This is a genomic window from Planococcus sp. S3-L1 (assembly GCF_030063085.1).
In the GTDB taxonomy this organism is placed as follows: domain Bacteria; phylum Bacillota; class Bacilli; order Bacillales_A; family Planococcaceae; genus Planococcus; species Planococcus kocurii.
The window spans coordinates 57672-115342 of the sequence record NZ_JASISN010000009.1; the positions used below are offsets into that span (position 1 = coordinate 57672).

Below are 57671 nucleotides of genomic sequence, written 5' to 3' on the forward strand. Positions count from 1 at the left end.
GGGAACAGGCACTTTTTCACGTAAAGGTGCTTGATAGCCATTTTCATATAATGACAGAGCAGCCTGTTTGGCATCGTAAATTAAATGGTCACTATTGGCGCTAATACCATCTACAAAGTTTAAGAAGTTATTTTCACGTGCTTCTTCTGCTGAAGTCGAAACTTTTGCCATAGCTATTGATTCGAATACTTTCGTTGCGATGTTTTGATAATCGACTGTTACACCATTCGGTAAGCCTTTTAATTGTTTCATATAAAGTTCTTTGTTTCCGCCGCCGCCAGGAATTAATCCCACGCCCACTTCGACAAGACCCAGATACGTTTCCATTGAAGCTTGAATGTGTGCGGCCGGCAAGGTTACTTCTGCACCACCGCCTAGAGACATACCAAATGGTGCTGCTACTACCGGTTTGTTACTGTATTTGAGTTTCATCATGGCATTTTGGAACGTTTTAATCGTGAAATCGAGTTCGAACATATTATCATCTTGTGCTTCCATCAAGATCATGCCGAGGTTGGCACCGACACAGAAGTTTTTGCCTTGGTTCCCAATGACCAGTCCTTTGAAGTTTTTCTCGACCTCGTCGACCGCGAAATTAATCATTTGCATAATATCTAAGCCAATCGCATTTGAACGTGAATGGAACTCTAATAACGCAATCCCATCACCTAGATCAATCAAACTAGCACCCGAATTCGATTTGATAACGCCGTGTTTTTTCTTATAGCGCTTTAAATCGATTACTTTCTCATTTACCGGGACAGGCTGGTAAGTTGTGCCATCAAAGAAGTACACATCGTTATTTTCTTCTTTATAGAAAGTTTCGTTTCCACTGTCTAGTAAAGCTTGTGCAAATGCTGGAATAGTGTGGCCTTGTTCTTTCATTTTATGGACTGATTTTTCAACACCAATGGCATCCCAAATTTCAAATGGTCCTTGTTGCCAGCCGAAGCCCCATTTCATGGCATTGTCAATGGCAACAATATCATCAGCGATTTCTCCAGTTAACTCAGCCGAATACAAAAGTGTCGGAGCAAGTATGCTCCAAAGCAATTCACCGGTGCGGTCTTCTGCATACACAAGCGTCTTCATTTTAGCTGCAAGACCTTTTTGCTGTTTCGCGAGTTCTTGTGAAGGCGTTTTCAATTTACCGGCTATGCGGTATTCAAGCGTCTCTGGATCAAGTTCTAAAATCTCTTTGTCTTTTTTCAAGAAGAAGCCCTGTCCCGACTTTGCTCCTAACCAGCCATTTTGCACCATTTTCGTCATAAATTCAGGCGCTTCAAAAACCTTTTGCTCTTCTCCTGAAGTTTGATCATGGACATTTTTGGAAACATGCATGAACGTATCTAGTCCAACAACATCAAGTGTACGGAATGTTGCTGATTTTGGACGACCAATTAGTGGACCCGTTACCGAGTCAACTTCTCCTATTGAATAGCCACGTGCCATCATTTCACGTAACGTAACCAATAGACCATATGTACCGATTCGGTTAGCGATAAAGTTTGGTGTATCTTTTGCAATAACTACACCTTTTCCTAAACGATTTTCCCCAAATGCCGTCATGAATTCGACAACTTCTGGAGCAGTCGTTGTCGCAGGAATGATTTCTAACAGCTTCAAATAACGTGGTGGATTGAAAAAGTGAGTTCCTAGGAAATGTTTGCCGAAATCCTCCGAACGCCCTTCGACCATCGCATTAATGCTAATACCCGATGTATTTGAAGAAATAATGGTGCCATCTTTTCTAACGCTATCAATTTTTTCATATAATGATTTTTTTACATCCAGGTTTTCGACAATAACTTCGATAATCCAGTCGATGTCTTTTAATTTATCCAAATCATCTTCCAGATTTCCTGGTGTGATTAGTTGAAGATTTTTTTTAGCTGTTAATGGAGCTGGTTTCTGTTTAAGTAACTTCTGAATAGAGCCGGTTGCAAGTCGATTACGGACCACACTATCTTCCATAGTAAATCCTTTTGCCTGTTCTTCTTTTGACAATTCACGAGGAACAATATCAAGCAATAATACAGGAATTCCTATATTTGCAAGGTGCGCTGCAATTCCCGAACCCATAACACCTGAACCGAGTACAGCCGCTTTTCTAATTTGGTAAGCCACTAGCAAACCCTCCTTGTTTTTTTGAATGAATACTCATTCATTTTTAGTTTAAAAAAATAGAACGTTCTCCTATGTCTCTTAGTGTAAGTTATTTTCTCTTTTTTCGCAATATTTAATCGCTAAAAAATCCCTTAATTTTTCAGAAACAAATTCTTTGCCATTTTATAAATACACGGTAAACTGAAAGGGAACCTATAAGGAGGCCATCTAAATGAAATCACTTTCTACGAACGAACAATTTAACGAAGCTATAAACGGCGAACAACCGGTAATCGTAAAATTTCAAGCTGGTTGGTGCCCAGACTGCAGAAGAATGGATATGTTTATCAATCCAATCGTCGAAGAATACAACCAATACCAATGGGTAGACGTTAACCGCGATGAACTTCCAGAACTTGCTGAAAAATATGACGTAATGGGTATTCCAAGTCTATTGATTTTCAAAAACGGCGAGAAAACAGCTCATCTTCACAGCGCTAACGCAAAATCACCTGAATCTGTTACAGAATTTTTGAACGACCAAAAAGAGTAGGCTCATGCCTACTCTTTTTTTCTCTACTAAAATTTTCAAGCGTCTATCATATGTTTCATTTAATAAATTCATACTTACTACAAGACCCTGGAGGTATATAGATGGATCCACAGCAGGAAATAACCCATTTAAAAGAACAACTGCTTTATTATGAAAAGCTAATCAAAAATATGTCTGCCCCGATAATTCCATCAGTTGTTCCAAAGACCATTTTAGTACCAATCGCTGGTTTTATTTTTTCAGAGCGCTTTGATTTGATTCGTACAACTGTATTAACCTACGCAGAAAAGCATCGCGATACTGAACGTGTCATCTTTGATTTTACTGGTGTGACAACTGATAACTTGATGGAATTCGACTATGACGGATTAGCAAGTGAACTGAGCCAGTTGAATTCTACTCTGAATTTAATGGGACTGCGTGCTATTTATGTCGGATTTAATCCATTGTTTGTACGTGAAATCGTCCGGGCTGGCATCCAAGTCGAACTGGAAGTTTATACAACATTCAAAACTGCTCTTGAACGTTTGCTCACTGAAAACAAAAAATTAACGACTACGTGATAAAACTAATTGTTAGAAACTCCGTGGAGGTAAAATTGCCATGAAAAAACTCATCGCTTTTCAAGGTCTTTCCCAACATGATACAAGTATTCTCAAAAAATATCGTTCTTCTGCGTGTGGACCTGTGACTATTGCTGCCATTATGCACTACCATGAAGAACTTGATATTGGTATCAATCAACTGTATCAACTTCTCGGCTCTACACGCATCGGGTTGTTTACTTGGAGACTATTGAAAAATTTTCAGAAGCTCAGCGGCAAACGGTATGAGGCAAAAAAAGTTCTCGATATGTCCGAGGTAAAAGAAGAATTGTTGGCAAATCGACCGCTTGCTATGAAGTTTGACCGCTACTTTACTTTTCGTTGGTTTTCTAAACCGCTATATAGCTACCACTGGGTCCCGTTAATTGGTTTTGAGGAAAAGTCAGCTGACCTTGTTCTCTATTTTCACGACAACGGACAAAAAAACCGCCCCAGCAAAATGCGGACGGCTTCTTATTTAGCAAATCAACACGTGCTGACCTTTGTGAAAATTACGCCCAAGGATCGATCGTAACTTCGGCATTTTTTTCGAGTTGTTTAGCCAGTAACAATAATTGTTGATCGCGACATAACTGTATATGGTCATTGGTGTAGCTAGGAACAACAAGTTCATCTAGCGGCATATCCAACTGGATGTCACATTTGATGACAGCCAGTTTTTTTGATAGCAGCAGCATTTCTTTGTGTTCTTCAATTTTCTTTTTCTGTGCCGGTTTTAATTCGTCGATGGCTCTTAGTACACCATCAGTCGAGCCGTACGTTTGAATCAGCTGAAGCGCCGTCTTCGGTCCAATCCCTTTAACACCAGGATAGCCATCGCTTGGGTCACCCATAAACGCTTTAACGTCGGCAAACTGCGAAGGTTGAATGCCATACTCTTCAATAAATCGCTCATCAGTATAGACATCGTAAACGTGAAATCCTTTTTTCATAAACGCAATTTTGACAGAAGGCGATAATAGTTGCAGCATATCTTTGTCACCGGTGATGATGGTAAAGTCGACTTGGCCCTGCCATTGCTTTGTAAATGACCCGATAAAGTCATCTGCTTCAATCCCCGCTTCACCATAATTTTTCCAACCCAGTTGCTCAGAAATTTCTTGTGCCCAGTCAAACTGATGCACCATGTCTTCTGGTGGTGCCGGACGATTGGCTTTATAGCCATCGAAAAGATCTGTACGGAAAGTTTTAGATCCCATATCCCAGCACACGGCCATATGTGTCGGCTTCATCATCGTTTTAGCCGCTAGCACGTGTCGCGTAAATCCTTGAACGCCATTTGTCGCTAATCCTTCTGTTGTGCGGAAATATTGGTTGACTGCTGAGGTTGCAAAAAACGACCGGAACAAAAGAGCCATTCCATCTATTAATAACACATGTGGTTTTTCCATATAAAAATCCTCCATCTTTTTATTGCTTCCCTTCTATTATAACGTCTATGTATTGAAAAAACCGCCAAAGCGGCGGTTTTAACGTTTGCGTTTAATTGCTTTGTATTCAATTGTTACTGCTTTATAGAAGGATGTCATCATGAGTAGGATAATAATCGAGAACGGGAACGCCGCGATGATTAGCACCGTTTGCAATGTATCCAGTCCACCTGTCGAGAGTAAAATGACCGCGATAGCTGATTGTGCAATCCCCCAAGTTAATTTTACTGTGTTTTGAGGATATAACGATCCACCTGTTGTTTGCATACCGAGAACAAATGTTGCCGAATCGGCAGAAGTAACAAAAAACGTGGTGATTAAGAATACGGCAATAACAGATAAAATCACGCCAAACGGCAATTCATTAAATACAGCAAACAAAGTTTGCTCTGTCAATAATCCAGTCAAATCCACTCCGCTTTGTTGCACATCGATTGCTGTTGTGCCAAAAGCCGCAAACCAAAGGAAACTGATAAACGTTGGAATCATCAATACGCCTAGTAAGAATTGACGAATTGTCCGACCTTTGGAAACACGCGCGATGAAAACACCAACAAATGGAGACCAAGAAATCCACCAAGCCCAGTAAAAGATGGTCCAGCCATCAATCCACGCACGATTTTCGCCATCGATTGGGGCTGCACGGAAACTCATTTCAACGATGTTTTGGAAATACGTACCGATTGTGTCAGTAAACATATTCATAATCAACAAGGTTGGCCCAAGAATGATAACGGCTAGCAATAGTACAACAGCTAACACCATATTGGTATTTGACAAGTATTTAATCCCTTTGCTTAGCCCAGACCACGCTGAAATCATAAACAATACCGTCACAATAGCAATGATGACCAATTGAACAGAAAAACTATCTTCTGGTATTCCATCGAACAAATACGCAAGACCACCGTTTATTTGGATAGCGCCAAAGCCAAGAGTCGTTGCGACACCGACAACTGTTGCGAAAACCGCAATGACGTCAACAAACGTTCCCCAAGGCCCTTTCATCTTGTCTCCAAATATTGGTTTTAACGTTGCCGAAATCAAGCCAGGTTCTCCTTTTCGGAACTGAGCATATGCAAGTGCTAATGCCACAACGGCATAAATCGCCCATGCATGAATACCCCAGTGGAAAAAGCTGAATCGCATTGACTCACGCATCGCTTCAGCGGTTCCAGGTTCAGCGGTTGCTGAATCAATCGCGTAATGCGACAGCGGTTCTGCCGCTCCCCAAAATACCAAACCAATTCCCATTCCTGCTGAAAACAGCATGGCAATCCATGTTCCAAATGAAAACTCAGGCTTGTCTGAGTCTTTCCCTAATTTGATTTGCCCCATCGGACTGATGAGGAAAAACAAACAGAACAAAACGATGATGGAAACAATTAATAAGTAATACCATCCGAACGAAGTTGTTAGGAATGATTCTATATTCCCTGTAACTTCTGAAAAACTATCAGGTGCAAGTGCGCCAAAGCCAATGGCTAACAATACGAGCGCAAGTACAATCCAAAATACATTGGTTACTTTTTTCATATAGTACCTCTCCTCTTCCATTTTTATCGCCGCTTTAACGGTCAGTAGATTCTTGCAGCCTGTGCAAGATTCCGCTGACCGCTAAAGTCCGAATTGATGAACTAAAAAACAGCAGAGGATGAAGACCCCCGCTGATTGAAGTTTATCTTTATCACAAGTGTAAAGGATACGGAAATTTTCGGCTCCTGTCAAACTAGCCGGGCTAAAAAAAGAACCTGAAAGAAATCAAAATAAGATTTCTACAAATTCGAAAAATTATTAAACAGCCCATTAAATTACCATAGCAGGAATCGCTTGAATCCATATACAGCCGCCTTTACTAGCAGAATCCTTGTTCAAAACTAAACAACTGGTTTTGCCGCATAAAATTCATTTCTACGCGCCTCCTGTCCATCTATTTATTAAAAAAAAAATCAGATTCACAAGGAATCTGATTTTCGTTGGTTTATAAATTAATGGTGACTTCTGCTTTTTCGCGAAGTTTTGCGATTAACGCTTGTGTGGCTTCACTTTCTTTTTGCGCCTTCATTTGCTCTTCAATCTGTGGCTTGACTTCTTCAAATGCTGGAATTTCTTCGCCACCCGACTCTTCTTGCTGTGCTTTTGCTTCATCATAGTAAGTTTGTAGTTCTTTATCCGTTAGTTTGATTTCGCCAGTTTCTGATGCAACCAGCTGATCAATTTTTACTTGCGATTCTACTTGAGTCATTACTTCTTCTTTAGAAACGCCTTGCTCTTCAAGTGCTGTCAATAACTCATCTGACGACTTAAGGCCATTTTGCTGAGCCAATTCTTCTAACGCTGTATTGATCTGTTCTTCCGTTGCCGATAACTTTTGGTTTTTCGTTTCTTGAACAAGCAATTCTTGTGCCACTAGGCTTTCAGCAACTTGCTCTTTTAACTGAGTCTGATCGACTTCTTGACCAGACATTTGTGCTTGCATCGCCATTTGTTGGAATTGTCCAGTATAAGTCGATTCAAATTCTTTTTTATCGATTTTTTCTCCATTTACTTCTGCTACGACATCAGGAATGTCTTTCAAATCAGGTTCAGGCATTTCTGGTTGCTCCGCGCTTTCTTGATCGGTTGCTACCTCTTCTTGCGGTGTTTCTTCACCTTCTGTTTCTTTAGCAGTATCATCACCACAAGCAGCTAACGCTACCATGGATCCTCCAAGTACAATTGTTAAAAACCATTTTTTAATCATGGGTATTCTCCCTTCAAACATAATGTGGATTATTGTAGCACACTCTGTAGAGCTGTAAAAACAATAACCATTGCACCTTGTCTATTAACATTATTTAGAAATAAAAAAATTCTACATTATTCAGCAAGCTTTTCTTATATAAACACGCTTACCATCATTAGACTCCCTCAAAATAATCAGTTGCAATACGAAAGTCATAGATCTTCGTAATTTTTTGATTCGAATCACTTCTACTTTAATTTTAACTAGCTCTTACTTAATTTTAAAAAGTCAGCCATTATTTCAGCACTCCCTGGTGTAAACACGAACAATGAAAATGCAATAAAAACGATCCCTATAACGCCAAATTCGATGCGTATCGGTAACTGAAACCGCTTTTCATGATGACTCCGGAGAAGAGTAAACTTTTTCCTGTAAGCAACATCAAGAAATACCTAAACTCCATACGGACACCTCTTTTAGCGTCATATGGTAATAGGACGTTCGTGATTGGTAGAGGTTCGATCTATCTTAAATAAACAGAAAGTCAATGTTGGGCAGGAACCAAAAAACGCCAAAACCAGTAAAGGTTTTGACGTTTTTTATCTCACTATGGAGACGGCGGGAGTCGAACCCGCGTCCAGAAACTCCGCTACTTAAGCATCTACGCGTGTAGCTCATCTATTAAGGTTTCATGCGCCATTCTGCCGATAAGCAGGCGTCCTGGGCACTAATCTGAGAATCTCTCCCGGTTGCCTCAGATGGCAGCAAACGGTGTATCCCACTAAAGTTGAGCTTTACCTAGCCACATGGGCGACGGATAGATAAAGCAGATCCGAGCTTACGCTGCGAATGCTAGGTTTTGGTTTGTTTTGCCAGTTGTTATAAGTACGTTTGTGACGGAGACGACCCTCCGACGCGCAACTCAAGCCCAGATCATCCCTGTCGAATCCGTAACGTCCCCTTATTAAAAGAGACACGGAAGATGTATAAACAGCTTCATGTGCTATATCCTTATTATAAGGCAACGAAGGTCAGACATCAAGCCCTAGCGGTTGTGTTCTTTTATTGCTCGGGCAATGTCGCGTTTCGCATCTTTTTTCTTCAAATCTTCTCGTTTGTCGTAGTTTTTCTTACCCTTACCGACACCGAGTAAAATTTTAGCAAAGCCGTCTTTCAAATACATTTTCAGCGGAATAATCGCGGAGCCTTGCACTTTTGAGTGCGCCAGCAAATTAGCAATTTGCTTTTTATGAAGCAATAGCTTACGCGATCGTGTCGGATCGTGGTTAAACTGATTTCCCTGATCATATGGGCTAATGTGCATATTTGAAATCCACGCTTCACCGTTACGAATTCGGACGAACGATTCTTTTAATTGGACTTTGCCATTTCGTGCAGATTTAATTTCGGTTCCCTGCAAGACGATACCTGCTTCGATTGTTTCTTCAATGAAAAAATCAAAACCGGCTTTCTTGTTTTGGGCAATTACTTTGCCTTCTCCTTTGGCCATGTGGTTTCACCTCAGCTAGATTCAAAAAGCGGCCCTCGAGCCGCTATTTTATTTTTTCTTGTTGCGCCCTTGCTTTGCTGCGCCTTCATAGAACTTTTTCTTGGCATTTTTCGGCTTGCGTGTAGGTCCGCCGCTTTCTGGCTTTTTGCCATCACGTCTTGGTTTTCCAGCGCCGTCTTTTTTACCAGCACGGATTACTTTCGGCTGATCTTTTCTCGTACGACGAGGTGTTTGTACCATGCCAACAATTTCAAAATCAATGGATGACTCTTCTGGTTTAACACCAATTACTTTGATTTCAATTTCGTCACCAATACGGAATTGGCGATTGGTACGTTCCCCAATCATCATCATGCTGCGATCATCAAAGCGGTAATAATCATCGGTCATGTTAGACACGTGAACCAACCCTTCAATGGTATTCGGTAATTCAATGAATAAGCCAAAGTTCGTTACTGAAGAAATAATCCCGGTAAACTGTTCCCCGATTTTATCAGCCATAAACTGTGATTTCTTCAAAGCATCGGTATCGCGTTCTGCTTCTACTGCTCGGCGTTCACGCTCGGATGTATGGGTCGCAATGTCATCCATGTTCGCATCCCAACGTGCAATCGTTTTCTGAGACAAATCTTTTTCGATCAAATACGTGCGGATCAAGCGATGGACGATCAAATCCGGATAACGACGAATCGGTGAAGTAAAATGCGTATAAAATTCAGTCGATAAGCCAAAATGTCCTAAGCTTTCAGACGAGTATTTCGCCTGTTGCATTGAACGCAACATCATCGTAGAAATGACTGGCTCTTCTGGAGTTCCTGCAATCGATTCGACGATTTCTTGCAATGCACGTGGGTGGATTTGTGTACCCGAACCTTTGACCACAATACCAAAATTTGTAACGAATTCGAAAAAGCGTTGCAGTTTTTCCGGTTTTGGATCTTCATGTATGCGGTAAATTGCTGGTACTTCTAGATGATGAAAATGTTCTGCTACTGTTTCGTTAGCAGCTAGCATAAACTCTTCAATTAGACGTTCAGCAATCGTTCGTTCGCGAACAACTACGTCTACTGGGTAGCCGTTTTCATCTACTAATACTTTTGATTCTTTGAAATCAAAATCAATGGCACCTCGACGCATCCGTTTCTTACTCAAGACTGCTGCTAGTTCTTTCATCAATTCGAACATGGGCACCAATTCGCTGTACTGCTCTTTTAGTTCTTGATTGTCTTGCTCAAGAATTTCATAAACGTCCGTATAGGTCATACGTGCGGATGTGTTAATAACACTTTGGAAAATATCGTGAGACTGCACTTCACCTTGGTCATTGAAAATCATTTCACAAGACAAAGTCAAACGGTCAACTTGTGGATTTAATGAACAAATACCATTCGACAAGCGATGCGGAATCATTGGAATCACACGGTCAGTCAAGTAAATACTCGTTGCACGGTCATAAGCTTCACGGTCCATTGGAGACCCTTCCGTCATATAATGGCTAACATCTGCGATATGCACACCCAATTTGTACGTACCGTCTTCGTATTTTACAACTTGAACAGCATCATCCAAATCTTTAGCATCCGCTCCATCAATCGTTACAATTTGCTCGTTACGTAAATCACGGCGATCCTTAAGATCTGCCGGGTCGATTTCGTCTGGCACGTTGTTCGCTTGTTCTAAAACATCAGGCGGAAACTCCGTTTCAATGCCATATTTATGAATAATCGAAAGAATGTCAACGCCTGGATCGTTTTTATGACCCAAAATTTGCGTCACCATACCCGTCGCAGACATTCTGCCTTCAGGCCATCCCGTGATTTCAACTACTACTTTATGGCCATCAACAGCACCTAACGTATCACCTTTAGCTATAAAGATATCCATATTCATTTTTTTATCATCTGTTACGACAAAGCCAAATCCTTTGTTTTCTTGGAATGTACCAACAGCTTTTGTCGTTCCGCGTTCAAGGATTCGAATAATCGCGCCTTCGCGTCGATCACCAGATGACCCTTCTGAGACGCGAATCATAACTGTATCTCCGTTTACCGCACCATTTACTTCCGTCGGTGGAATAAACACATCGTCCAAGCCCGCTTCTTCAGGTGCCACAAAACCAAAACCTTTTGGATGCCCAATGAATTTTCCGCGCATCAAATTCATTCGTTCTGGCACACCGTAGCGGTTTGATCTTGAACGGATAAGTGTTCCAGATTCTTCCAAACGAACCAAAGTTTTGACCAATTTCTCGAATTCATCGGCATTTTCAAAACCGAATTGCTCTTCTATTTCCTGTACAGTCAGCGGCTTATATGCTTCTTCACGCATGAAAACCAATAAGCGCTGTTCTAATGAACTTTCGGGATTCCCCAAATCTAACTCCTCCTTTATGACCGTTCACACACTCCAATCAAGTGATTCGAAAAATGTGAAAATGTCTTCGTGCAATTGCTTTTTCTCTTTATCAAGCGTAATGACATGCCCTGAGTTTTCGTACCATTTGATGTTTTTATCGGTTGATTCCGCATTATCGTAAATGACATTAGCCGAATCTGTATTAATCACCGTATCCAGTCTACCTTGGGCAACGAACAAAGGCGCATAAATATGGTCTACATGTTCTTTGACTTCTTCAACCAAGGCGCGTAAATCGGCTAACGATTCCATCGGCTGCTCTTTCAATGCCTGCATCTCTTTTTCGATAAGCTCAGCACTTTTCCCTTCAAATCCCTTGTAATCGCGTGCATATTTTAAAACACCTTCATACATGAGATCTGTAGTTTTCATGTACATAGGTGCACACATCGTGACAATTCCTTTAATAGGTTTTGTATACCCTAATTTCAGGCTAAATACGCCACCAAGTGACAGTCCAGCCACGGCAATTTCTGTATAGCCTTCTTCTATCAGCGCATCATATGCTTGCTCTACATCTTTCCACCAATCTACTGGACCGGTGACTACCAATTCCTCAGGTGCCACACCATGACCTGCGTAATGCGGTGCAATGCTCGTATATCCTTTTGTTTCTAGAAAACGACCTAACATCCTTACATCCGCCGAATTCCCAGTAAATCCATGCAAAAGAAGTACTGCTCGAGGTCCAGATTTGAAGAAAAATGGTTTTGGTTGCGAAATCCGCATAACAATTCCTCCATTTCAATACTAAAAGAAAACGCCCAACCATGTATGGTCAGGCGATTTAATCATCTACATTAAACTTTCGTTACGGCAATAGCCAGAATAAAGAATAAGGCAGCAAGTACAATCGTTACTCGGTGTAAGACTAAGTCCAAGCCACGAGCTTTTTGCTTGCCGAAAAGTTGCTCTGCTCCACCGGAGATGGCTCCTGAAAGACCTGCACTTTTTCCGGATTGCAATAAAACGACTACGATTAATGCGAGCGATACGATGACGAGTAATGTCATTAACAACGTATGCATAAATTCCACCTCCTGAAACGAACGTTCACAACAAAATTAAGTTTACCAAAAATTGTGACCGGTGACAATAGCAATAGAAAATAGAAGGCAAATGCCCTCTATTTTCTAAAAGTCAAATCAGAAAATTTGATTTATCAATTATTTAACTTCAATCAAATTCTACTTTCTATCGCTTTATTTTTTCAAGTTATAGAAAGTTTTCAATCCTAGATATTGACCCGTTTCGAACAACTGATCTTCGATGCGTAGTAATTGGTTGTACTTCGCAACGCGGTCCGTACGTGACGGTGCACCTGTTTTGATTTGTCCAGCGTTTGTCGCAACTGCGATGTCTGCGATTGTTACATCTTCAGACTCGCCTGAACGGTGGCTGATAACTGCTGTGTAGCCCGCACGTTTCGCCATTTCAATCGCATCAAATGTTTCTGTTAATGTACCGATTTGGTTTACTTTGATCAAGATTGAGTTACTGATGCCTTCTTCAATTCCTTGAGCCAATTTTTTCGTGTTCGTTACGAATAAATCGTCTCCAACTAATTGAACGCGGTCACCGATTCGTTCTGTCAATAATTTATGTCCAGCCCAGTCGTTTTCATCTAAGCCATCTTCGATTGAAATGATTGGGTATTTATTGCAAAGCTCTTCGTACCAGTCAACCATTTCAGCAGATGTTTTCACTGTATTATCGCCTGGCAGGTTGTAAACACCTTTTTCTTTGTCGTAGATTTCAGAAGATGCAACGTCCATTGCAAGCAAGATGTCTGAACCTGGTTTGTATCCAGCTTTTTCAATTGCTTCCATGATTGTCGTTAATGCCTCTTCATTTGAACCAAGGTTCGGAGCAAATCCGCCTTCATCTCCAACAGAAGTATTATAGCCTTTTTCTTTTAATACAGCTTTTAAGTTGTGGAAAATTTCTGCTCCCATTTGAACAGCTTCACGGAACGATTTTGCGCCAACTGGCATTACCATGAATTCTTGGATGTCTACGTTGTTGTCAGCGTGTTCGCCGCCGTTTAAAATGTTCATCATTGGAACTGGCAGTTGCTTCGCGTTAAAACCGCCTAAGTATTGGTAAAGAGGCATATCCAAGTAGTTTGCTGCTGCATGTGCAACGGCTAGAGAAACACCAAGAATTGCGTTAGCGCCTAAACGCCCTTTGTTTTCAGTACCGTCTAATTCGATCATCGCTTTGTCGATTGATACTTGATCAAGCACTGAATATTTTTCTTCTAATGCTTCAGCAATTTCACCATCAACGTTTTCTACTGCTTTTAAGACACCTTTACCTAGATAACGGCTCTTATCGCCATCACGTAGCTCTACAGCTTCGTGTTCACCAGTAGATGCGCCTGATGGTACGATTGCGCGACCAAAAGCGCCGCTTTCTGTGAATACTTCAACTTCAATTGTTGGGTTTCCTCGTGAATCTAAAATTTCGCGTGCTTGAATATGTGTAATAATTGGCAATTAAAACAGCTCCCTTTAATATAATGGTTTTCCGGTCATTTCAACCGGTTGTTCTACATTTAGCATTTTTAAAATGGTTGGTGCTAAGTCAGCAAGAATGCCGCCTTTACGAAGTTCATGACCTGACTTCGTTAAAATTACTGGGACTTGATTGGTCGTATGTGCGGTCATTGGCTGTCCTTCAAGAGTACGGACTTCGTCAGCATTGCCGTGATCGGCAGTAATCAACGCCGAGCCACCCTGAGCATGTAGCGCATCAACTATACGACCTAGACATTCGTCCACTACTTCAATGGCACGAATCGTAGGTTCCAGCATCCCACTATGGCCAACCATATCCGGGTTCGCAAAGTTCAAGATGATGGCGTCGTGCGCACCCGCTTCAATTTGCTCAACTAGACGGTCGGTCACTTCGTAAGCACTCATTTCAGGTTGCAAATCGTAAGTTGCAACTTTTGGCGAAGCAACGAGAATACGATCTTCTCCAGGAAAAACGTCTTCACGTCCACCACTCATAAAGAACGTAACATGTGGGTATTTTTCGGTTTCTGCAATGCGCAGTTGCGTTAGTCCATTTGCGGATAACACTTCACCAATGGTATTTTCCAAGTTCAATGTTTCAAATGCTACACGCGTCGGCAAATCTTCACTATAAGAAGTAAAGGTGATATAGCTTAATGCTCTCGGATGCTTAGCACTTAATGGGAATCCAACAAAATCTTCACGAATAAATGCTTTTGTTAACTGAATCGAACGGTCCGGTCGGAAGTTAAAGAAAATTAGTGAATCGCCTGAGTCGACGGTTGCTACTGGTTTGCCATCTTCTTCGATTACGAATGGTAGAACAAATTCGTCCGAAACGCCTTCTTCATAAGAAGTAGCAATACCGGCAGTTGCCGATTCCGCCATTTTTCCAACGCCGTCAACTAAAACGCGATATGCTAAATCGGCACGTTCCCAGCGCTGATCACGGTCCATTGCATAATACCGTCCGCTAATCGACGCGAATTTCCCAATACCAATTTCTGTCATTTGCTGTTCAGCTTGCTCTACGTATTTAAGCGCAGTCCTTGGTCCCACATCGCGCCCATCTAAGAAGCCATGAACATAAACTTCCGTTAATCCTTGCTGTTTAGCAAGTCGCAATAAAGCAAAAAGGTGCTCATAATGGCTATGAACGCCGCCATCAGATAATAACCCCAATATATGAAGCGCTTTGCCGCGGCTTTTCGCGTTCGCAATCGCTTCAAGAAATGCTGGATTTTCGTAAAAATCGCCATCACGAATTGCTTTATTGATACGCGTTAAATTTTGGTAAACCACTCGGCCAGCACCGATATTCAAGTGACCTACTTCTGAATTACCCATTTGTCCTTCAGGCAACCCAACCGCTTCACCTGAAGCGGTCAGTAATTCATGTGGATAAGTCTCCCATAAACGATCAAAATTCGGCTTATTAGCCTGTGCTACTGCATTACCAAAACTTTCTTCACGGCAGCCAAATCCATCTAAAATGATAAGAGCCGCTGGGTGTTCAGTTTTACGCATGCGAACCAGCCTCCAACAATTTAACAAATGACTCGGCTTCTAGGCTTGCGCCTCCAACTAATGCTCCGTCAATATGTTCCATTGTCATTAACTCATCTACGTTTGCTGGCTTTACGCTGCCGCCGTATTGAATACGCAATTGCTCAGCTGCTTCATTCTGATACAAAGATGCTACTTTTTTGCGAATGATTCCACAAACTTCGTTGGCGTCTTCAGCAGTAGCTGTTTTCCCTGTGCCAATCGCCCAAATAGGTTCATAAGCAATAACCAATTGAGTGATTTGTTGTTCAGTCAAACCAGCGACTCCTTTTTCTACTTGTGCTTCAACGACAGATCCCGTTTCTCCATTTTCACGTTGTTCAAGTGTTTCGCCAACACACAGAATCGGCACTAACCCATGAGTAAAAGCAGCTTTTACTTTTTGGTTGGCTGACTCGTCTGTTTCATTGAAATACTGGCGACGTTCTGAATGTCCAATAATGACATACTTAACGCCAATATCCGTTAGTTGGACAGGGCTAATTTCGCCTGTATAGGCACCTTCGTCTTGCTCTGACATTGTTTGTGCTCCGATTTGAAGCGGACTATTTTCTGCAGACACAACTAGTTGTGCCAAGAATAATGCTGGTGCGCAAATAACAGCGTCTACTTTATCAGATGCTGGCACTAAGCCATTCACTTTTTCAACAAATTGTTTTGCCTCTGTAGCGGTTTTGTACATTTTCCAGTTTCCTGCAATAATTGGTTTTCTCACAAGAGCACTCCCTTTCAGTTTAGCTATCTTATTTATTTGTTTGTTAACGCGCTGACACCTGGTAAATCTTTACCTTCCATAAACTCTAGTGAAGCGCCTCCGCCTGTAGAGATATGATCCATTTGTTCAGCCACATGGAATTTTTCAACAGCTGCTGCTGAATCTCCACCACCGATTACGGTGTAACCTGAAGTTTCAGCCATTGCTTGTGCGACAGATTTCGTGCCATTTTCAAATGCAGGCATTTCAAAAACACCCATCGGTCCATTCCAAATAATCAACTTCGAATTTTTAATAACATCCGCATATAACGCTACCGTTTCAGGACCAATGTCTAAGCCCATCCAGTCAGCTGGGATTTCCGTGATTTTCACACTTTTGGTTTCGGCATCTTTTGAAAATTCGTTAGCTACAGTTGCATCTACCGGCAAATAAAATTTAACGCCTTTTTGTTTTGCTTTTTCAATAAATGAGTTAGCCAAATCTAATTTATCTTCTTCAACAAGAGAGTTTCCGATCTCGTAACCTTGCGCTTTTATAAATGTGTAGGATAACCCTCCGCCAATAATTAAATTATCTACCTTATCTAACAAATGATCAATGACGCCGATTTTGTCTTTTACTTTCGCGCCGCCGATTATTGCCGTGAACGGACGTTCTGGCTCAGACAAAGCTTTGCCTAAAACCTCTAACTCTTTTTCTAACAGTAAGCCTGATACCGCCGGTAAATGACTCGCAATGCCTGCTGTTGAAGCATGAGCACGATGAGCTGCTCCAAATGCATCGTTAACGAAAACGTCTGCTAGCGAAGCAAATGCTTGTGCAAGTTTGTCGTCATTTTTTTCTTCACCTTCATGGAAGCGGACGTTCTCAAGTAAGATGATGTCGCCTTCTTGCATCGTTGAAATGTCCTGTTCTACTTTTTTGCCGATTGATTCGTCCAGGCTTTTCACTTCTTTATGTAACAATTCGCCTAAACGGACGCCTGTTGCAGCCAGTCGCATTTCTTCATTGACTTGGCCTTTCGGACGACCTAAATGGCTAGCCAAAATTACTTTAGCGCCTTGATCGACTAAGTATTCGATCGTCGGTACAGCTGCACGGATTCTCGTATCATCCGTCACTTTACCATCTGACATCGGTACGTTAAAATCGACACGGCAAAATACCCGTTTTCCTTTCAAATCCAAATCTTTCATGGTCATTTTCTGCTGCATGAAAATACCTCCTATTTGTATTCAAAAAAATAAGGAGCGGGGTAAGTTCCCCGCCCCTTTTACCCTCTTTTATTATAGAGGTTCATTGGTAATTAAGCTATGATTTCGGGATTATAAGCCCGTTTTGTACATGTGAAGCGCAAGGTCGATACAACGGCCTGAGTAACCAGATTCGTTATCGTACCATGAAAGAACTTTAACCATGTTATCGCCAACCATCATCGTTGAAAGACCATCGATTGTAGCTGATGCTGTGTTGCCGTTATAGTCTCTAGATACTAGCGGCAATTCGCTGTAGTCCATGAATCCTTTTAATTCGTTTTCTGCTGCATCTTTTAATGCTTTGTTCACTTCTTCGACAGTTACGTCTTTTTCAAGATGAGCAACTAAATCGATAAGTGAAACGTTTGGTGTTGGAACGCGGATCGCCATTCCATCAATTTTGCCTTCTAATTCAGGCAATACTTTTGCAACTGCTAAAGCTGCACCAGTAGTTGTCGGAATCATTGATTCTGCAGCTGCACGCGCACGACGGAAGTCACTGTGCGGAGAATCTAAAAGAATTTGGTCATTTGTGTAAGAGTGGATCGTTGTCATCATTGCATGTTTGATACCGAAACGCTCGTTCAATACTTTCGCCATTCCTGCAAGACCGTTTGTTGTACATGAAGCATTTGAAATCACATGATGCTCTTTCGGATCATATGTTTCGTGGTTAACACCCATAACAAGTGTCTTCATGCCGTTTTTGCCTGGTGCTGAAACGATTACTTTTTTAGCGCCGGCTTCTATGTGTTTAGAAGCAGAAGCAGCATCCGTGAAGAATCCAGTAGATTCAACAACGATGTCTATGCCATGCTCGCCCCAAGGAAGGTTAGCTGGATCTTTTTCAGAGAATACGCGGATTGTTTTGCCGTTAACAACAATGTTGTCGCCATCAACTGAAACTTCAGCGTCTAAAATACCATGAACAGAATCGTATTTCAAAAGATGTGCCAACATTTTTGCGTCTGTCAAATCGTTTACTGCTACCACTTCTACTTCGTCATTTGTTAAAGCTTCACGAAATACAATGCGTCCTATACGTCCAAATCCGTTAATTGCTAATTTTAAAGTCATTTAGTATTCCTCCAATTTTTTAGTCAATTCCATAATTTTTCGTGCAGCACCTTCGTCTGTGATCAACACTGTCGGACTCGCTGCGTTTTTAGCGTACGATAAAATCGCTCTTGCTTTAGATTCACCACCGGCAACTGCCAAAACAGTTGTCGCTTTTTGCACCTGCTCTAATTGAATGCCCGCCGTTCGAATGCGATAAACAATTTTTCCGTCTTTATCGAAATAATAGCCGAAAGCCTCACTAATCGCTCCGCCTGAATGAATCTTTTCAACTTCTTCAGTAGAAGAGTGCCGACGAACCGCCATCTCTCCTGCATTGCCAATCCCGTGGACGACAACATCTGTTTGATCGTACAAATCCATCATTTCTTTGATCACTGGTTCTTTCATCATCATGGCAAATGCTTCTGCACTCAAATGATCAGGCAAGTATAGCGTCTTAAATGAACCACCTGTTTTTTCGGCAAATGCAGCTGCAATCGTATTTGCTTGGTGCAAAACATCTTCTCCCAGTCCACCGCGTGCAGCGATAAATTGCAGCGCTTTGTCGGGCTTTCCGTTCGTTAGTTCTTTCGAGATAGCCGCCATTGTGCTACCGCCAGTAACAGCGATTTTCTTATAGCGGGCAAACAACGTTTCCAAAAAACGAGCAGCCTCTTTACCAATATGAGACTTCACTGCTGGAATTTCATCGCTATCTTGCGGTAAAATCACAACTTTCGTAATTCCTAGAATTTCTTGTAGCTGTATTTCCATATCTGTCAGTCCAGACATTTCACGCACAAAAACTTTTAGCTTCTCTAGCACTTCCAATCCTTGCGAAGTAACTGTCATGCCCGCTGCTTTCATTTCAATCAATTGCTGATTGCGTAGTAAATCCGTGTCTTTTCTAATTTCTCGCTCTGTCAAACCGGCAACTTCACTCAAAGTTCGCCTACCGATTGGCTGTTCCAAGTTGATAATCTGTAAAATTTGATAACGTTTTTTCAGGAGTTCGGACATTTCCGGCATCAACTTTTGCTGAGCGACAGATAATGCATCCATAGGTTCACTCCATTCTATCTGGACGTTTTTTGTCCCACTAATTAATTATGCGTCCCACTAAATTCATTCTACCTAATCTTTCTTTTAATTGCAAATAAAAAGAAGCGTTAAGTTTCTAACGCTTCCAGTAATTCAACATAACCAATATTGCCATACACCAATACGCGATTGTTTTTTTCTAATACAGGGATCATCATCATGTATTTTTCGTGTAAGGCTTCATCACTTTCGATATCTACTTCTGTGTAAGGCAATGGTACCTCCTCGTTGACTAGTGCAATCATCAATTTGGCTTCCTCGCAAAGAGGGCAATTAGAACGCGTGTATAAAGTGTACATCTGTCTCCTTCTTTCTAAATAAAAGTATGAAGTTACTGGAGAAACTTTCTCCAAACCGATATCTGTCAGACAAATCAATAACATGTTGCTATTGATCAACAGAACCTTCCATTGTTTCTACTAAGTTAGGTAGTAAATCAAGTGTACACTGTTACTAAATTTCAATTTGTGCTTAACACTGGTTACTCTCTTCTTTAAGGTGCACGAAGCCATTATATTGGTATGAAAATCGCTGCTACACTACCAATAGATACGATGACAATAAGAATCAATAATTTGCTCACCTGTTGCTTTCTTTACTAGTATAAGCTACTAGTCATTTCCCTTTCTACCGGCTCTTTTAAACTTCCCTTTTCTCTTTGGTTTTTTGAAATCAAAAAATACAGCCAAAAGTAAAAAACACCCCTTTACCAACTAAGGCAAAGGGGCATTTCTCAACTTTAGAACAATAGATTTTAGTTTAATAGGCTTTTTCCGGATTCAAGGAGTTGTTGCGCTTTTCTTATGCCCTCGGAAGGAATCGAACCTCCATCTCAAGAACCGGAATCTCTAATGCGAACTGTATCGTATGTTTATACGGTAATCTTAACGCTTCTTTCAAGTATTGCTTGAAGTATAGCGTAAGAATATCGGCTAAGTCAATATAAAGCCGCTTGCGTATTGCAGGTGGCGACACATAAGCGTCCTAACTTTAGTTTTTTATCTATGTATCGGCAAGAAACGCATTCCTGCGCCTCTCGTTATGCCGTTTATTTAAGTTTAACGCCGTTATTAAAGCCTGCGTTATGCTGATTCGATTGCAAATGTCTATACGCAGGGTGCGTCATTTTTAGGCGGCTATAGACCATAACCACGCCTGCGCTTTTCTGCGCCTTCAATTCATCAACCCGAAGCTGTTCCGGTGTATTAAGTTTTGCGAGCGAATCGTTTACTTTCATCAAGTCTTTGCGCGCAATCTCGTCACCATTGACGCGGCTCATTGCTTGCGGCAACTTCAATCGAATATGCGCAAGTGCTCCCTCGTCCATCGTGTTTAGCCGCTCCTCGAATCGGCGGTAAGCTTCGTATTTATCGGCTTCATAGCGTGCCATTACTACATCGGTAATATACGAGTCTAGCGCCCATTCCGATTGTTGTTTTGCTGTCTCCGTCGTATAGAATCTAGCCGTCTTAGCCTTTGCTTCTGCTTGCTCTATTTCTTGCGCAATGGATACGTCAAATTCGTGTGATAGCTCGGCAACGGTTGCGTCAAGTTCGGCTTGATGCTGTTTGATTTCATAATTTTGAACGTCCTTATCCTTGTAATACGGGTTATCGCTGTTGCGGATAGCGTCTACTTTCTTTCTGAACTGCTTTACGGCTTTTTCGATTTCCTGTGCGTGATTCTTCATAATTAAATAATCCCCTTTATTTTTAATAGTTTGGTATTGCTTAAATCGTTATTCTGCCACGCTTTGCTACTATTATGCGTCTATACAAAGTTAGAAGCCTTAGAATCGCAATCTCAGCGCATATCGGCTCTTCTATCGCTTTACTACTTCCATCTGCCGCCGCGTTGATGCGTAGTTATTGACGGCAAAGCGGCATTCGTCGTAGGCTCTTGCGCGAGAAATAGTTCTTCCTGCGCTAGAAAGACGTTTATCATATCTATCGCGGTATTATATGCGGCGTAATCGCTTCGAACCTTGCTACGGAAAGATGCCTTGTATACGGTATCGCCGTTTGCCGCATCGACTACGATTATCGAAATTTCACAGTAGCCCGGCTTCTTTGCTACGGAAATATTTGCAGATACGTAGTCACTCCCTGCTTGCGTTGAATCTTGCGGGATTTCATCGTTTTTACCTCTAAATAATTTCATGGCGTTCACTCCTTTCGTGCTTATTTGTCGCATTTATAATCGTTAAATATGGCATCCGGCGGCTATTACCCTACTTTGCTATTTCGGCGTTTATAAACCCTGTTATAACAACGTTTCTAGGGGTTCAAATGCGACGAATTAAGGGCGTCATTCAGACGTTTATCAGCCATACGTTTTTTATCGCTCTCTCTCTTAGCAATAGCGGCGCAATCCTTACAACGCTCCTGTCGCGTCCCTGTTGGCGCATAAGAGTTTCCGCAACGTTTGCAGGAGCGGTTCCCTAACGCCTCTCTAGCGGCTTCCTGTGGGCTTCTTTTTGGCATTAGCTCCTGCGGCTTTTTCATCGGATGGCTAGCGGGTAACGCGTCATGGTATTCACGCTCTAGCTCCTTATCCTGTGGCAATAGTTCCTTAACGAAGTAAAGGCACGTATTGGATGCGATTCGTTCCGTTTGGATAGTTACGGCGCAAGTGTTGCCGAAAGGGCATTCGATAGTTGAGGCGAAAGGGCAACTCGCCTTCGCATGATTTCCTAAGCGTTTTCGCAATTGCTTAGATTCCTGCAACGTGAGTGGCTCGCCGTGTTCATTTACTTTCTTCATCGTCGTTATCTCCTTTAACATACTTCTCTAAGCCATGCGCGGCAATCTGCTCACGCGTCATAAGGCGCAAACGGTAAACGGTTATCTCGCCGCCCGGCGTCTCATACCAATACTTATGAACCGGGGACAATATCTCAATTGCCTTCGGCTGTTCGTTATATTCTTTCATACTCCGAATCCTCCTAAAACTATTGCAAGGAGCGGTAGATTGGTTATTGCGCCTAACACGAATCCAATTTTCGTTGGCGATTGCTCCGATACTTTCTTGCAAAATTTAGAATCTGCGTCTTTCATTCGTTCTCTCATCATTCATCATTCCTCCGTTTATTTGTTGAGTAGCTCGTCTTTCAAAAGTGCCATGACTGCGTTAATTTCCGTATTGCACTGCGTACCTTGCGTCTTTAAATCGGCAAGCACTCGCAAATAGTTGATTAGTTGCGTTACGCGCTCATTCATCTTCATTACTTCCTTTAAAACCGGCAATATGCTTGTCATAGTGAATCGTTACGGAGCGGAGCTTGTTGACGCTGAGCCCAAATGCTTCAATGATTCGCGCTTCTGTCTTGACGGACAGCTTCATTTTGCCGGTTTCGATGCGATGAACCGATACAAAGGAAATGCCGATTCTTTCCGCAAACTCTTTCAAGCTCATTCCGTGATACTGGCGTAGTTTGTAAACATGTTCTTTCGTTAGGTGTAATTTCTTCGGTTGTTTTGTCATTGCTTAGTTCCTCCTTATTTTTCAATTAAAAAGCACGCTAATTGCTTTGAGCGCTTCATTATTCCCTTTAAATACTACTCGCGGATTTACAACGATTCTCTTTTCTCGGCGGTTGTACGGGTCGTCTGCAAATAGGAACACAGGATTTCCGTCAATTTTCACTGCATTTAGCGCTGTCTTTAACTTCTGCGGGTCGCTATATTCAAGTATCATTGCGAGCGTTCTAACGTTCATAGGTTGCAACCGCTCCGAATCCTTCTCTTCCGGATTAGTTACGACTATGTTCGTCTGAGCGCTGATGAACGGCAATACAGAATAGATAAGCCCTAATTGCTTGAGTTGCTTGCCGTCAAACTCCTCATATAAGCGTCGAACCGTTGAGCGGAATACGCGCGTATATTCGAGGTCTGCAACGTCTTTGCTTACTTGCTTCATTTCTCCGCGATAAATAACGGTAGGGTTCATATAAACGTCTTTTGTTGCGGCATCCTCCGATAAAATACCTTCGCCTTCAAGCCGCTTGTAAAACTCGGAAAAGCGTGGACGCGACATGCCGCTTAATTCCTGCAATTGCTTGCGGCTTATAGGGCGTCCATTATCGTATTGCAAGCGTCCTGTCGCCCACGCTACGAATGTACCGATAAATAAGAGGCGTGCCGTATCTGCCTGTGTTAGCGTCGGAAAACGTTCTACGATTGTGCGTGCTTCTTTAAAGAATGCGAAGACAAAGCCGCCGTTATCGCTTTGATGCGTTGATAACTCGTCGATTCCTTGCAAAGCTCTTACGCGTTCCGGGGTATTCTGATATGTCGGCAAGACCTCGACTTTATCGGTTATGTCGTTGCCTTTCGCGTCGTAGACTGTTGCGCCTTCCTTCGTCTCAATGAATCTGTGGCGCGTTTGTGGCGCCATTGCCTGCCATTTGCGTTGTTCTTCTTTTCTTACTCCCATTCATTCGTGCTCCTCTCTTGCTCCGCTCCTTTCGGAGAGAGCTCCTTCGTTTTATAGTTTCCGTGGCGTTTCCATTTAAATTTACGCATTCAAAAAAGCCTAGCGCTTTTCCGCTTTTGCGCGGTTGGCGTTGGCTCTTTGACATAAGATATTTACCCCTTCATATACTAAGTCCCTCAAGGAGGCAAAATGCAGGGTCTAACCACAAACTTTTTTACCCCTTCAATATATAGTACAGCTGAGACCCCCTTTGGGAGTGTCTAAAATGAAAAAAGCAATAAAGCTCGCAAAAGTCCTATGAATAGCCGCGAAAGAATACACTTGCCATATTACGGTAATCCCAACGTAGCTCAACTTTAATTTTTGCGTCGCAATCACTAAACCTTTTTATTCTACGCAAGCCTATACGAATCCCTACACTTTTGGCACGTATAACATCGGCACTTCTGCTATGCATTAGTATCGCAAATAGCTGAATTACGCAAAGATGCGCAGATAGAAACGCTTTAACGCACTAAAGCGCTAAAAAATGCTGAATTACTGCGCATTATGGCACGAAGCTATTGCGCATGACTCCGCTCATTCGGCGCATATGCGTTATGGCATGTTATACATACGAAATCCTCCGCAATAACTGCGTATATATCGTGTGCATACGGTTATGCGCTTAGCGGCTTAGCGGTAGGAATACGCAAGATTATGCGCTTATCCGCTTAGGTACGATATTATCAGGTAGCGAGTTCATGACGTGCGAGCCTCTGAAATCCTCAAGGAAGCGCGTTTTCTGCGGAGCTTTAACGTTATCGCTTAGCGCTAAGTCCCATTTATTGCGGAGCGGTTGCGCCATTTCCTAAGACTGCGGCTTCGCCTTGTCTGCATTCGCTTGCGCTCATGCGCCACCGTGTTACCTCTATTATTGCGCCTATGTATTCGCAATGACTATATTGCGTATAACCTTTTGCGTTATTACAATAGAAGTTAGTGGTCGCGCATGAGCTTTAGCGAATGCAGGCAAGGCTTTAGCCGCCGCCATGCACTAATACCTTTATGCCGCTATTACTTAAATGCTCAAGATATGACTGATATAGATACGATAGAATCGCCAAAATCACCCTTCGCGCTTACTCTCCGTAAGCCTCACACCATTTCTAAAGTGTTCCCTAAAAGCATGGTAAAAAGCCGATTCTGTTCCCTAAAAGCATGGTATTTATATTACGTTATGTTTTAAGCAATTCGTAACATCGCAAAAAGCGGCTCCTAGAGCGCAACAAACCCGCTCCCGAACCGCTTCCGCTTAATGCTATTCCGCTTGAGCGGCTACCGCTTAACCGCTTATAACTTGAAATCCCGCAAAGTCTCCGCAATCTCGTCATTGCGTATACCAATATAGCGTTTAGTAGTCGCCTGTGAATCGTGATTAAAGATTTCCATTAGCGTGGCTACGTCGTGAGTACGTTTGTAATAGTGATAGCCGAATGTCTTACGCAAAGTGTGAGTACCTACATCCTTACGCCCTAAAAGCTCCGCCGCCGCCGTGAGAATACGATAAGCTTGCGTAGTGCTGATATGGTTGCCGCCCTTACGCGAAGCAAATAGGTACTCTTGCGAAGGTTCTAAGCCGTCTATATAGTCGGCAATATCCGCCATCAATGCGGAAAGATGCACAATGCGGCTCTTTTGCGTTTTGCCTTCACGGGTAACGAATGAGGAGCGACCCCTTACGTCTTCTACCCGCATATTGACTATATCGCCAATGCGGAGCCCTGTATTAATTCCGATATTAAATAGTAGTAAATTCCTCGCCGCCATTGCCGCACTCTTTGCCGATACTTTTATCGCATCCCTAAACTCTGCAATCTCCTGTGGTGTACGTAGTGGCTGAACGTCTACCGTCATATCTTTCTTTGCCAATGTATTCGCCATTATTATCGTCTCCTTTTGTCGCCATTATGACGGGTTATATGATGTATGGTATTAGGTCTATACCCATATTAGCATACATTCAAACGTGTAGCAATAACTTAATACCGATTCTATGCGGTTTGTTACGTATCCTTTTACATAAAAGCATACATTCGTTTAACGCAAAAAAGAAAAGCAGATACGATGCTACGCAATAGCGCAAACCGTTCTGCTCCTTCTTCCTAGTATCATTGCGCATGCTCCGCTCGCTTCGAGACAAAGCGGAAGACCCCCGGGGGGCGGTCTAACACCCCTACGCCGTCTGCCGGGTGCCCTCTAATTGCCTACAAAATTTTAAATCCTAGAATTACTATTTAAGAAGATAGTTTTTATATTCGTCTTTTAGGAAATTTAAAACGTTATCCATATATTCATCGTTATTAACATTGAAATCTTTTACAATTGCATCCTCGGCGTAAAACTCAACCACAAGATAGTTCTTATATTGCTTTGCGATTACTTTGCCTTTTTCTTCTTGTTCTTCTGTCAATGCTGACATTTTATCTGACAACGAATTAAATTTCTCCATATTTATAACATCAAGGCTATGATTATTTTCTTGCAAAAGCGAATTTACCTGTTTACCTAACGTTTGAATTTCTTCCGTGTTATCTTTAAGCACTTTTATTGCGTATTCTTTTGTATAAAACGTTTCTGCCTTCAATTCCACAAAATAAAATTTCGGTGTTTTTTGTAAAAGCATATCAAACGCTTCAAGCCTTTCTGTGTTCACTTCTAACATGGTATTGCCCCCTTTGTTTATTACTTCAATTATACAATTAATTGGCAATATCTACAAACTTTGTGACTAGGCAACGCTATTATAAGTTCTTGAGCGGAGAATAGCGCCGATGCTTCTCGACAATCTCCGTAGAGAATAGCCTAACGTAGCGCTTCGTCATATCGGTAGTAGAATGACCCATTATCTGCATTAGGCTAAACGCATCGCCTCCGTTGAGAATGTAGAACTTCGCAAAGGTATGTCTAAACGTATGCGGCGATACTCTAACGCCTTTAATGCCGGCTTTCTTACCATATGCGTTCATAGTTAAGCGGAAATGGTTCTTGTCTATCGGTTTGCCGCTCAAGCCTACGAATATATACTCGCTCATGCCGTCATGAATCTTTAGGAATTGCCGCAAGTGCGCAATCAATTCGTCACTAAGCGGCACGTAGCGCGAATAGCCGCTCTTAGTATCGCGTAGCAAGGCGCGCCGCTCGTTATAGTGTAAGTCTTCTACCTTTACCGCTAAAGCCTCGCTAATGCGCGCTCCTGTATCGAATAAGAACATCATAAGCAATCTATCGCGCAAGCCGGTAAAGCGGCGTATATTCGGTTGCATGAATAACTGCTTTAGTTGCTTTCCGGTGAATGCGTTAATTTCGGGGTCGCGCGTCTTAATCTGTTTCCATACCTTCGCAGGATTGTACTTGATAAAGCCGACTTCTTCGCAATAGTTAAGGAAGGTTCGGATTGCGCGAATCTTTGCGTTAATGCCTCCGTCTTTATTGCCGCGCTCGTATCGCAAATACTTTACGAATTCATCGAGTAGCTCCGTTGTAATCTCGTTCATTGCCGGTATTGCCTCATGCTCGCGCATAAAGTAGCGGAATAAGTAGTTAATCTGATTGCGATAATAAAGAATCGTGCTTTCACGTATGCCCTTGCGTTGTCTATCCTCGCAAAACGCCTCTAGCGCTTCCTCCGCTCTAATAATGCGCCCCGCTCCTGTTATTGCGGCAATGCCTTCGAATTCTTCCGCGTTCAAATCGTTTTTACGCATAAAAATAGCCCCCTTCGATTTTACTCGAAAGAGGCGTTTTGTTTACCGGTATAATCTTACGTGTACTTTCGCGGATTTAACCGTTAAAGCTACGACTGGCGTAGCGTGAATGCCCTCGGAAGGAATCGAACCTCCATTTCAAGAACCGGAATCTTACGTGTGATCCATTACACTACGAGGGCGTTTTCGCTATTAGCGACTTTTCTATTATACAAAAATATTTCAACATAATCAAGTCCGTTTTTTTGATTCGTTAGATTTGACCTTCATTGACCATGATGTGTATGATAATAGTACAGCTGAGAGAACTTTCAGCATTGTTTGCAAAACACTTAATCGAGGAGGAACTATTCTATGAACTTAATTCCTACAGTAATCGAACAAACTAGCCGAGGCGAACGTGCTTACGATATTTACTCACGTTTGTTAAAAGACCGCGTCATTATGCTAGGTAGTGCAATTGACGATAACGTTGCAAACTCTATTGTGGCGCAACTTCTATTCCTTGAAGCAGAAGATCCAGATAAGGATATTTCAATCTACATTAACAGCCCAGGTGGTAGTATCACAGCTGGTATGGCGATTTATGATACGATGCAGTTTATCCGTCCAGACGTTCAAACAATCTGTATCGGTATGGCTGCTTCAATGGGTGCTTTCCTACTTGCAGCAGGAACAAAAGGCAAACGCCTTGCGCTTCCAAATGCTGAAGTAATGATTCACCAACCGCTTGGTGGTGCCCAAGGACAAGCGACTGAAATCGAAATTGCAGCAAAACGCATTCTTCACCTTCGCGAAAAATTAAACCAGATTCTTTCTGAGCGCACAGGTCAGCCAATCGAAGTTATCGCTAAAGATACAGATCGCGATAACTTCATGACAGCAGAACGCGCACTTGAATACGGCTTAATCGACCAAGTGATTACACGTAGCAAATTGCCTGAAAACCACAAAAAAGAAAACTAAATCAAGCAAAAAACTCACAGTCATCTTTGACTGTGAGTTTTCAGCTTGTTGAGAAACTAAGGTTTTATCGATTATCTTCTCAGTGGATTGGTCAAGAAACAAAAGAACGTGAAGTTTTTAGACCCTTCTGCTTAGCAGAAGGGTCATTTTTTTGATGTTTTGCACTGCGGCTGTCAGATAAGCCTGTTCTTGGACAGACTTGCGCCCTCGTCGCCTTGCGTAACGGAAACTATGGAGTTCTTTCGCATCGGCGAAACTCCGTTCGATGGTCTGGCTTCGTAACTTGTATAGCTTTTTTCCGCTGGGGGTGCGCTTGTTGGCGCGCACCTTTTCTTTTTCGTCTTCCCAGATGTGTCGGAAAATCGAGCGCTGCTTGCTTTTCGCGGAAAAACAATCCGAGCGCAGTGGACAATGTTCACAATCCTCCGGCCGGCTTTTGTACTGCCGATATCCCTCTCGATCTGTGGTGGCGTAGGACAACTTACAGCCCATGGGGCAAGCATACGCATCCAGTGAAGGGACATACGTAAATAACCGTTTCGGCACTTTCGGGTTACCGCCTTTGAAACGGCGGTAGCCCATGACCACAAACGTTCCGGCTTCGTTTAACGTTTTACAGATGTGGCCGGTAAAATAGCCGGCATCCAAGGCGACGGCTTCCACCGGAAAAGCAAACTTCTTCTTTTGTACAGCGAGCCGGTCCAAATAAGGAACGGCGTCGTGCATATTGCCGGCCGTGATATAGGTATCCGTGATGAAATTGTATTTGGCATCCACCGTTCGGTGGTCGAGATAGAAAAAACCTTGAGGTTTCTGGTTTCGCATGAGGAACCCACTATCTGGATCGGTCACGCTTTCGCGGGTCATCGCCGGTTTGGTTTTGGCAACGGGCCGAATCACCTTCGGCTTCAGCGCTTTTTTCCATGGGCCTCCCGGTCAGCTACGACCGCTTCTTCCAATTCCCCCAGGTAGCTCACCACTTTTTCGGCCTTTGCTTTTCGGATAAACTTGTTCTTATTGGCATTGGCTTTGATATGCGTGGAATCGGACAGAAGCACGCGGCCACTCACCATGCCGTGGGCTTTTGCCTGACGAACCGTTTCGTCGAAGATTTCTTCAAAGACCGAGGTGTCTTCAAATCGGCCCTTCCGATTGAAACTGATGGTGGAGTGATCTGGAATCCGGTCGACGAGAGAATAGCCCAAAAACCATCGGTAAGCAATGTTATCCCGAATCTCTTTTTCCAGTTGGCGTTCTGAACGAACGCCATAAAAATAGCCGATGAAAATCATTTTGAATAAGGTAATGGGCGGAATGGCGGGACGGCCGTTATCCGGACAATAATAAGGGGAAGCAATCCGTTCAATAAAAGAAAAATCAATGAGGGCATCAACGGTACGAAGAAAATGGTCGTATGGCACGAGTTCATCAATTGAGACGGTGACCTGTTCATGACGGTGATTTTTGACGGGACCAATCATGGGACTTCGCTCCTTCTTTTTCTTTCAGTTTACATCAAAAAAGTATCGAAATAAACAAAAAAAGACTGTCGAGAGGGTTTCTCGACAGCCTGCAAAACCGCTGAGAAACTCTCAGCGGTTTTCGTTTCCATTAACAACAACATCTAATTTTCCAGTAGTTGGATCAATAACCAGGCCATGAACTGGGACTGTATTGACTAGTAAGGGGTGATGACGTACCATGTCGACACTATGAGCGACACTTTCTGCTACGTCGTCAAATCCACCAAGCCAACCTTCTAAATTGACTCCTGAATACTTCATCATCTCAATGGTCTTTTCATCTATTCCTCGTTTTTTCATTTTATCAAGGATTACATCAGGATCTATAGCAGACATGCCGCAGTCATGATGGCCAACAATATAAATTTCATCTGCATTCAGTTCGTATACAGCTACAAGTAGGCTGCGCATAATACCACCAAATGGGTGGTTGATGACAGCTCCGGCACTTTTAACAATTTTCGCATCCCCATTTTTGAAATTCATCGCTTTCGGTAGCATTTCTAAAAGTCGTGTATCCATACATGTTAGAATGACGAATTTTTTATCCGGAAATTTAGTCGTTATAAATTCCTCGTAACGCTTTTCCTTTACGAACGCTTCGTTGTACTCTAAGATTTGGTCTAATAAAGCCATTATAGTTCCCCCTTATCGACTGATACTTATTAAGTTTAATCTTAATGTCTGAAAAATACGAATTGAAACTGACATAATGCAAAAAATCAGGAAAAAAGTCATCTATTAACTTTCTTTTTTTGTTAACGGCTTGTCTTTTATAAAAATTTAGAAAACAGGTTCTCGAACCGAAGAAAACCAGGGGGCTGTCTCATAAGTCCCTTGAAAGCAGTTGTCGAATGCCCGCTACTTTCTAGGAGATTGTAGGTCCATGCCACAATCCCGAACGTCGCATGCACTTTATCGAGGCCCAGGAAGAGGAATCGCCTGAACGACCGATTGCTCTTGGATAGGACTGAACACACTTTCTCCGTACTATCGGGAAAGTCATCTCCAGATTTCACATAAAAATCGTCTTTTCTCACAAATAAAAAAAGGGGCTGTCCCCAAAAGTCTTTTTTATGACTTTTGGGACAGCCTCCTGGTTTTTACTGATCAACGTGACATTTTTTCGAGTTGTTTAATCATACCAAGTGATAGGCCTGTGCCAATAGCGACAGACTCAAGAGGGTGTGGCGCGATATGAACAGGTACCGAAATTTCTTTTGATAACCATTCTTGCATGCCTTTTAGCAATGCACCACCTCCAGAAATAACGACACCTTGGTCAACCATATCGCCTGATAATTCAGCAGGACAATTTTCCAAGGTCGCACGGATACACTCTAAAATGGCAGATAGCGATTCTTTCAGCGCTTCTTGTGTTTCGTGAGAACTTAAGTTGATGTTTTTCGGCAATCCGGTTAAGATATCGCGGCCCCTTATATCCATGTATTCAGCTTCATGTGGAACAGGTGCATAGCCAATTTCTTTTTTGATATTTTCAGCAGTCTGTTCGCCAATTAAGACATTGTACTTTTTGCGGACATAATGAATGATATCTTCATCCATGCGATCGCCTGCCACTTTGACTGTATTTGAAGAAACCACACCACCAAAAGAAATGATGCCAACCTCTGTTGTGCCGCCGCCAATGTCTACAATAACGCTTGCAACCGGCTCACTAATTGGTAAATCCGCACCAATAGCTGCTGCGACAGTTTCTTCGATTAAGTGAACGGTCTTAGCACCGCCTTGTTTCACTGCATCGTGAATAGCGCGGCGTTCGACCGTGGTAGCTCCAGAAGGTGTACAGACCATAACGTTAGGCTTACGAAAAGCGCTGCCTAATTGCTTAGCAGCTCTTTGCATAATAATTGTTAAAAGTTCTTTTGTTACATCAAAATCTGCGATAACGCCGTCTTTTAAAGGGCGGATCACATCAATAGAGTCAGGAGCTTTGCCAAGCATGGCTTTCGCCTCATTACCAACCGCTAAGACGTTCCGAGTTTTCGCATCCAATGCGACTACAGAAGGTTCATTTATGATGATGCCTTTTTCTTTTGTATACACTAATATATTTGCAGTTCCTAAATCAATCCCAATAGCTGTTGCAGAAAACATACGTGAATTCCTCCTATAAATAAAGACGCTAACTAGTACGGATTTTACCATTATAGAAGACTAAGTGAAAGTGTCGAAGGAACCTAAAACATAGCGGAAGGGAAAATTACAGTTGTTTTCATACAGAGTAGACTGAGTGGCTAGACCACTTAATGATCTGGTAACAGGTATTTTATTAAAACCTTCTGCTCGTATAGAACAAGAGATATAGTAACAAACATAAAAACCGGCTTCAATGAAGAAACCGGCTTTTATCGCTTAGTATTTTTTTTCAGGAATAGGATCTACATGTTCTGCGTCGTGCGTGTGGAGCTCTTTCCCAAGAAAGTGAAGAAGCGTAAAGAAAAACATGAAGATTACGGCCATAAAGCCAAGTACTACGGTAAGATCGTAAAACATAATGATAACTCCTCTCTAAACTGTAATTATCAATATTAAGTATACCCGATATCGAAGCAAAAAATAAGTGTCGAATTATCGATACTTAAAATGCCCAATTGCCGTTGCGGAAAATCGGCTCATGGGAACCATCTTCCAAGATCCCATCAATATTCATTTCAGAAGACCCAACCATAAAATCAACATGTGTGATGCTTTGATTCAAGCCGTTTTTCAACAAATCTTCTTGTGACATGGTTTTCCCACCTTCAAGGCAGAATGCATAAGCACTTCCGATAGCGAAATGGTTTGAAGCATTTTCATCAAACAATGTGTTATAGAAAAGAATATTCGAATCAGAAATCGGTGACTGATGAGGAACCAGCGCCACTTCACCAAGGAAGTGTGAACCTTCATCAGTAGCAACTAATTGTTTCAAGACTTCTTCTCCTTGTGCTGCAGTCACGTCGATGATTTTCCCATCTTTAAACGTTACTTTAAAGTCATCAATAATATTGCCGCCATAGCTCAGTGGTTTTGTGCTCGAAACATAGCCGTTTACACCCGTTTTATGAGGAACGGTGAATACTTCTTCAGTTGGCATATTTGCCATGAATGTATCGCCTTTTTCGTTAACTGAACCTGCACCACACCAAAGATGTCCTGCTGGAAGAGCAACTTCCAAATCTGTTTTCGGTGATGTGTAATGAAGTTTCGCATATTTTTTGTCGTTCAAATAATCGACTTTGGTATGCAATAAGCGATCATGCTCAGCCCATGCTTCAATTGGTTGATCTAAGTCTACACGTACAGCTTTGAAAATGGCATCCCATAGCATGTCAACTTGCTGATTTGCTGGTGCGTCTGGAAATACTTTAGCTGCCCATTTTTGGGAAGGTGCTGCAAGAACTGTCCAACTAATTTTGTCTGATTGGACATACTGCCGATATTTACTCAATGCTTGACCTGTAGCTTTTTGTGAAGCTGCAATACGTGTCGCATCAATTCCCGTCAATAGATCCGGGCTCTGTGACACGATGCTAATAAATGCAGCACCTTGCTCTGCTAATTGTTCACGCTCTTGTACTTTCCAGGCAGGAAATTCAGTAAACGACTCTTCTGGCGCTAATTCAAAGCGCAGCCGTGTAACGGTATCGTCAGCCCAATCAATATAGACTTGTTTAGCCCCTGTTTGATATGCTTTTTCTGTAAGTAAACGAACGAATGGTGCCGAATCAATGGTTGCAGCAATATAAAGTTGTTGACCAGGTTGGATATTTACTCCCACTTTTATAGCCAGTTCAGCATAGCGAGATAACTTTCCATTAAATGATGTCAAATAAATCTCTCCTCTCATCCTGTCTATAGTAGCAATTTTCAGTTACTACCTGCAACAATTTATCACGATATTCGAATTAATATTTTTACTTGCTATTATAGTTATAAAAGTTTATAGTTTAAACAAATGTTTAATTTGGAGGTGTTACGATGAATCAAAAAGAAGTAGAAGTGTTGGAATTGATCCGAAGAAACCCTTATTTGTCACAGCAGGAGATGGCAGAACACTTGAATATGTCTAGACCGTCGCTTGCCAACTTTATTTCGAATTTAATGAAACAGGGAAAGATTTTAGGACGTGCTTATGTGTTGCCAGAAGAAAAAACGGTGATTTGCATCGGTGGTGCCAATGTCGACAGAAAATTTTTGATTCAACATCGGACGCAGATGGGAACGTCAAATCCTGCATCAGTATCCGGTAGCGTTGGCGGAGTGGCAAGAAATGTAGCCGAGAATCTAGGAAGACTCGGTCATTCTGTTAAACTGTTGTCCATTGTAGGCAATGATTCAGAATGGAAGTTAATCGAGTCAGCGTCAAACTCGTTTATGTCGACTGAACTAACCAAAGCTGTCGAAGGATTTTCGACGGGAACATATACCGCCATTTTAGAACCCGATGGTGAAATGCTGTTGGCGATGGCTGATATGAAAATTTACGATTTTCTGACACCGGAGTATATTTCTAAAAATGACAGTACGCTATTATCAGCTGCTTTTCTCGTCATCGATTTAAATTGTCCTCTGGAAACTGTTGAATATGTAAGACAGTTAGCTTCTGCCAATAAAATCCCGCTGGCGGTCATTCCCGTATCTGCTCCAAAAATGGATCGGTTAAGTGAAGATTTGACTGGAATCAGCTGGCTAATCTTAAACCGTGACGAAGCAAGTAAATATTTGCAAGTGTCCATCGATTCACTAGATGACTGGCAACAAGCAGTTCAACAATTAGTAAATCGAGGAGCGGAAGCTGTAGTTATTACAGCTGGAAAAGAAGGAGCAATGGCTGGGAATTCTACCGGCATTCGTTATTATCCTTCTATGCAAGTCAATCAAGTCACCGATGTAACAGGGGCTGGCGATGCATTTTCAAGTGCCATTGTCCACAGTGTCATGGAGGATCAAGAATTCGAAACAATTATTCGTACAGGTATGATGAATGCAGCAAAAACGCTAGCAAGTAACGACACAGTACGGCACGAATTGACGGCAGTACAACTACAAAAAGAACTGGAGGAATTACAATGACAAACATGATATCTTATTCAACTGAAGTACAGCAGGCACTAGAGGTCAAAAAACCGATCGTAGCACTCGAATCGACGATTATCTCACACGGTATGCCTTATCCACAGAATGTCGAAACGGCTCGTATGGTCGAGCAAATTATCCGTGACAATGGAGCAGTTCCAGCAACCATTGCCATTATGGATGGCAAGATTAAAATTGGTTTGTCTGAAGAAGAGCTTGAATTGCTCGGCAATACACCTGGTGTTGCTAAAGTTTCAAGAAGGGATATCGGCCAATTAATCGCTACAAAAAAAATCGGTGCTACAACGGTGGCTGCGACGATGATTTGTGCAGAACTTGCAGGCATTCGTGTTTTCGCAACAGGCGGCATAGGTGGGGTGCATAGAGGCGCTGAGACGACGATGGATGTTTCAGCTGATCTTGAAGAGTTATCCAATACGGGAGTAGCTGTTGTGTGTGCAGGTGCAAAATCGATTTTGGATATTGGCTTAACAATGGAGTACCTTGAAACAAAAGGCGTTCCAGTTATCGGCTATCAGACAGATGTAATGCCGGCATTTTACACGCGTACAAGCGGATTTGACTTAACGTTCCGCAGTGACGATGCAGCAGAACTTGCACAAGTCTTAAAAGCGAAATGGGATTTAGGAATCAAAGGCGGAGCAGTTATTGCCAATCCAATTCCAGCAGAACATGCTCTAGAAGAGTCATTCATTAACGGCATCATTGCACAGGCAATGGCTGAAGCAAATGACAACGGCATTTCTGGTAAAGAAGTAACTCCTTTCCTTCTAGGTAAAGTGAAAGAATTGACTGAAGGAAAAAGCTTGGTCGCTAATATCGAATTAGTGAAGCATAATGCAAAAGTTGGAGCAGAACTTGCTGTAGCTTACAATAAACTTTAAAAATAGCTTGTGTAGAGAAGTCCATTCGTGGGCTTCTTTTTTTAGTTGAAGCATTTAATGGGTTTTCATTCCATTGAATTTAGGGTAAAGAGCCACAAGGGGATGATGCGGATGAAGGCAGATGTATTCATTGGCGGTGGGGGCATTGGAGGGTTGACGCTTGCTTTGAAATTGGTGCAACGTGGTGTCAATGTAGTTCTCGCTGAACGGATGGCTGTTAAGGCACCTACTTATAAGGGAGAACTGCTACAGCCAAAAAGTATGCAGATATTCGATAGTCTTGGACTGTACGAACAAATATGCAATCGCTCAAATGAAATAAAAGTTTTAGATATGCTGGAACTTTCAAGTTCCTTGCAAGTAAAAGATCAATCGTTCATGGATTATAGTGTGCTGCCGGGTAAGTACAATGCAGCTTATATGATGCATCATGAAGAATTAAAGACCGTCATTTTAAAAGCCGCTTGTGCGTTTGATAATTTCCGCTATTTAAAGGGTGTGGCTTGTAAAGGGTATGGAGACGGTACAGCTTTGCTTCAAAAAGGGACAGAAAAATTTGAAGTAGAAGCACAGTTTTTCTTCGGAGCAGAAGGGCGTTCATCGGTTACGCGTAAAGCGATGGAAGTTGAGGTCAAACAAACTACTTACAACCACCACTTTCTAACAGTGACGTTTCCACGTGCAGAAGATTTTACAGATGGTAAAATTATTTCTACATACAATCGCTTTTTGGGCCTTTTTCCACTGCCGGACGATCAGGTTCGCAGTGTTTATTTAATACCCCCTGGAGATTACAAAGCATTAAAAGAAAAACCAATTAGTCATTTTCATAAACTCTATACAGACTTAGCACCTGTAGTAGACGGCTATGTACAGCAATTGCTTGATTGGAAAAAAATACAATTAATGATTCCTGTAATGTATCATGCTGATTCATATGTAAAAGACAATAAGGCTATTATTGGAGATGCCAGTCATGCGGTTCATCCAATGGCAGGAGAAGGCATGAACATGGCAATTCAAGATGCCGATGTTCTCGGCGAACTAACGGCAGATATGTTTGAACGGCAACAAACCGATCTTACTAATTTGAAATGGTACGAAAAGGTTCGCTATAAACGGGCGGACCATGTTATCCAGCTAAGTCATTTAGCCGCACTGGCTTATTCGTTTCCATTTAAACCGGTGAGTTACTTACGTCAGCGAACATTTGAACGAATGGAAGAAGATCCAATTCTTCATTTTAAACAAATGCTGAATGTTTCAGGACTAGGCATGTGGAAAGAAAACGTTCGAGACCGATTTATTCAAGGAGGCATTATGCCAGTCCGTATAAAAGACTTAGCTAAAGATACGAAAGAATTAAGGTATTATACACCGGAAGAAGATTATCCATGGAAAACGGAGGGACTCATATGATTGATGTAATGAAGATGTTTAAGGCAAGGATGTATATGAAACGGAACGAACCTTTTTTGTATAGCTGGCACGCATATGTCGGCTATGAGCTAGATTTGTTTAAAGCGTTTGATCGACCCATGACAAAATTTGACGTGTCAGATGCGTTGCAACTTGATGAAGATCTTTTAACGCAGTGGGTGAGTATTGGGGTTTCTATCGGTCATTTAAAAGAGGTGGAAAGAAATCGCTACAAAACGTGGAATGCCTGGAAATTGCCAAAACCAAAGGGCAATAATTCTTCAGGTGTGCTACTGAAAGAAATGATGGAATTGCACATTCCGACACTTTTAAGTTATCCAGACATGATGCGTAACCAAGAGCGTCTTCATTACGATGAAGAAAAACATGCGTCGACAGTAGCTGAAACAAGTCGTTTGTTAGAAGTATTGGCCTTACCTAAAATAGCTAGACGCTTAAAAGAAACACATGCGGATTCAGTATTAGATATTGGCTGCGGTGAAGGTGGCTACATTAAAAAGTTAGCTGAACGCTTCCCAAATACACATTTCACAGGCATTGAAATCAGCCCTTCAGTAATAGAAGTTGCGAAGAAACTAACGGAAAAAAACAAAAATATTACAATCGAACAAGCAGATCTTTGGAAATACAAACCTGACAACCCACAAGATATGGTCATGATGAACAACGTCATTCACTATATCGACCTTGAAAAACGTCAAGAACTTTTCAACGAATTGGCTAGCTGGGTTAGAGAAGAAGGCATGTTATCCATCATTACACCTATTGCCGGAGGTAGTGACAGCCCACCTTTTGCCAATGTCTTTAATAGCTTTTTCTCATCATTCGACAACCTATACCGGTTGCCTGAACGCGAAGAACTAGCTGAATGGGGAGAACAAGCAGGACTCGAACTACTCAGCATCCAAACTGTCATAAAAGAAGGCGGCTGGTATGTCGTACATTATGAAAAGAAAAGCTGAAACGACCGTTTTGCTCCGACAGGCATAAGCCAGACCGGCGAAGCGACATGTTTACAGGCGCATAGTCGGGATGGGTTATGACCCGAGGAGCAGGTCGTTGAAGCTAGCCAAAAAGAAAAGCTGAAACGACCGTTTTGCTCCGACAGGCATAAACCAGACCGGCGAAGCGACATGTTTACAGGCGCATAGTCGGGATGGGTTATGACCCGAGGAGCAGGTCGTTGAAGCTAGCCAAAAAGAAAAGCTGAAACGACCGTTTTGCTCCGACAGGCATATTAACAGCATCAAATCAAAAATCCCCTAAAGGAGACTCCTTCAGGGGATTTTAATTATCCTATTTACGTAAAGAACCAAGCTCAGTAGCAATGGCCTGCATTTCGCTCGTACTAAATTTATCGCGATTTGCGACAACTTCGTAAAGCTCATGCAAGTCTTCATATTGAGATGCATTAAAATGCTCAGCTTTCATTGCATCTACATTGACCATGCGTAATTTTGCTTTTATTTCTTCAATCATAAAGCTAACATTCTCTGGAGAAGGTGTTGATAAGTCCATGATAAGTTCCTGCCTTTCGGATGGGTATACTTTATCATTTCATTATTCAAATGCAATGTCAATTGCCAGAGCGTTCTGCTTCTTTTTCTTCTTTGATTTTAGCAACGATGCGTTTTGTCTCGAAGACAATAACGCCAGACAAACCAAGAAGACCAATTAAGTTCGGGAACGCCATCAAACCATTCATCACGTCAGAGAACGTCCAAACAACATCAAGTGAAACGGTTGCACCGACGAAAACCATAGCTACGAAAGCAATGCGATAAACGACTAACAATGCTGGATTTTTGAATAAATACTGGAAACATTTCTCTCCGTAATAAGACCATCCAATAATCGTAGAGGATGCAAAGAAAATTAAGCCAATCGCCACTACAAGTGGACCGGCACTTCCTAAAAATTGTTCAAAAGCAGCAGTTGTTAAAGCAGCGCCTTCCAGTGACTCGTCTTTATAAAGACCCGACATGACAATGGTGACACCTGTAATCGAACAAATGATGATTGTATCGAAAAGCACTTGTGTCATAGACACCAATGCCTGACGTCCCGGAAGATCTGTTATGGCAGCAGCTGCTGCAATCGGAGCGGAACCAAGTCCTGCTTCGTTGGAGAAGACGCCGCGTGCCACACCGTAGCGGATAGCGGCACCAATAGCACCACCAACTGCTGCTTCACCTGTAAAGGCAGCACTGAAAATTGTAGCAAAAGCTCCTGGAATCAATTCCATGTTCAAAATCATAATAATAATTCCTGCGATTATGTAAAACAATGCCATGAAAGGAACAAAGAATGAAGTAACGCGTCCAATGCTCTTAATTCCACCGAGCAGAACCAACGCCGTAAAAATGGTTAAAATAATGCCTGTAATCCATGTGGGCACGCTGAACGTATCACGAACAACCGAAGCAACTGAGTTTGACTGTGTGCCATTACCAATACCAAACGCAGCAAGGGCACCGAAGATAGCAAATAAAACAGCTAGCCATTTCTGTTTTAATCCATGCTCCAAGTAATACATAGGTCCGCCAGCCATTTGACCTTTAGCATCCACTACACGGTATTTGACTGCGAGAACCGCTTCACCGTATTTCGTGGCCATCCCGAAGAATGCTGAGAACCACATCCAGAAAATAGCACCTGGTCCGCCGAGAATAACCGCTGTTGCGACACCAACAATATTACCGGTACCGACTGTAGCAGCCATGGCAGTGGAGAGTGCCTGAAAGTGACTGATATCTCCTTCAGAGCTTTTATCCGTATTTTTAGTGAAAACTAGTTTCAAGGCATAGGGCAATAGACGAAGCTGTAGAACACCGAGACGGACAGTTAAGAAAATTCCAGTACCTACTAATAAAATCAATAAAGGCGGTCCCCAGATGTAACCGCTAATTGTGCCCAATAACTCTTCAACTTGTGACATAATCTCTCCCCCTTCTATCTCTCCTTTTTATCTGTAAAACCTCCTGTAAACATAATATTCCGAAATTTTCTAAAGATAGTCAAGCTATTTTTTAAAAATAACTTTTAGATTAGCGTTTAAAATTTTTAAGATTAGGGAAAATTCTAAACAGATGTGAAAAATTATTTTTATCTTAGGAGGAATTTAGGATGAGTCAAAACAAATTAATGACAGGTTTATTAGTAGGGGCAGCAGTAGGAATTATTGTTTCATTACTCGACAGTAATACTAGAAACGATGTTGTTCAAAAATCAAAAAAAGCAAGCAATAGCGCAAAATACTATGCATCAAATAGAGATGAATTGGTACAGGCTTTCCAGCATCAAGCTGAAAGAGCACAAAACCTATATTCTCGTATTTCTGAAGATGCTTCTTACGTTGGCAGTAAAGTAAATGAATTGAAAGAAATGACGCCACAAGTAAAAGAAATGGCACTCGAAACAAAAGAGGTATTTATGGATACAAAAGCTGCTGTTGTTGAAACAAAAGATGATGTAATATCAGCCGTCAAAGAAGACAATCCATCACCAAGCACTTCTTTAGGAGACAACGATAGCACTTCTGGATCATCATCAAACGATGCCGGTCACACAAAAAATCAAGCTAATGGGAGTTCAAATTCCCAAAATCGATTATAGGTTGTTTGTCCCGATGAAACCTGTAGGGCAACAACCAACTAATAGTAAAGAACGCGCCCGTTTAAATAGGTTTGATGTAACAACGACTAGCGGGTTTTTAAAAGAATTGTTGCAACGGATTAAAGACGTCGACGTGCCAGGACTAGGAGCACAGTTGGCGTTTTTTTTCCTATTGTCCATTTTCCCTCTACTGATTTTCTTAGTAACCCTTTTACCGTATTTATCTTTGTCAGAAGAGCAAATTTTTAGTTATATGCAAGAAGTGGTACCTGGAGAGGTTTATGTGCTGATTGAAAGCACATTACAAGAGATTTTGACAAGTCAAAACACTGGATTGTTGTCCTTTGGGATTTTAGCGACGATTTGGTCAGCAAGTTTAGGGATGGATTCGTTAATCAAGTCGTTGAATACGTCTTATAAAGTAACAGAAAATCGTCCGCTTCTCATCGCGCGTGGTATGTCTATTTTGATGACTATTTTGCTAATTTTGATTTTGATTATTGCTTTAGCATTGCCCGTTTTCGGTGAACAGCTTGGCTTGTTGATTTTTTCGTTTCTAGGATTGGAAGAAGGGTTTCTTGCACTTTGGAGCTCAATCCGTTTTACCATCCCAACGATTATTACATTTGTTGCTTGTGCCATCATTTACTGGCTAGCTCCAAACGTAAAAATGAATATTTTAAGCGTCTTAGGAGGCGCTGCATTCGCCGCAATCGGTTGGTTGGTGATTTCCTATCTATTTTCAATTTATATTAGCAATTTTGGTAATTTTTCAGCAACTTACGGTAGCATCGGAGGCGTGATTATCTTAATGCTTTGGCTTTATATTTCGGCTATGGTATTAATAATTGGTGGGCAGATTAACGCTGTCATGAAAGAACGGCGACATTTCAAAAAGAAGGCATCCTGAATTGTCACTCATTCAGAATGCCTTCTTTTTATATGCTGCGATTCAACATACGCAACCCATTTAAAATAACTAAAATGGTACTGCCTTCATGTCCGATGACGCCAATGGGCAAAGTAATCGTCTGAAAAAAATTTGAGATGATCAATAAAATAATGACTGAAACAGAAAAGAAAATATTTTGTTTGACGATCCGCTGCATTTTGCGTGAAAGCTTGATTGCGTAGACTATGCGTGATAAATCGTTTTTCATCAAAATAACATCAGCGGTTTCCAGTGCAATATCGGTTCCAGCACCCATCGCAATGCCAGTTGTTGCCGTTGCTAAAGCAGGTGCGTCATTTATGCCATCACCTGTCATCGCAACGTATTTATACTTTTTTAACAATTTTTTTATTTCTTCTACTTTATCAGCAGGCATGCATTCTGCGACATAGTCAGTGACTCCAGTTTCTTTGGCAATCACCGCTGCTGTTTTGTGGTTATCACCTGTTAGCATAATGCAGTAAACCCCTAGTTGTTCCAACTCATTAATCGTTGTCTTGGTAATAGTACGAACTGTATCTTTTAACGCCATAGCGGCAAGAATTCCTTCGCGGTCTCGAACGAAGGTCACCGTTTTTCCTTGATTGGCTAGTTTCGCCAATAGCCCATTTTCAAAAACTTCTGCTAGCTGTTCGCCAACAAATTTCGGCTTACCGACGAGAAATTCTTCTTGTTCAATCAGTGCTTTTAAGCCGTTACCTGGAATATCTTCAATTAATAAGTTAGGCAATGGAACAATTCCTTTAGAAACAACAAAATCACTAATAGCTTTTGCTAAAGGATGATTCGATTGTGTCTCAATTCCTGCAATTCTTGCCATTGTCAGTTGAGGATCTGCGCCTTTGCGAATAACAAAGTCTGTAACTTCAGGTTGACCGCGTGTTAATGTGCCCGTTTTATCAAAAGCGATAGCACGAACCAAGCTCAGATTTTCTAAATGCATACCACCTTTGAAGATAATTCCTGTTTTTGCGCCGTTAGAAATGGCCGCAAGCGTGGCAGGCATAATAGAAGCGACAAGTGCACAAGGAGAAGCTACTACAAGTAAGACCATAGCGCGATAAAGTGTTGTGTTCCAATCCCAACCGAAAACGTAATGTGGCGCAAATAGCATGATGACAAAACCTGCAAGAACGACTTTCACATAACGACCTTCAAAGCGTTCGATAAATTGCTGAGAAGGGGACTTTTCACTTTGTGCGGACTGAACCAAATCAATTATTTTTTGAAACAAAGTTTCAGAACTGGGCTTCGTCATTTCTATCGTGATGGCACCTGACAAATTGACTGTCCCTGCAAATAGTTCATCTTCTTCATACTTCGAGACAGGAAGAGCTTCACCGCTGATGGCTGATTCGTCTACAGCACTTTGGCCAGTATGTAAAACCCCATCAACTGGTATTCGCTCACCAGGTTTTACGACGATATAATCACCAATGTCCAAGTCACCTAAAGGGACGCGCAGTGTTTGTCCATTTTGAACGCGCCAGGCTGATTCGGGCTGTATTTCCATTAACGAGGTAATTTCTTTCCGACTTTTGTTCATTGTGTACGTTTCTAGCGCGCCACTTAAAGAAAAGATAAAAATTAGGATGGCGCCTTCTGCCCAATAGCCAATAATAGAAGAGCCAACTGCTGCTAAAATCATTAAGATTTCAACATTTAATTGTCTATCTTCTAAAGTTTTCAATATGCCATATTTGGCTTTGGCATAACCACCAATTACAAAAGCTAGTAAAAAGGTAGTGACTGAATAAGTGGAATACTGTTGTAGATCTAGTATAAACGCGATGACAATTAAAAATCCTGAAAACAACGAGGCATTCAATTCGATATGGGTTTTTAAAAATAGCATGAGCGATACCTGCCTTTCTAAATCGATTTGTCGAATTAAAAATTCTGAAGGACGGAGGTGCAGAAAAGAAAAACTAAAACTCTATTACTGTGTAGTCTATCACATTACTTCTAAGCAATAGAGCAGCTATCACTACAGTAAAAGATAAAAAAATCCGCTGCCAAAAGGCAACGGATTTACTGCTTATCGATCTTCAGAAGGACGTGACTGGAATTGTTTCATTTTATCATCCAAATCATCAACCATCGCGATTAACCGATCAATGTCTTCGAGTTCTGTGTTTTCAGGTTCGATAGCATCTAATACTTCTAAAAACATGCTTAAGCGCTGTTTCATATAAGAAACTTGTTGCTCTTTATTCGTAATGGATTTTCCCATTTGATACACCTCATTTCGCCTATTAATCGTAACGGATAATGGAGACGAATTCAATAACTATAGGTAGAACTAATTATTTTACTAGTTTTACTATTTTGAATATTTACTTAATATAAATTTTGTGTTAAGTTAAGGTTAATCAAAAGAGAGGGGAGGCCGAAGGGAATCAGCGAAACCACATCACAGCATCAGAAAATTCGAAGGAGGCGGTTCGCACATTTCACCGGCGTCTTAGCCGAAAATGGCATTTATGAAAGATAACTTAACTGTATATAAACTGTAAAAGGCTCATCCTTAATCTGACATCAGATATAGAATGAGCCTTTTATCATGTTTGACGAACTTCAAAGCTTTCAATGATTTCGATAGAATCCTTTACCGACTGAACCATTGAGCAGTTTTTTCGAGTTAATTCCATAACACGCGCCATTTTCTTTTCGTCAATGTCACCAGTAATCGTAAAGTGTAAATGAACTTTTTCCACACGACCAGCTTCTTCATCATTGCGAACAACTTCTGTTACTTCGATTTGAATATCTTTAGCAGGCATCCTCATTTTATCGAGGACTTTTCTCATAACCCCACCACTACATACAGCCAACGAAGAGATCAATAATTGATAAGGTCTAAAACCATATTCCTCGTCGCCTGAAATTTGGATGTCACCAAAAGGCAAATGCCCTGTAAAGCCGTTTTCGTTCATTGAATAGTTCATCTTGTAACGCCTCCCTATGTTAGAATTGTATCTGAAATCTTATTAAATACAAAAGAACATGCTTGTTCGAGGAGGCATTATGAAGAAATTTTCAAAAAGTGAGCGTGGCCGATTTTGGATTCTTGTTGCCATTGTCTCGATTTCAGGCTTTTCACAAGGCATGCTGCTGCCATTAATCGCAGTTATTTTTGAACAGGATGGTGTATCTTCCGCATTAAATGGCTTGAGTGCCACAGGTTTGTATATTGGAACATTAGTAATCGCGCCTTTTATGGAACCGCAATTGCGAAAATTTGGTTACAAACCATTGATTTTAGTAGGCGGAGGATTAGTTGTCGTATCGCTTTTTCTTTTTCCGTTATGGAAATCAGTGTTGTTTTGGTTTGTGTTGCGTATTTTAATTGGTATTGGTGATCAAGCCTTACATTTTTCAACGCAAACTTGGATTACGAGTACGTCGCCACACCACCGGTTAGGACGTAATATCGCGATTTATGGGATGTCTTTCAGTATCGGTTTTGGAGCGGGTCCACTATTTGTTCCGATGGTAGAAGTGTTTGAAGCTCTGCCATTCATCATTTCAGGTTTATTGTGTTTGCTAGCTTGGTCATTGGTTTTTTTGCTTAGAAATGATTTTCCTGAAGTTACGGGAAGTGCTATGACAGCAAAAGGTACGGTAGGACGATTTAAAGCAGCCATCCTCATTGCTTGGGTTGCCTTTCTTCCACCGCTGGGCTATGGATTTTTAGAAGCTTCACTCAATGCCATTTATCCAGTTTATGCGCTTCGTCAGTCTATTGAAGTTGGAATGGTTTCGATTATGCTAGCCGCTTTTTCAGCAGGAGCGATTGTTACGCAATTGCCACTTGGGAATTTGAGTGATCGCATCGGTCGAAAAAAAGTACTGTTAGTAGCATTGGCCGGTGGAGCGCTAGTTTTTGCTACTGCTAGCTTTTATGAATCGAATGCTTGGGTAACTGTTGGATTTTTTGCAGTAGCGGGTATGTTTGTTGGTTCAACATTTTCACTGGGTATATCTTATATGGCAGATGTGATGCCAAAAGAGTTATTGCCAACAGGGAACTTGTTATGTGGAATCGGATTTAGTATTGGCAGCTTAGCAGGACCTACAATGGGTGGATTATTTGTTCAATTCTCAGGAGGGGTAAGTTTTCTGCTGCTCATCGCTGGTATTTTACTAATAATTACAGTACCGATTGCCCTGAAAAATCCAATGAAAACGAGTAATGCTTAACAAAAAAGCTGATGCCTAGAGGTATGCCTCTAGCATCAGCTTTTTTTATTTCAGTACTAATTTTGTAACAGATTCTACTTGCGCTGTTTGTGGGAACATATCGACCGGTTGAATGTATTCAATGCGGTAGATTTTAGTTAATTGCTGTAAATCCTTAGCTAAAGTGGAAGGATTGCAAGACGTATAAACAAAACGCTTCGGTTTTACTTTTAAAATAGTTTGCAAAAGTGAATCGGCAAGTCCAGTACGTGGTGGATCTACGGTTAACACATCCGGAACAAATCCTTCGTTGCTCCAAAGCTCCAACCATTTCTCGGCTGTACCTGTAACATATTTTGCTGTATAGCCTTGTGCTTTGGCATTGGCTTTAGCGTCAACCACACTTTCGTGTAAAACGTCCATGCCCCGAACTTCTTTAGCACGGTCTGCTAGCCAAAGTCCAATCGTTCCGACGCCACAATAAGCATCGACGACCGTTTCTTGTCCAGTTAATTCAGCAGCGCGTTTGATTTCATCGTATAGTTTGACGGTTTGCGTCGGATTTAGTTGGAAAAAGGCACGTGCTGATAAATCAAATGCCAATTCGCCTAACTCTTCGTGGATCGTATCTTTGCCGAACAATGTAATCGTTTCGTCTCCAAAAATCAAAGAAGTTTTTTCTTTATTGATGTTTTGAACGATTGATACTAAGTTTGTATCGATTTTTTGCAGACGTTCCATTAATAATTCTTTTTGTGGAATCTTCGAACGTGTCGTCACTAAGACCAGTTGAATTTCACCCGTTCTAACACCAGTGCGGACAACGATGGTACGGATAATGCCTTTCATCGTCTTGCCATCGTATATTGGCATTTTCAATTCTTCCAAAATTCGCTTGACTGCGTTCGTAATGACCGTTGTATCGGGGTGCTGAACGATACATTCATCAATATCCAAAAGTTGATGAGAGCCTTCTGCAAACAATCCTGCGATAACTTTTGTGCCTTTTAAGCGTGTCTGGAACTGGCTCTTGTTGCGGTAACGCCACGGTTCTTCCATGCCGATGGTTTTCTCAACATGCACGGTCGTCCCTTTTAGGTAGCGCTCCAATGCCTGTACGACAAGATCCCGCTTTTCAACTAATTGCTGATCATACGTCATGTGTTGCAATTGACAGCCGCCGCATGCTTCATAAATTGGACAAGGTGGTGTCTGACGATGGGGAGAAGCGCTTAAGATTTTAATAATGCGTGCTTGTGCAAAGTTGCGCTTGACTACAGTTACTTGCGCCACGATTTCTTCACCTGGAAGAGCTCCTGGAACAAATACAACATTACGTTTAAAATAGCCAATGCCTTCGCCGTTAATGCCGAGTCGTTTAATGGTCATCGGAATTTTCTGGCCTTCTTCAATACTAGGTTTATCGTTCATGGATCTCACATCCTTCAGTTAATCATCTCCCCATTATAGTCTTATTTATAGATATCAGCCAGTGCTGATCGTAAATTAGAAAACTTGAATTGGAAACCATGTTGCTGAAGAACCGTAGGCAGGACTCGTTGGCCTTCAAGAACTAGCTGACTCTTCTCCCCTAGGATAGCTTTCATAGCAAATGATGGGACAGGAATCCAATGCGGCCGTCCAAGTGTATGGGCAATTTCCTTGCCAAAATCCTTCATTTGTTTGGGACTTGGAGCGGTGACATTAAAGGCGCCGCTTAATTGATCAGTATCGAGTGCAAAAGCTAATGCCCGAGCGACGTCTTTAATATGAACCCATGACAGCCATTGTTTACCAGACCCAACAGTGCCGCCAGCGAACATTTTATAAGGCAAAGCCATTAAAGGTAAAGCCCCTCCATTTTTCCCAAGAACAATGCCGAAACGCCCACACGATACACGTAATCCATCTTCTTCAGCGCGATGAGCTAAAATTTCCCAATCACGAACCGTTTGTGCCAAGAAGTCTGAACCAAGTTCGGCAGAAGCCTCAGTATAAGTAACCGTTTGAGAAGGTGGGTAAATACCGACAGCACTGGCGTTTACTAAAACTTTCGGCTTTTTCTCTAGCTTGTGAATAATGCGCAATAATTCATTCGTGGCATCCATCCGACTTGAGTAAATCATTTTTTTCTGTTCTTCACTCCATCGACCATCGTTAATAGAAGTACCAGCCAAATTAACAAAAGCATCAACGCCTTCTAATTGTTTTTCTGGAACAGCATCTTTCTCCAGCCATTTGACGTATGTAATTTTATTGGCTGTCGTTTTTGGATTTCTCGTCAAAATAACTACTTCATCGCCTCGATCAAGTAGTAAGCGAGTCAATTCTTTGCCAACGAATCCTGTGCCACCTGTAATTGCTACTTTCATTTCCATCTCCTCCTGTTTCTTGTTAGCATACCCTTAATGGCTCTAAGCTATGCCATTTTTTGTCCTGAAGGTGTATAATATAAGGAGAAGAGAGGTGCCAGTAAATGCCGATTATTTCAAAAATCACACAGGGAAAGAAAAACCCTGAAAGGTATAATATCTTTTTCGAAGATAAATATGCTTTTAGCGTGGATGAGGCGGTGCTTATTAGGTATCAGCTGACAAAAGGCAAAGAGCTGGACCAATGGACCATCGAAGAAGTTAACTTCGAAGACGAAGTCCGAAAAGCCTATAATAAAGCTCTTTATTACCTTGGCTTTCGTATGCGAAGCGAAGGAGAAGTACGCCAAAAGTTAAAAGAAAAAGAATACGGAGATGCCGTAATAGATGAAGCGATTAAGAAACTATATGTCCATAGTTTTTTAGATGATCAACAATTTTCAGAAGCGCTGATGAGAACCCAAATCAAATCAGGGAAAAAAGGTCCGCGCGCAATCCAGCAAGATATGCAAAAGAGAGGAATTGATAAACAGATGCAAAAAGACGTCTTAGATTCCTATTCCGAAGAAGAGCAATTGGAAATTGCCAAAGGCCTTGCAGAGAAAATTGCACTTAAAGAAAAGATGAAAACACCAAGCCAAATCCATCAAAAAATTAATGACACCCTGATGAGAAAAGGCTATAACTATTCGTTGATTAAACTAGCAATTGAAGAACTTGACCTTGAGAAAAATGATGATCAGTGGTTGGAAATTGTCGCAGAACAAGGCGATAAGTTATGGCGCAAGCACAGTTCAAAACTGTCCGGCTATGATTTAAAATCGAAAGTTAAACAAGGACTCTACCAAAAGGGGTTTCCGAGTGAAGTAATCAACGACTATCTAGATAAGAAGGAGCTTGAAGATGACTGAGAAAAAACCATACAGTGATATGACAGAGCATGAACTTCGCGGAGAAATTGCTAACTTAAAAGAAAAAGCTAGAAAAGCTGAGCAACTAGGCATCATCAATGAATTCGCAGTGCTCGAGCGAAAAGCCATGATGGCAGCAGCTTATATGCTGGATCCCGCTGATTTTAAACAAGGCGAGATATACCGCATTGAAGGAGACCCAAATGTCTATTTTCAAATCGATTATTTAAAAGGTCGTTTTGCTTGGGGTTACCGAATGGGTGGAGAAAAATTTACAGAGGCGCTGCCTATTTCGATGCTGCGCCCATTGAAAGAAGGGAAATAAAAGATGAAAGAAATTATCGATCAACTAACAATTGAGTTACAGGAAAAAAATCCGAATCTTACAGAAGAGAAAGCACGGACATGGGTTGAACTACTAGCATCTGACTTTGAATCGTCTTACGCCAAAGCAGGATACGATTACCAAGGGACCGCAGTAGTTGAAAAAGTCATGCGACAGTGGATCGACAGCTATGGCGACAAAATTCATGAATTTGCCGGAACGAATCCGAAATATGCACATCTTTTAAACGACTAAAAGAAAAGCGCAAGCGCTCGTGTAGATTCGACGGGCATAAGACGCGCTGGCGGAGCGGCGTTCTTTGCCACACAGCCGGAGTGACTTATGACCCGAGGATCTGGGCGCTGGAGTCTGGACAAAGAAAAGCGCAAGCCCCCGTGTAGCACCGACAGGCATAAGACAGACTGGCAGAGCGGCGCATTTGGCCGCACAGCCGGGATGACTTATGACCCGAGGTGCTGGGCGCTGGAGTCTGGACAAAGAAAAGCGCAAATCGGTACATTTCTGAAAGTTTTTTGTTATAAGCATAAAAAAGAAAACGCGCACCCTGGGGTGTGCGTTTTCTAGTTATGGCTAAAATCTAGTTTTTTTCTTAACTTGTCTTCGCTAAAAATCCAGCCCGTATACGAATTGATAATTTTACATTCTTTGTCCAAATGAGCTACAGCAACAAATGGATAATAATCATTGCTGCGATAGCGCAGGTCAATCAACCGCACTTCGAAAATGTCGCCGTACTCGTTGATTTCCCAACGGTATAATGGAGAAAACGAAATGAATGCAGCTATGTTTTTGTCTTTCATTGCTGCTTGAATCAAGTTATTTTCAGGCATTTCTTTTTTCATAAATTTATCGTAGATGTTGATTGTTCGCCCATATGCACGGCCGACATAATGGTGACGTTCAGTGTCGGCAGCAATACGCCAGTGAAAAAAACGCATCGTCGGTGCCACAAAAACGGCAGAAGCACCTGGGATGGTGTTGAGAACGGCTTTTTTAATTGCGGCTTGTAGCGCAAAACGTGCAAGGTAGTAGAAGAATAAGGTAATATACAGGATGCTAATGGTCCAAACAGGATCAGCGCCAAATGCCCATATCGTTAAAGCCAATACGTGTGCACCAAAAATAATCGGATCAAAGGTGTTAATGACACCAAGCGCAATCCAGCGGTTAGAGATTGGCCTTAAGGCTTGTGTACCATACGAGTTGAAAATATCGACGAACACATGGATAAAGACAGCCAAGAAAGACCAAAGCCATAAATGCAGTAGATTAGCTTCTGGAAAAATCAGAGAAATCGCACCTGCTATAAGCAACGGCCATAACAATACTGCCGGAATCGAATGAGTTGCACCTCTATGGTGGCGAATATAAACAGCGTTATCTCGCAGTTTTAAAACAGTATCAACATCTGGCGCTAACGAGCCAATAATAACACCAGAAATAACAGCGGTCATGGTAATGGGGTGACTGGCGACGACGGGATCGGCCATTGCGAGACCACCAAGGGCGATACCCATGACAATATGAGTACCTGTATCCATTGTCTCATCTCCTCTCTAGAGAAGTTATGTTTATGAAAAACTAAAGTTTTTTGTTAAAATAAACAGATTCCTCATTGTCATATATACCCGGAAAAGGATTCGGATAATCAAGCTGAACGGAGGAAATAACTATTAAAATAGAAAAAAAGCAATTTCAAAATGACTTGATTAGTTGGTTTGCAGCGGAAAAGAGAGATTTGCCTTGGAGACGTACAGCAGATCCTTATCAAATCTGGATTTCAGAAATTATGTTACAGCAAACCCGTGTAGATACGGTTATTCCTTATTATAAACGCTTTATCGAAAAATTTCCCACTTTGAATGACTTGGCACAAGCAGATGAACAAATTTTACTGAAACAATGGGAAGGGCTAGGCTACTACTCGCGTGCACGCAATTTACAAGCTGGAGTCAAAGAAGTAGCTGAAAACTATGGTGGTATCGTTCCAAATAGTCGAAAAGAAATTTCTTCTTTAAAAGGTGTGGGTCCGTATACAGCAGGAGCGGTATTAAGCATTGCTTATGGTATTCCAGAGCATGCAGTAGATGGCAACGTTATGCGTGTGTTGTCGCGAATTTTACTGATTGAAGAAGATATCGCGAAGCCAAAGACGCGCAAAATTTTTGAAGAAGCCGTCACAGAAATTATCAGCCATGAAGATCCTTCTTCATTTAATCAGGGATTAATGGAGTTGGGTGCTTTGATCTGTACGCCCACTTCGCCGAAATGTTTGTTATGTCCTGTGCGAGAGCATTGTGCTGCTTTCCACGAAGGAAAGCAAAATGAATTGCCGATTAAGACGAAAGCTAAGAAAACCAAATCATTGCAATACGCAATGGTAGCCATACGCAATGAAGATAAATTCCTTATGGAACAGCGACCAGAAAGTGGATTATTAGCGAATATGTGGCAGTTCCCGCTGTTAGAAACAGCCATAGATGCGCTACCGCTAGAAATCGAAGAGCAATTGTCCGAAAGGTTAAAAGGCGTCGTGGACAAAGCTGAAAAAATTACTTCTTTCAAACATGTCTTTTCTCATTTAACATGGAACGTGGACGGTTTTATTGCCGATAGTAAAAACATAGTCGCACTAGATCGCATGAGATGGGTGACAGCAGAAGAGTTAGAGTTATTGCCGGTTGCAGGACCGGTTCAAAAAATGAAAACAGCTTTACAGCAAAGAGGAGAGGTATAGTCATGACAGAACAAAAAGTAGCATTAGTAACAGGTAGCAGTAAAGGGCTAGGCAAAGCACTGGCAATCGCACTGGCTGAACAAGGATACGATATCGTCGTCAACTATGCGCGTAGCAAAACTGCTGCGCTTGAAACTGTAAAAGAAATTGAAGCACGAGGACAAAAAGCTTTGCTGGTTCGCGCGAATGTAGGAGATGTTGAGAAACTGCGTGGCATGTTCCAGACCATTAAAGAAGAATTTGGGAGACTGGATGTTTTCGTATCCAATGCGGCTTCTGGTGTTTTACGACCGATTATGGAACTAGAAGAATCTCATTGGGACTGGACGATGAACATTAATGCAAGAGCCATGTTATTTGGTGCTCAAGAAGCTGCAAAGTTAATGGACAAAGGCGGTAAAATTGTTGGTATTAGTTCATTAGGTTCAATTCGCTATTTGGAAAATTATACGACGATAGGTGTTTCAAAAGCAGCTGTAGAATCACTGACACGTTATTTAGCTGTAGAAATGGCGCCCCTTGGAATTGCAGTCAATACAGTATCCGGTGGAGCACTCGATACAGACGCGTTAAAACATTTTCCAAATCGTGATGATTTATTGAATGATGCACGGATTAATACACCAGCAGGCCGTATGGTTGAGGTTGATGATATGGTCAAAGCTGCTTTGTTCTTGATTTCTCCCGACTCGGATATGATCCGTGGTCAAACGATTATTGTCGATGGAGGTCGCTCAGTCGTTATGTAATCCTTTGGTCCTTATGCCTTATTGCTGTATGTTTTCAGAATTGGTTGATATAATACTGAAATAGCAGATAAATAATGGCTTAGACAAGAAGGTGGGATAGTACATGGCGATTCCTGCGGAGGGTGAAACAATCCAAATCCACAGTTACAAGCACAACGGCCGAATCCACCGTGTCTGGCAGGAAACAACTGTACTGAAAGGTACGAATAATATTGTAATTGGTGCAAATGAACGGACGTTAGTGACAGAATCTGATGGCCGAACTTGGTTGACGCGCGAACCATCAATCTGCTATTTTCATGCAGAACATTGGTTTAACATCATCTGTATGCTCCGAGACGACGGTGTTTATTATTATTGCAATGTCAGTTCTCCATTCGTTTATAATAATGGCTCGTTGAAATACATCGATTATGACTTAGACGTCAAAGTGTTTCCAGACATGTCTTACACGCTGTTGGATGAAGACGAATATGAAGACCATAAGCGACAAATGGGTTATCCTGATGTGATCGATCAAATTCTACATCGAAATGTTGAGAAACTGATCGGCTGGATCAAACAACGCAGAGGGCCATTTGCCCAAGACTTTATCGAAGTATGGACGAACCGCTATGAATTTCATAGACAAAACCGGATTCGTGATTAAAATGAAAACCTGTTGCTTGCCAACAGGTTTTTCGTTTTGAACAGAATGGAGTGGAAAATTTGAGTAGTATGAAACGCTATATGCAGTTTGTTAAACCGTATTATTGGCAGATTGCGTTAACCATTGTCATTGGAATATTCAAATTTGCCATCCCGCTTTTTATTCCACTGCTAATCAAAATCGTCATTGACGACATTATTGGAGCGGATGCATTATCTAATGCCGAAAAGTTGAACCAGCTATATTTATGGCTTGGGGGAACCGCGATTGTCTTTTTCTTATTGCGTCCACCGATTGAATATTACCGTCAATATTACGCGCAGTATGTCAGCAATAAGATTCTTTATGATATCCGTGGCTATTTATATGGCCATTTGCAACGGCTAAGCCTGCGCTATTACGCGAACACACGAGCGGGTGAAATTATCTCACGTATCATTAACGACGTTGAGCAAACCAAAAACTTTGTCATGATTGGCTTAATGAACGTGTGGCTGGATCTGGCAACGATTCTCATCGCCATTGTGATCATGCTTTCTATGGACGTTTCGTTAACTATTGTGGCATTGCTGGCATTTCCATTCTATGCATTTAGCGTCAAATATTTCTTTGGTCGTTTGCGCGACTTGACGCGTGCACGTTCTCAGGCTTTAGCAAATGTTCAAAGCTATTTACATGAACGTGTTCAAGGAATGAGTATCATTAAAAGTTTTGCACTCGAAAAGCACGAGCAGAAAATTTTCAACGATACCAATAATCAATTTCTAGAAAAAGCTATTGATCATACGAAATGGAATGCTAAAGCATTCGCTGTAGTCAATACGATTACGGATGTTGCTCCGCTATTGGTTATCGGCTACGCCGGTTATCAAGTAATTGAAGGCAATTTAACACTCGGGACAATGGTAGCGTTTATAGCTTATATTGAACGACTTTATAGTCCACTTCGCCGCTTAGTCAATTCTTCAACGACTTTGGTGCAGTCACTAGCTTCTATGGATCGTGTTTTCGAATTGATCGATGAGGACTACGACGTGACTGATAAAGAACAAGCACATAATTTAACAGTGGTTGACGGCAAATTGGAATTCCGAGACGTTTCTTTCCATTACAACGATGGTGGAAATAACGTATTATCTAATTTGAACTTTACAGTGAAACCTGGAGAGACTGTCGCATTTGTTGGAATGAGCGGTGGTGGAAAATCTACGATTGTCTCCTTGATTCCGAGATTCTACGATGTTACGAGTGGTGGGATCTTCATGGATGGTCACGATTTGCGCGACGTCACGACTCATACGTTACGTGATCAGATTGGATTAGTGCTACAGGATTCTATTCTCTTTAGCGATTCGGTAAAAGCAAATATCCTGATGGGCAAACCAGAGGCAACAGACGAAGAAGTAATTGCAGCAGCCAAAGCTGCCAATGCAGATGAATATATTTCGCAGCTGCCTGAAGGCTACGACACTAAAGTTGGAGAACGCGGAGTGAAATTATCGGGTGGACAAAAACAACGTGTCGCGATTGCACGTGTCTTCTTGAAAAATCCACCGATTCTTATTTTAGATGAAGCCACTTCAGCACTAGACCTTGAAAGTGAAGCATTGATTCAAGATTCACTAGAACGTTTGGCACATGACCGCACAACCTTAATTGTTGCACATCGCCTTTCAACAATTACTCATGCAGACCAAATTTTGGTCATCGATCATGGTAAACTTGCTGAAAATGGTACGCATGCAGAACTGATGAAACAGCAAGGAGTATATTACAACTTATTCCAAGTTCAACATTTTAATTGATTGACACGAAGAGCCTCCATTATTTTGGAGGCTCTTTTGTGATGTCTTCGACTTCCAGCAAATACAAATAAGATATTGCATTAATAATAATATTACGTATAATTAAAAGAAGGAGAATGTTCTGAATCATTTTTGTGTAAAAGGGGGAGCATCATGAATGAACGCAAAACCATCTTAGACGTTAAAGGATTACAAACAACCTTTTTCACAGACGATGGAGAGATACCAGCAGTAGATAATGTAGATTTTCATATACGAGAAGGGGAAGTGCTTGGAATTGTTGGGGAATCCGGATGTGGTAAAAGTGTGACGTCACTTTCCATAATGGGATTAGTTCCAAGTCCTCCTGGGAAAATTACGAACGGCGAAATTTTATTTCAGGATAAAGATTTAACGAAATTATCCGAGAAAGAAATGCGAGGAATCCGAGGAAATGATATCGCAATGATTTTTCAGGAACCGATGACGTCGTTAAACCCGTTGTTTACAATTGGCAATCAGCTTCGTGAAGCGATTAAAATTCATAAAAAAGATTGGTCAAAAAAACAGGTGCAAGAAAGAGCAATTGAAATGATGAATTTGGTAGGCTTGCCTCGACCTGAAGGGTTGATGAAAGAATATCCACATCAATTATCAGGCGGAATGCGCCAACGAGTCATGATTGCAATGGCTTTGTTATGTGATCCGAAAGTATTGATTGCAGACGAACCGACAACAGCGCTTGACGTAACGATTCAGTCTCAAATTCTGAAATTGATCAAAAATCTTAACGAACGGTTAAATACAGCAGTGCTATTAATTACTCATGATTTAGGTGTAGTAGCTGAAACTTGTGAGCGTGTAGTCGTTATGTATGCCGGAAAAGTAGTCGAAGAAGGTCCGGTCCACACGATTTTTAACGACCCACAACATCCCTACACGAAAGGCTTACTTGAATCAGTTCCAGATATGCGTTTTAAAAAAGAGCGATTGTATTCGATTCCTGGGAACGTTCCCAAACCGGGAGCGATAAAAACAGGCTGCAAATTCGCAGCACGTTGTGAATTTGCTTTTGATCGCTGCACCGTAGAAAATCCAGAGCTGTACCAAACAGCGGAAGATCATCAAACACGCTGTTTCCTATTCGATCCGAAGGAGGTACAGTCTCATGACAGAACCGTTGTTAAAAGTTGAAGGATTAAAAAAGTATTTCCCGATTAAATCGGGAATTTTAGGGAAAGTTAGCAATCATGTAAAAGCTGTAGATGATGTGTCGTTTACAGTTCAAGAAGGGGAGACACTGGGAATTGTTGGTGAATCAGGTTGCGGAAAGTCCACAACAGGTCGCATGTTAATGCGTCTTTTGGAACCAACAGAAGGCACTGTGACATTTGATGGACAGGAATTGACCAGTTTATCAAATCACGACATGCGCAAAGCTCGTCGCGATATTCAAATGGTCTTTCAAGATCCCTACGCTTCATTAAACCCACGTCATACCATTGAGAAGATTTTAATGGAACCGCTTAATGTTCATAATATAGGCGATCCAAAAGAACGGAAAAGAAAAGTGCACGAATTTTTGGAAATTGTCGGATTGAGTAGTTACCACGCTAAACGTTATCCGCATCAATTTAGTGGTGGTCAAAGGCAACGCATCGGGATTGCACGCGCCTTAATGACAAATCCAAAACTGATTATTGCAGATGAACCCG

59 protein-coding genes, 1 tRNA gene and 1 other RNA gene (2 of these 61 cut by a window edge) are annotated in these 57671 nt (G+C 41.7%); 20 read left to right on the forward strand and 41 right to left on the reverse strand.

Features of this window, described 5'->3' with window-relative positions:
* Positions 1-2127, reverse strand: the 5' portion of a protein-coding gene (locus tag QMF37_RS10335; RefSeq protein WP_078080242.1) for a 3-hydroxyacyl-CoA dehydrogenase/enoyl-CoA hydratase family protein. 258 nt of this gene lie to the left of the window's left edge; 2127 of the gene's 2385 nt are visible here — the first part of the coding sequence; the start codon lies at positions 2125-2127; the stop codon falls past the left edge of the window.
* A gap of 211 nt (positions 2128-2338) precedes the next feature.
* Between QMF37_RS10335 and QMF37_RS10340 the strand changes: the two genes are divergently transcribed.
* The 3 genes from QMF37_RS10340 (at position 2339) to QMF37_RS10350 (ending at position 3778) form a co-directional block, all read left to right on the forward strand.
* Positions 2339-2659: a thioredoxin family protein gene (locus tag QMF37_RS10340; RefSeq protein ID WP_078080241.1), complete on the forward strand. Its 321-nt coding sequence runs from the start codon at positions 2339-2341 to the stop codon at positions 2657-2659.
* A 101-nt stretch (positions 2660-2760) separates the two neighbouring features.
* A complete protein-coding gene (locus tag QMF37_RS10345; protein ID WP_283478273.1) occupies positions 2761-3222 on the forward strand; it encodes an STAS domain-containing protein in 462 nt (153 codons plus the stop codon).
* A 40-nt stretch (positions 3223-3262) separates the two neighbouring features.
* Positions 3263-3778, forward strand: a complete 516-nt coding sequence (locus QMF37_RS10350; RefSeq protein WP_078080239.1) for a hypothetical protein — start codon at positions 3263-3265, stop codon at positions 3776-3778.
* On the opposite strand, the gene QMF37_RS10355 is transcribed toward QMF37_RS10350, so the two are convergent.
* The 27 genes from QMF37_RS10355 to QMF37_RS10485 form a co-directional block, all read right to left on the reverse strand.
* Positions 3756-4655: a 5'-3' exonuclease gene (locus QMF37_RS10355; RefSeq protein WP_078080238.1), complete on the reverse strand. Its 900-nt coding sequence runs from the start codon at positions 4653-4655 to the stop codon at positions 3756-3758. The two genes, QMF37_RS10350 and QMF37_RS10355, sit on opposite strands and share 23 nt — an antisense overlap.
* Before the next feature lie 78 nt (positions 4656-4733).
* On the reverse strand, positions 4734-6230 hold the full coding sequence (locus tag QMF37_RS10360; protein WP_078080237.1) for a glycine betaine uptake BCCT transporter: 1497 nt from the start codon (positions 6228-6230) through the stop codon (positions 4734-4736).
* Between the two features lie 445 nt (positions 6231-6675).
* Positions 6676-7437, reverse strand: a complete 762-nt coding sequence (locus QMF37_RS10365; protein WP_071153690.1) for a SurA N-terminal domain-containing protein — start codon at positions 7435-7437, stop codon at positions 6676-6678.
* 589 nt (positions 7438-8026) lie between these two features.
* Positions 8027-8380: a transfer-messenger RNA gene (ssrA, locus tag QMF37_RS10370) on the reverse strand.
* Between the two features lie 84 nt (positions 8381-8464).
* Positions 8465-8929, reverse strand: coding sequence for an SsrA-binding protein SmpB (gene smpB, locus QMF37_RS10375; protein ID WP_049694328.1), 465 nt, complete (start codon positions 8927-8929; stop codon positions 8465-8467).
* 48 nt (positions 8930-8977) lie between these two features.
* Positions 8978-11302, reverse strand: a complete 2325-nt coding sequence (gene rnr, locus QMF37_RS10380) for a ribonuclease R (protein ID WP_078080236.1) — start codon at positions 11300-11302, stop codon at positions 8978-8980.
* A gap of 24 nt (positions 11303-11326) precedes the next feature.
* Positions 11327-12073 carry an alpha/beta hydrolase gene (locus tag QMF37_RS10385; protein WP_058385893.1) on the reverse strand — a complete coding sequence of 249 codons (747 nt, stop codon included), beginning with the start codon at positions 12071-12073 and terminating at the stop codon, positions 11327-11329.
* A gap of 71 nt (positions 12074-12144) precedes the next feature.
* Positions 12145-12372, reverse strand: a complete 228-nt coding sequence (gene secG, locus QMF37_RS10390; protein WP_008429540.1) for a preprotein translocase subunit SecG — start codon at positions 12370-12372, stop codon at positions 12145-12147.
* Between the two features lie 174 nt (positions 12373-12546).
* The gene (eno, locus tag QMF37_RS10395; protein ID WP_058385894.1) at positions 12547-13842 is read right to left on the reverse strand and encodes a phosphopyruvate hydratase; all 1296 of its coding nucleotides are present in this window, start codon (positions 13840-13842) and stop codon (positions 12547-12549) included.
* Between the two features lie 15 nt (positions 13843-13857).
* A complete protein-coding gene (gene gpmI, locus QMF37_RS10400; RefSeq protein WP_071153689.1) occupies positions 13858-15390 on the reverse strand; it encodes a 2,3-bisphosphoglycerate-independent phosphoglycerate mutase in 1533 nt (510 codons plus the stop codon).
* Entirely contained in the window at positions 15383-16144 is a 762-nt protein-coding gene (tpiA, locus tag QMF37_RS10405; protein WP_058385896.1) for a triose-phosphate isomerase, read from the reverse strand. Before tpiA ends, gpmI begins: the two co-directional genes overlap by 8 nt.
* A gap of 32 nt (positions 16145-16176) precedes the next feature.
* Positions 16177-17361 carry a phosphoglycerate kinase gene (locus QMF37_RS10410; protein ID WP_071153688.1) on the reverse strand — a complete coding sequence of 395 codons (1185 nt, stop codon included), beginning with the start codon at positions 17359-17361 and terminating at the stop codon, positions 16177-16179.
* 111 nt (positions 17362-17472) lie between these two features.
* The gene (gap, locus tag QMF37_RS10415; protein ID WP_058385898.1) at positions 17473-18480 is read right to left on the reverse strand and encodes a type I glyceraldehyde-3-phosphate dehydrogenase; all 1008 of its coding nucleotides are present in this window, start codon (positions 18478-18480) and stop codon (positions 17473-17475) included.
* Positions 18481-19524, reverse strand: a complete 1044-nt coding sequence (locus QMF37_RS10420; RefSeq protein ID WP_071153687.1) for a sugar-binding transcriptional regulator — start codon at positions 19522-19524, stop codon at positions 18481-18483.
* 107 nt (positions 19525-19631) lie between these two features.
* Positions 19632-19946: a glutaredoxin family protein gene (locus tag QMF37_RS10425; RefSeq protein WP_349307303.1), complete on the reverse strand. Its 315-nt coding sequence runs from the start codon at positions 19944-19946 to the stop codon at positions 19632-19634.
* Positions 19947-20611: 665 nt separating this feature from the next.
* Entirely contained in the window at positions 20612-21253 is a 642-nt protein-coding gene (locus tag QMF37_RS10430; RefSeq protein WP_283478293.1) for a hypothetical protein, read from the reverse strand.
* A gap of 143 nt (positions 21254-21396) precedes the next feature.
* Complete coding sequence (locus QMF37_RS10435) at positions 21397-21723, reverse strand: hypothetical protein (protein WP_283478295.1); 327 nt, start codon at positions 21721-21723, stop codon at positions 21397-21399.
* A gap of 116 nt (positions 21724-21839) precedes the next feature.
* On the reverse strand, positions 21840-22325 hold the full coding sequence (locus QMF37_RS10440; protein ID WP_283478297.1) for a hypothetical protein: 486 nt from the start codon (positions 22323-22325) through the stop codon (positions 21840-21842).
* Positions 22309-22494 (reverse strand): hypothetical protein, encoded by a 186-nt coding sequence (locus QMF37_RS10445; protein ID WP_283478299.1) that lies wholly within the window; start codon positions 22492-22494, stop codon positions 22309-22311. Before QMF37_RS10445 ends, QMF37_RS10440 begins: the two co-directional genes overlap by 17 nt.
* Complete coding sequence (locus QMF37_RS10450; protein ID WP_283478301.1) at positions 22491-22634, reverse strand: hypothetical protein; 144 nt, start codon at positions 22632-22634, stop codon at positions 22491-22493. The genes QMF37_RS10445 and QMF37_RS10450 overlap by 4 nt, the downstream gene beginning before the upstream one ends.
* A gap of 15 nt (positions 22635-22649) precedes the next feature.
* Complete coding sequence (locus QMF37_RS10455; RefSeq protein ID WP_283478303.1) at positions 22650-22781, reverse strand: hypothetical protein; 132 nt, start codon at positions 22779-22781, stop codon at positions 22650-22652.
* The gene (locus QMF37_RS10460; RefSeq protein ID WP_283478305.1) at positions 22774-23046 is read right to left on the reverse strand and encodes a helix-turn-helix domain-containing protein; all 273 of its coding nucleotides are present in this window, start codon (positions 23044-23046) and stop codon (positions 22774-22776) included. The genes QMF37_RS10455 and QMF37_RS10460 overlap by 8 nt, the downstream gene beginning before the upstream one ends.
* 21 nt (positions 23047-23067) lie before the next feature.
* On the reverse strand, positions 23068-23997 hold the full coding sequence (locus tag QMF37_RS10465) for a hypothetical protein (RefSeq protein WP_283478307.1): 930 nt from the start codon (positions 23995-23997) through the stop codon (positions 23068-23070).
* 1332 nt (positions 23998-25329) lie between these two features.
* Positions 25330-25920 carry a tyrosine-type recombinase/integrase gene (locus QMF37_RS10470; protein ID WP_481861826.1) on the reverse strand — a complete coding sequence of 197 codons (591 nt, stop codon included), beginning with the start codon at positions 25918-25920 and terminating at the stop codon, positions 25330-25332.
* Between the two features lie 349 nt (positions 25921-26269).
* Positions 26270-26701, reverse strand: coding sequence for a hypothetical protein (locus QMF37_RS10475; protein WP_283478309.1), 432 nt, complete (start codon positions 26699-26701; stop codon positions 26270-26272).
* A 79-nt stretch (positions 26702-26780) separates the two neighbouring features.
* Positions 26781-27743 (reverse strand): tyrosine-type recombinase/integrase, encoded by a 963-nt coding sequence (locus tag QMF37_RS10480; protein WP_283478312.1) that lies wholly within the window; start codon positions 27741-27743, stop codon positions 26781-26783.
* Between the two features lie 110 nt (positions 27744-27853).
* Positions 27854-27925: transfer RNA gene (locus QMF37_RS10485), tRNA-Arg, on the reverse strand.
* Between the two features lie 172 nt (positions 27926-28097).
* On the opposite strand from QMF37_RS10485, the gene clpP reads away from it, so the two are divergent.
* The gene (gene clpP, locus QMF37_RS10490; protein WP_058385901.1) at positions 28098-28709 is read left to right on the forward strand and encodes an ATP-dependent Clp endopeptidase proteolytic subunit ClpP; all 612 of its coding nucleotides are present in this window, start codon (positions 28098-28100) and stop codon (positions 28707-28709) included.
* 117 nt (positions 28710-28826) lie between these two features.
* Here clpP and QMF37_RS10495 read toward each other — a convergent pair.
* The 5 genes from QMF37_RS10495 to QMF37_RS10515 form a co-directional block, all read right to left on the reverse strand.
* Positions 28827-30190 (reverse strand): IS1182 family transposase gene (locus QMF37_RS10495; RefSeq protein ID WP_425439670.1). Its coding sequence is split into 2 segments (ribosomal slippage): positions 28827-29618 and positions 29621-30190, totalling 1362 coding nucleotides; the frame shifts between segments, so codons are not numbered across the junction.
* A 111-nt stretch (positions 30191-30301) separates the two neighbouring features.
* Complete coding sequence (locus QMF37_RS10500; RefSeq protein ID WP_071153272.1) at positions 30302-30868, reverse strand: beta-class carbonic anhydrase; 567 nt, start codon at positions 30866-30868, stop codon at positions 30302-30304.
* A gap of 474 nt (positions 30869-31342) precedes the next feature.
* The gene (mreBH, locus tag QMF37_RS10505; RefSeq protein ID WP_071153273.1) at positions 31343-32350 is read right to left on the reverse strand and encodes a rod-share determining protein MreBH; all 1008 of its coding nucleotides are present in this window, start codon (positions 32348-32350) and stop codon (positions 31343-31345) included.
* Between the two features lie 258 nt (positions 32351-32608).
* The gene (locus tag QMF37_RS10510) at positions 32609-32749 is read right to left on the reverse strand and encodes a hypothetical protein (protein ID WP_169793158.1); all 141 of its coding nucleotides are present in this window, start codon (positions 32747-32749) and stop codon (positions 32609-32611) included.
* An 85-nt stretch (positions 32750-32834) separates the two neighbouring features.
* On the reverse strand, positions 32835-34067 hold the full coding sequence (locus QMF37_RS10515; RefSeq protein WP_283478315.1) for an aminopeptidase: 1233 nt from the start codon (positions 34065-34067) through the stop codon (positions 32835-32837).
* A 149-nt stretch (positions 34068-34216) separates the two neighbouring features.
* Between QMF37_RS10515 and QMF37_RS10520 the strand changes: the two genes are divergently transcribed.
* The 4 genes from QMF37_RS10520 (at position 34217) to QMF37_RS10535 (ending at position 38621) form a co-directional block, all read left to right on the forward strand.
* Complete coding sequence (locus QMF37_RS10520) at positions 34217-35311, forward strand: carbohydrate kinase (RefSeq protein WP_283478316.1); 1095 nt, start codon at positions 34217-34219, stop codon at positions 35309-35311.
* Positions 35308-36219, forward strand: a complete 912-nt coding sequence (locus tag QMF37_RS10525) for a pseudouridine-5'-phosphate glycosidase (RefSeq protein ID WP_283478317.1) — start codon at positions 35308-35310, stop codon at positions 36217-36219. Before QMF37_RS10520 ends, QMF37_RS10525 begins: the two co-directional genes overlap by 4 nt.
* Positions 36220-36330: 111 nt before the next feature.
* Positions 36331-37638: an FAD-dependent oxidoreductase gene (locus tag QMF37_RS10530; RefSeq protein WP_283478318.1), complete on the forward strand. Its 1308-nt coding sequence runs from the start codon at positions 36331-36333 to the stop codon at positions 37636-37638.
* Positions 37635-38621, forward strand: coding sequence for a class I SAM-dependent methyltransferase (locus QMF37_RS10535; RefSeq protein ID WP_078080214.1), 987 nt, complete (start codon positions 37635-37637; stop codon positions 38619-38621). Before QMF37_RS10530 ends, QMF37_RS10535 begins: the two co-directional genes overlap by 4 nt.
* A gap of 334 nt (positions 38622-38955) precedes the next feature.
* On the opposite strand, the gene QMF37_RS10540 is transcribed toward QMF37_RS10535, so the two are convergent.
* The gene (locus QMF37_RS10540; RefSeq protein WP_058386019.1) at positions 38956-39177 is read right to left on the reverse strand and encodes a DUF1128 domain-containing protein; all 222 of its coding nucleotides are present in this window, start codon (positions 39175-39177) and stop codon (positions 38956-38958) included.
* Between the two features lie 58 nt (positions 39178-39235).
* Entirely contained in the window at positions 39236-40597 is a 1362-nt protein-coding gene (locus QMF37_RS10545) for an alanine/glycine:cation symporter family protein (RefSeq protein WP_058386018.1), read from the reverse strand.
* Positions 40598-40785: 188 nt separating this feature from the next.
* On the opposite strand from QMF37_RS10545, the gene QMF37_RS10550 reads away from it, so the two are divergent.
* Positions 40786-41274, forward strand: coding sequence for a YtxH domain-containing protein (locus QMF37_RS10550; RefSeq protein WP_058386017.1), 489 nt, complete (start codon positions 40786-40788; stop codon positions 41272-41274).
* 13 nt (positions 41275-41287) lie between these two features.
* Positions 41288-42184 (forward strand): YihY/virulence factor BrkB family protein, encoded by an 897-nt coding sequence (locus tag QMF37_RS10555; protein WP_071153304.1) that lies wholly within the window; start codon positions 41288-41290, stop codon positions 42182-42184.
* Between the two features lie 28 nt (positions 42185-42212).
* Here the strand turns inward: QMF37_RS10555 and QMF37_RS10560 are convergent, their stop codons facing one another.
* The 3 genes from QMF37_RS10560 to QMF37_RS10570 form a co-directional block, all read right to left on the reverse strand.
* Positions 42213-44081 (reverse strand): heavy metal translocating P-type ATPase, encoded by a 1869-nt coding sequence (locus QMF37_RS10560; protein WP_071153276.1) that lies wholly within the window; start codon positions 44079-44081, stop codon positions 42213-42215.
* A 183-nt stretch (positions 44082-44264) separates the two neighbouring features.
* On the reverse strand, positions 44265-44459 hold the full coding sequence (locus tag QMF37_RS10565; protein ID WP_058386015.1) for an SE1561 family protein: 195 nt from the start codon (positions 44457-44459) through the stop codon (positions 44265-44267).
* Between the two features lie 328 nt (positions 44460-44787).
* The gene (locus tag QMF37_RS10570; RefSeq protein ID WP_071153277.1) at positions 44788-45174 is read right to left on the reverse strand and encodes an OsmC family protein; all 387 of its coding nucleotides are present in this window, start codon (positions 45172-45174) and stop codon (positions 44788-44790) included.
* Positions 45175-45253: 79 nt separating this feature from the next.
* Here QMF37_RS10570 and QMF37_RS10575 point away from each other — a divergent pair, with 79 nt between their 5' ends.
* Entirely contained in the window at positions 45254-46429 is a 1176-nt protein-coding gene (locus tag QMF37_RS10575) for an MFS transporter (RefSeq protein ID WP_071153278.1), read from the forward strand.
* A 45-nt stretch (positions 46430-46474) separates the two neighbouring features.
* Here QMF37_RS10575 and rlmD read toward each other — a convergent pair whose 3' ends face one another.
* Together rlmD and QMF37_RS10585 are read right to left on the reverse strand one after the other, a co-directional pair.
* Positions 46475-47839 carry a 23S rRNA (uracil(1939)-C(5))-methyltransferase RlmD gene (gene rlmD / locus QMF37_RS10580; RefSeq protein ID WP_058386012.1) on the reverse strand — a complete coding sequence of 455 codons (1365 nt, stop codon included), beginning with the start codon at positions 47837-47839 and terminating at the stop codon, positions 46475-46477.
* Positions 47840-47880: 41 nt separating this feature from the next.
* Complete coding sequence (locus QMF37_RS10585; RefSeq protein ID WP_071153279.1) at positions 47881-48780, reverse strand: TIGR01777 family oxidoreductase; 900 nt, start codon at positions 48778-48780, stop codon at positions 47881-47883.
* Positions 48781-48884: 104 nt separating this feature from the next.
* On the opposite strand from QMF37_RS10585, the gene recX reads away from it, so the two are divergent.
* Genes recX through QMF37_RS10600 form a run of 3 tightly spaced genes read left to right on the forward strand, consistent with a single transcriptional unit; the run spans position 48885 to position 50271 of the window.
* Entirely contained in the window at positions 48885-49691 is an 807-nt protein-coding gene (gene recX / locus QMF37_RS10590) for a recombination regulator RecX (protein WP_071153280.1), read from the forward strand.
* On the forward strand, positions 49684-50016 hold the full coding sequence (locus tag QMF37_RS10595) for a YfhH family protein (RefSeq protein WP_071153281.1): 333 nt from the start codon (positions 49684-49686) through the stop codon (positions 50014-50016). Before recX ends, QMF37_RS10595 begins: the two co-directional genes overlap by 8 nt.
* A gap of 3 nt (positions 50017-50019) precedes the next feature.
* The gene (locus tag QMF37_RS10600) at positions 50020-50271 is read left to right on the forward strand and encodes a YfhJ family protein (RefSeq protein WP_058386008.1); all 252 of its coding nucleotides are present in this window, start codon (positions 50020-50022) and stop codon (positions 50269-50271) included.
* Positions 50272-50597: 326 nt separating this feature from the next.
* Here QMF37_RS10600 and QMF37_RS10605 read toward each other — a convergent pair whose 3' ends face one another.
* Positions 50598-51578: a metal-dependent hydrolase gene (locus tag QMF37_RS10605; protein ID WP_071153283.1), complete on the reverse strand. Its 981-nt coding sequence runs from the start codon at positions 51576-51578 to the stop codon at positions 50598-50600.
* Between the two features lie 197 nt (positions 51579-51775).
* On the opposite strand from QMF37_RS10605, the gene mutY reads away from it, so the two are divergent.
* From mutY to QMF37_RS10635, 6 genes are all read left to right on the forward strand, one after another.
* The gene (gene mutY / locus QMF37_RS10610) at positions 51776-52774 is read left to right on the forward strand and encodes an A/G-specific adenine glycosylase (protein ID WP_071153284.1); all 999 of its coding nucleotides are present in this window, start codon (positions 51776-51778) and stop codon (positions 52772-52774) included.
* A 2-nt stretch (positions 52775-52776) separates the two neighbouring features.
* Positions 52777-53523 (forward strand): enoyl-[acyl-carrier-protein] reductase FabL, encoded by a 747-nt coding sequence (fabL, locus tag QMF37_RS10615; RefSeq protein ID WP_058386004.1) that lies wholly within the window; start codon positions 52777-52779, stop codon positions 53521-53523.
* 103 nt (positions 53524-53626) lie between these two features.
* On the forward strand, positions 53627-54172 hold the full coding sequence (ntdP, locus tag QMF37_RS10620) for a nucleoside tri-diphosphate phosphatase (RefSeq protein ID WP_058386003.1): 546 nt from the start codon (positions 53627-53629) through the stop codon (positions 54170-54172).
* A 59-nt stretch (positions 54173-54231) separates the two neighbouring features.
* Positions 54232-55977 carry an ABC transporter ATP-binding protein gene (locus QMF37_RS10625; RefSeq protein ID WP_283478319.1) on the forward strand — a complete coding sequence of 582 codons (1746 nt, stop codon included), beginning with the start codon at positions 54232-54234 and terminating at the stop codon, positions 55975-55977.
* 153 nt (positions 55978-56130) lie between these two features.
* Positions 56131-57150, forward strand: coding sequence for an ABC transporter ATP-binding protein (locus QMF37_RS10630; protein WP_058386001.1), 1020 nt, complete (start codon positions 56131-56133; stop codon positions 57148-57150).
* Positions 57125-57671, forward strand: partial view of an ABC transporter ATP-binding protein gene (locus tag QMF37_RS10635; RefSeq protein WP_058386000.1) — the 5' portion only. 437 nt of this gene lie beyond the right edge of the window; 547 of the gene's 984 nt are visible here — the first part of the coding sequence; its start codon is at positions 57125-57127; its stop codon lies beyond the right edge, outside the window. The genes QMF37_RS10630 and QMF37_RS10635 overlap by 26 nt, the downstream gene beginning before the upstream one ends.

Excerpts from the sequence above, each read along its gene's own strand:
- QMF37_RS10550 (WP_058386017.1), top strand. The coding sequence starts at position 40,786 with ATGAGTCAAAACAAATTAATGACAGGTTTATTAGTAGGGGCAGCAGTA.
- QMF37_RS10465 (WP_283478307.1), bottom strand. The coding sequence starts at position 23,997 with ATGGGAGTAAGAAAAGAAGAACAACGCAAATGGCAGGCAATGGCGCCA.
- QMF37_RS10570 (WP_071153277.1), bottom strand. The coding sequence starts at position 45,174 with ATGAACTATTCAATGAACGAAAACGGCTTTACAGGGCATTTGCCTTTT.
- recX (WP_071153280.1), top strand. The coding sequence starts at position 48,885 with ATGCCGATTATTTCAAAAATCACACAGGGAAAGAAAAACCCTGAAAGG.
- rlmD (WP_058386012.1), bottom strand. The coding sequence starts at position 47,839 with ATGAACGATAAACCTAGTATTGAAGAAGGCCAGAAAATTCCGATGACC.
- mreBH (WP_071153273.1), bottom strand. The coding sequence starts at position 32,350 with ATGTTTTCTGCAACAGCTATTGGGATTGATTTAGGAACTGCAAATATA.
- QMF37_RS10545 (WP_058386018.1), bottom strand. The coding sequence starts at position 40,597 with ATGTCACAAGTTGAAGAGTTATTGGGCACAATTAGCGGTTACATCTGG.
- QMF37_RS10420 (WP_071153687.1), bottom strand. The coding sequence starts at position 19,524 with ATGGATGCATTATCTGTCGCTCAGCAAAAGTTGATGCCGGAAATGTCC.
- QMF37_RS10435 (WP_283478295.1), bottom strand. The coding sequence starts at position 21,723 with ATGAAATTATTTAGAGGTAAAAACGATGAAATCCCGCAAGATTCAACG.
- QMF37_RS10565 (WP_058386015.1), bottom strand. The coding sequence starts at position 44,459 with ATGGGAAAATCCATTACGAATAAAGAGCAACAAGTTTCTTATATGAAA.
- QMF37_RS10630 (WP_058386001.1), top strand. The coding sequence starts at position 56,131 with ATGAATGAACGCAAAACCATCTTAGACGTTAAAGGATTACAAACAACC.
- QMF37_RS10535 (WP_078080214.1), top strand. The coding sequence starts at position 37,635 with ATGATTGATGTAATGAAGATGTTTAAGGCAAGGATGTATATGAAACGG.
- QMF37_RS10340 (WP_078080241.1), top strand. The coding sequence starts at position 2,339 with ATGAAATCACTTTCTACGAACGAACAATTTAACGAAGCTATAAACGGC.
- smpB (WP_049694328.1), bottom strand. The coding sequence starts at position 8,929 with ATGGCCAAAGGAGAAGGCAAAGTAATTGCCCAAAACAAGAAAGCCGGT.
- ntdP (WP_058386003.1), top strand. The coding sequence starts at position 53,627 with ATGGCGATTCCTGCGGAGGGTGAAACAATCCAAATCCACAGTTACAAG.
- QMF37_RS10575 (WP_071153278.1), top strand. The coding sequence starts at position 45,254 with ATGAAGAAATTTTCAAAAAGTGAGCGTGGCCGATTTTGGATTCTTGTT.
- gap (WP_058385898.1), bottom strand. The coding sequence starts at position 18,480 with ATGACTTTAAAATTAGCAATTAACGGATTTGGACGTATAGGACGCATT.
- QMF37_RS10440 (WP_283478297.1), bottom strand. The coding sequence starts at position 22,325 with ATGAAGAAAGTAAATGAACACGGCGAGCCACTCACGTTGCAGGAATCT.
- QMF37_RS10560 (WP_071153276.1), bottom strand. The coding sequence starts at position 44,081 with ATGCTATTTTTAAAAACCCATATCGAATTGAATGCCTCGTTGTTTTCA.
- QMF37_RS10600 (WP_058386008.1), top strand. The coding sequence starts at position 50,020 with ATGAAAGAAATTATCGATCAACTAACAATTGAGTTACAGGAAAAAAAT.
- QMF37_RS10360 (WP_078080237.1), bottom strand. The coding sequence starts at position 6,230 with ATGAAAAAAGTAACCAATGTATTTTGGATTGTACTTGCGCTCGTATTG.
- QMF37_RS10480 (WP_283478312.1), bottom strand. The coding sequence starts at position 27,743 with ATGCGTAAAAACGATTTGAACGCGGAAGAATTCGAAGGCATTGCCGCA.
- QMF37_RS10470 (WP_481861826.1), bottom strand. The coding sequence starts at position 25,920 with ATGGCGAATACATTGGCAAAGAAAGATATGACGGTAGACGTTCAGCCA.
- QMF37_RS10385 (WP_058385893.1), bottom strand. The coding sequence starts at position 12,073 with ATGCGGATTTCGCAACCAAAACCATTTTTCTTCAAATCTGGACCTCGA.
- gpmI (WP_071153689.1), bottom strand. The coding sequence starts at position 15,390 with ATGCGTAAAACTGAACACCCAGCGGCTCTTATCATTTTAGATGGATTT.
- QMF37_RS10585 (WP_071153279.1), bottom strand. The coding sequence starts at position 48,780 with ATGAAAGTAGCAATTACAGGTGGCACAGGATTCGTTGGCAAAGAATTG.
- QMF37_RS10510 (WP_169793158.1), bottom strand. The coding sequence starts at position 32,749 with ATGTTTTACGATCTTACCGTAGTACTTGGCTTTATGGCCGTAATCTTC.
- QMF37_RS10425 (WP_349307303.1), bottom strand. The coding sequence starts at position 19,946 with ATGTTATTGATTTGTCTGACAGATATCGGTTTGGAGAAAGTTTCTCCA.
- QMF37_RS10345 (WP_283478273.1), top strand. The coding sequence starts at position 2,761 with ATGGATCCACAGCAGGAAATAACCCATTTAAAAGAACAACTGCTTTAT.
- fabL (WP_058386004.1), top strand. The coding sequence starts at position 52,777 with ATGACAGAACAAAAAGTAGCATTAGTAACAGGTAGCAGTAAAGGGCTA.
- QMF37_RS10355 (WP_078080238.1), bottom strand. The coding sequence starts at position 4,655 with ATGGAAAAACCACATGTGTTATTAATAGATGGAATGGCTCTTTTGTTC.
- QMF37_RS10455 (WP_283478303.1), bottom strand. The coding sequence starts at position 22,781 with ATGAATGAGCGCGTAACGCAACTAATCAACTATTTGCGAGTGCTTGCC.
- clpP (WP_058385901.1), top strand. The coding sequence starts at position 28,098 with ATGAACTTAATTCCTACAGTAATCGAACAAACTAGCCGAGGCGAACGT.
- QMF37_RS10460 (WP_283478305.1), bottom strand. The coding sequence starts at position 23,046 with ATGACAAAACAACCGAAGAAATTACACCTAACGAAAGAACATGTTTAC.
- QMF37_RS10445 (WP_283478299.1), bottom strand. The coding sequence starts at position 22,494 with ATGAAAGAATATAACGAACAGCCGAAGGCAATTGAGATATTGTCCCCG.
- QMF37_RS10555 (WP_071153304.1), top strand. The coding sequence starts at position 41,288 with ATGAAACCTGTAGGGCAACAACCAACTAATAGTAAAGAACGCGCCCGT.
- QMF37_RS10520 (WP_283478316.1), top strand. The coding sequence starts at position 34,217 with ATGAATCAAAAAGAAGTAGAAGTGTTGGAATTGATCCGAAGAAACCCT.
- QMF37_RS10450 (WP_283478301.1), bottom strand. The coding sequence starts at position 22,634 with ATGATGAGAGAACGAATGAAAGACGCAGATTCTAAATTTTGCAAGAAA.
- QMF37_RS10365 (WP_071153690.1), bottom strand. The coding sequence starts at position 7,437 with ATGATTAAAAAATGGTTTTTAACAATTGTACTTGGAGGATCCATGGTA.
- QMF37_RS10500 (WP_071153272.1), bottom strand. The coding sequence starts at position 30,868 with ATGGCTTTATTAGACCAAATCTTAGAGTACAACGAAGCGTTCGTAAAG.
- secG (WP_008429540.1), bottom strand. The coding sequence starts at position 12,372 with ATGCATACGTTGTTAATGACATTACTCGTCATCGTATCGCTCGCATTA.
- QMF37_RS10605 (WP_071153283.1), bottom strand. The coding sequence starts at position 51,578 with ATGGATACAGGTACTCATATTGTCATGGGTATCGCCCTTGGTGGTCTC.
- QMF37_RS10530 (WP_283478318.1), top strand. The coding sequence starts at position 36,331 with ATGAAGGCAGATGTATTCATTGGCGGTGGGGGCATTGGAGGGTTGACG.
- QMF37_RS10350 (WP_078080239.1), top strand. The coding sequence starts at position 3,263 with ATGAAAAAACTCATCGCTTTTCAAGGTCTTTCCCAACATGATACAAGT.
- QMF37_RS10595 (WP_071153281.1), top strand. The coding sequence starts at position 49,684 with ATGACTGAGAAAAAACCATACAGTGATATGACAGAGCATGAACTTCGC.
- QMF37_RS10430 (WP_283478293.1), bottom strand. The coding sequence starts at position 21,253 with ATGAAGAATCACGCACAGGAAATCGAAAAAGCCGTAAAGCAGTTCAGA.
- QMF37_RS10410 (WP_071153688.1), bottom strand. The coding sequence starts at position 17,361 with ATGCAGCAGAAAATGACCATGAAAGATTTGGATTTGAAAGGAAAACGG.
- QMF37_RS10525 (WP_283478317.1), top strand. The coding sequence starts at position 35,308 with ATGACAAACATGATATCTTATTCAACTGAAGTACAGCAGGCACTAGAG.
- QMF37_RS10475 (WP_283478309.1), bottom strand. The coding sequence starts at position 26,701 with ATGTTAGAAGTGAACACAGAAAGGCTTGAAGCGTTTGATATGCTTTTA.
- QMF37_RS10540 (WP_058386019.1), bottom strand. The coding sequence starts at position 39,177 with ATGGACTTATCAACACCTTCTCCAGAGAATGTTAGCTTTATGATTGAA.